We start from the raw sequence: 57,671 nt of genomic DNA, 5'->3' as shown, positions 1-57,671 counted from the left end.
GCAAAAAGTCCAAATGCCATAGAACCAAGAGCATCGATAAAATATACTTTTGGAGAAAGCGTTATACCCTTCTTTTTTAAAAAATTTTTCATAATTTTATCCTTTCTAAATTGAATTTATAAAATTAATACTAATTAAAAAACTACTATCTTAAAAGATAAAAACATTTTAATTAATTTTAATTTTTATAGTGAATATACATAAAAATCTAAAATTTTATATTAAACTCATCGCCGTAAAGTAATTTTATCATTTTTTAACAAAAAATTCAATAGTAAAAAAGTGTTTTAATAAAAATAAAAACTGACCTTTTATTACAAATTGCAAGAATAAGTTAGCCAATTGAAAAAACTTCAAAAGGTGTTTTATAGTTAAATAGTTTTTTAGGATAATTATTTATCCAATCTTCAATAAATGCTACTCTTTGTTGAGTAGTATTTTTTGTTCCTTTTGGTAAAAATCTTCTTATTAGTCTATTATGGTTTTCATTACTTCCTCTTTCATAACTACTATATGGATGTGCATAATAAATATTTTCATAGTCAAACACTTCATATAGTCTTGCAAACTCTAAACCATTATCCGCTGTTATACTTTTTATTTCATACTCTTTTAATACTTCTTTTAATGCCTTGTTTACTGATTTAACTGTCTTATCTTCAATTAACCTTATTATTTCATATCTACTTTTCCTATCTGTTAATGTTAATAGACATTGTCCCTTTTCCTTTCTTAATATTACTGTATCTATTTCATAATGTCCTACTTCTTCTCTATTATTTATTTCTTTTAGTCTTTCTTCTATTGTTTTTCCTAATATTCTTACTCTTTTTACTTCCTCTTTTTCTTTCTTTTTTCTTTTTCTTGCATAATTTAAAACACTTCTTTTTAATCCGAAAAATCCTTTATTTATCCAATAATATATCGTTGATGTTGATATTTTCTCGTCTAACTTTGTTTTTGAAATCATTTAAGGACTGTGTTTATATTTTAAATAGTGTATTACTTTATCTCTGATTACATAATCAACTTTTAATTTCCTTCCACAATTTCTTTTGTTCTTATCATAAATTATTTGAGCAAATTCTGCTTTATATACTTTTTTAAATTTTCCATAAGTTGTTCTTTGAATTACTGATCCTCTTTTTATTTCATTATTTATTGTTTGATGATTTTTACTAAGTAATCTTGCTATTTCTCTATTACTTTTTCTTTCTTTTTTCCATTTCTCTATTAATTTTCTTAAATCTATTGTTAAGTGCTTATATTTTATGTTACAATTATTGTGCATCTCATTGAGGCTTATTTCTTTAGTTTAACTATAATTTTACCTCTTTTAGATGTTTTTTTCTATTTGTGGCTAACTTAATTTTACAATATACTATTATTTAAATATTATTGTATAAATCTAAAAGATAGTGATTTCTCACTATCTTAAAAATTTTTACTTACGAAAATAAAAAATTATACAGCAATGTAGATTAATCTTTATTAGAGCTTTAGGAGATCTCCAGATCAATTGTATCCAAAGATACAATTAGCCCGTCAGACCTACTTTTGCTTTAGCAAAAGTAAATGTATCGTAGATACATAAAAAAAGAATTATCATTTTACTCGTAAACAAAAAGACGGTATCTCTACCGTCAAATTGATTTTTTTATTTTTCACCTAATTAATAAGTTTTGAAAACATATTCTAAAAATTCTTCCAATTTCTTCACTACTTCTTTATCTAAACTTTCAACCCATCTTTTAGGAATATTATCAAAACCAAATTTTGCTCCAGCGATACTTCCTGCTATCCCTGCAATTGTATCTGCATCTCCTCCATGATTTACAGCTCCAATTATACAATCTTCAAAAGTTTCACTTTCACTCCAATAAATAGCATTGTTGAAAGTATTGATAACATATCCACTAGGTTTTAATAACTCTCTCTTTTCTAAATTTAAATTCTTTCCTAAAATATGAGCTTTTATAATTTCAGTATAATCCTTTAAAATATTTCTACAAATATCATTATTATGAGTAATATCACCCTGAATAAAATTAAGTTCTAAAGATTTTTCTGAATTTAAAATGGCACAAGGAAGAGCTCTCATAAGACTTCCATTTCCCAAAGCAGTATTATCCTCTGCAATATAATTTCCAGTCTCATCATAAAAAGCTATTGCTTTTCTACATTGATTTCCAATGTCCTTAGGGGCTGTATCATACCAAGACAAAAAACTATCAGCTACATCTTTTTTAAAATTCTTAAAATCATTTTTCATAAGAACTTCCATAACACAAATTGACATCTGTGTATCATCCGTAACCTCTCCAGCCATCAAATCAAGCCAACCACCACCAACTATATCAGTTAGCTCTCCATATTCACTTTTTATTTCATCCTCACTCATAAATTCAGTAGTCGCTCCCATTGCATCTCCAATTGCAAAACCGTAGAGCGAACCCTTTAACCTGCCTTTAATATTATTCATTACACACCACCATTATTTGTTTTGATAGACAATGTTTTTTTACAATTATTCCCAAATCAATTTTTTTATTACTTGATCTAATAGTTTATCGTATCCTATTACTTCTTTATCAACTATACTGATTATATCATCATATGTTTACTAAAATTTTTACAAAACCAATTCATAAACCAACAAATCCTCACTACTTATTAGCTTAAAATTGTTGTTTGTTGCAATTTTTTGTGTTGCTAATTGTCTTTTATCACATTCGATAATGAGTGAATGGATATTTTTAGTTTTTGCATAGTCAATTAATGATTTTGTTACTTCGTCTGCTATGCCTTGTCCCCAATAGTTTTGATTTAAGATAAAGCCTATTTCGTAATTTTCTTTATCGTATTCGTGAAAAATAACATGTCCTATTAGTTTTTTATTTTCTTTATATTCTAAGGCAAATACTCGTGGAGGATAAGACAGAGCGTTTTTGTTTAAAAATTCTTTTGTACTTTCTAAAGTGAAAGGCTCTTCAATGTATTCCATTACTTTAGAGTTACTTAATATCAGATATAATTCATCTGCATCCGAGTTTTTAAATTGTCTTATCCTACACCTTTTTGTCTCTATATCTAAAATATGTTCCAAGATTATAACTCCAGTTTTTATTCAATATCTTTTAACGATTCTATCATTGGAACTTTTTTAAGCATTATTTTTACTACAAAGTACACTATAAATGTGAAAAATAGTGTTATTAGTGCTGAGTAAATGTAGCTTATTAGTTTTACTTTGTTGAAAAATCTGATTGAGTCCATGGCTAGTTGTTCCATTATATTTATGTGTAAGCTATGGCCTACAAAGATTCCCAAAGTTATTCCAATCATTGTTAGGATTACTGTTTCTTTGTAAATATATTTGTCTATTTCTCTCGGATAGAATCCTAAAACTTTTAGTGTTGCAATTTCTCTTTTTCTTTCAGAGATATTTATATTGCTTAGATTGTATAAAACTACGATTGATAGGAATGCTGAGCAAATTACGATTAGCAAGATAATTGAGTTTACACTGTATGATGCATCGTCAATTGCTTTTTTTATTGAGTATATGCTTATTCCTTTTACTGCAACGGAATTTTTTTCGAGTTCGTGTATTACTTTGTCGACATTTTCTTTACTTCCGTCATTTAGTAATAGTAGTTTTGTATTTTTTACTGGCTTTTTGAAAAATGTTTGTTCATAAGTTTTTTCGTTCATTACAAAGAAGTTACCAACATGGTTTTCAAAGATTCCAGCTATTGCTCCTTTGTATTCTTTGTTGTTATTTATAAAGGTTATTGTATCTCCAACTGAAAGTGAAAACTTTTCGGCTAATTTTCTATTTATATAGATTCCGTCTTCAAGTGTTTCAATTTTTTTCTCTCCGTCATAAAGTCCAAAATATTTTGAAAATTCGTTTATTGTATCAGTTGTGAATACAGTTATTTTTTCGTCAAAACTTTTTTCTGCTTTTATATTTACTGTTGTTGTCGCAATATCAAAGCTTTCTTTTATGTCTTGATTTGACTTTATTTCTTCGTTAAACTTATCCAAGTCTTTGTCTAAAGCCATTGGATTATATATAATTGTTGCGCTAAATTTTGTATATTTTGAGTATTGTAAATCAGAAACCCCATCAAGGCTGTCCTTTATTCCAAATCCAAGTACTAAAAGTCCCATACATCCCATTACACCAATTATTGTCATTGTAAGTCTTAGTTTATATCTAAAAACATTTCTCAATGTAGCTTTTTGTAAGAATGAAAGTTCTTTCCAAATATATGGTACTCTTTCAAGGAAAACAGAATTTCCAGATTTTGGAGTTTTTGCTCTCATTAAGGATGAAATTTTTTCTTTTAAACTTCGTATGCAAGTTACATAGGATACAAAAGCTGTACAGATTATCGCTATTAATATTCCTGTAATTACAATTGTAGGATAGTAATTGTCAAATACTTTTGTGATTATTAGCGCTTTTAAATAAGCTCCGTAAACTAAAGGAGATATTATTTTAAAGCCTAAAACAGTTCCCACAGCACCACCAATTAAACTTGCCAATAGTCCATAGTAGAAATATTGTTTTGCAATATCAATATTACTATATCCTAAGGATTTCAATGTTCCAATCTGTACTCTATTTTCGTCAACCATTCTTGTCATAGTTGTAAGAGAAACTAGAAGTGCAATGAAATAGAAGAAAAGTGAGAATACATTTGAAACTCCGTAAATTCCCTTTGCTGCAAAATAAACTTTTGAAGTTGAAGATGCACTATACCCATCTTCAATACTATAAGTTGGTTCAATAAGTTTTGATAGGATTTCATCACCATCTGAGATTTTGCTTGTTGCATCAAGAATTTTTTCTTTAGCATCTTGCAAGTCTTCTTTTCCTTTATTCAACTTTAAGTTATTTGCTTCAACTTCTGCCCTTTTTTCAACTAATTTTGAATAGTATTCGTCAAATTTACTAAGTCCAATTTCTGTTTGCTTTTCTAAGTCAGATTTTTTAGCTTCTATATTTGTAATTTCTGAATTCAATTTTTCTTCAGCTTTTTCTATTTCGCTTAAAGCTGTTGAAACAGTTGTTTGATTTGTTTCAACTGTTGTTAAATTACCTTGAATTAATTCTAAATTCTTATTTAATTCAGCTAATTTACTTTCTATTTCAGCTTTTTTTGTATTGTATTCTTCAGCTTCTATTAAATTTTGAGAATAGCTGTTTTCAAGAGCGCTTAGTGTTTCTTTTACAGTTCCAATTGACGCTTCAACTTCCAACTTTGACTTTTCTAATTCCTCTTTACTTTTTAATAGAGTTTTACTTTTGTCACTTAATTCTATTTTATTTTTTGTAACTTCAGCTCTTTTTTCAAATAATTCATTTAATGCTAATCCAAGTTTTACTCTATTGTTCTCTATTTGATTTACAAAAAGGCTCTTTTGATAACTTAAGTCTGCAAAAGCTCTTCTTATATCTTTTTGTCCATTTTGTAGTTTTTCTAAATTTTGTTGTAATTTTCTTTCATTTGAGTTTATGTCTAATTGATTTTTATTTACCTCTTCTTTGCTATCATCTAAAATTTCTTTTTTTTGTGCATAGATAAGATTGTACACTTCAACTGATCTATTCTTGAAAAGATTTTGTAGCATCTGTTTTTTCTCGTTTTGGACTTGTTCAAACTTTTTGCTATTCTTATCCAAGTCGTTTAAATCTGTGAAAGTAATCTTTGCATGAGAAAAATAGCTAAAATCAAAAGTATTTTTTGAAATCATAGCTAAATATCCGCTTTCAGTAGTTCCAGATAATAATACTGATAAAACTTCTGGACTTTTGATAAAGCCTTTAACGGTAAATTTATTTTGTTTTAATTTTTTTACTTCATCTTTAAAGACTCCAAATTTTTCAACATCTTTAAAGTAAATTTCATCTCCGATTTTATAAGTATCTCTAAGCCTTTCGTCCAACAAGATGTCAGTATCAGTTTCAATGTCAGAGCCTTCAATTACTTGAACTGTACTAATTTTTTCAGGCTTATTTTCAACTGTAAAATCTATCGCTTTATTCTCATCTTTAAGAGAGATTGTATAACCAAATTCAACATCTTTTAGATTTTCTAAACTTGAAATTATACTTAAATCCTCTTTTAATAAGCCAAAATTTGAAGAGATTTTAAAGTCGTATAAATTACCTTCTTTGATGTGTTTATCAACGCTTCTTCTCATGATATGTGGAGTTATTTTTAGTCCTACAAAAACCATTACTCCAAGACCTATCATAAATACAATAGATAAAAATTTCGGAAATGTTCTAAAAATTGTTCTGTAAAAATTTTTAAACAATGATTTTTTCATACTACCACTCTATTTCTTTTATGTTCTTCGGATTCTTATTTAAAACCACTTTCTTTACTGTACTATCGTTAATTTCAATAACTCTGTCTGCCATTGGTGCAATTGCCATATTATGAGTAATTAAAATTACAGTCGTATTTGTCTTTTTACATCTTTGATGTAAAAGCTCTAATATTCTCTTTCCCGTATTATAATCTAAAGCTCCAGTAGGCTCATCACATAGAAGCAATTTAGGATTTTTACATAGAGCTCTTGCTATTGCAACTCTTTGTTGTTCTCCACCGGATAATTGACTTGGAAAATTATTTAATCTATGTGATAATTCAACAGACTCTAGAACTCCTGCAGGATTTAAACTTTCCTTTACGATTTGTCCTGCTAGTTCTACATTTTCTAATACCGTTAAATTTGGTATAAGATTGTAAAATTGGAAAACAAAACCTACATCATATCTTCTGTAATCATTTAATTCTCTTTTATTAAATTTACAAATATCTTTTCCATCTATAAAGATTTCTCCACTTGTAGCATTATCCATTCCACCTAAGATATTTAGGATTGTTGATTTTCCTGCCCCAGAAGGTCCAACTATTACACAGAATTCTCCATGCTCGATTTCAAAAGAGACATCTCTATTCGCAACTATCTCTGAGCTTTTTCCTTCATTATATTTTTTATACACATTTTTAAACTCAACAAAAGCCATAATATCCTCCTCTTTTGTATATATTTTAAAATTTAAAAAAATTCAAACTTACCTTATTTTACTTTAGCACAAAACCCGAAAAAAATCAAGAAATATATTTTTAATATCGTTTTCAAGAATATTTCAAAATTTAAATAAAAATATTTAATTTTCAAGTATTTCTATAATGTTTTTTTATAAATAAAACACTTGTATTATTTATATTAAAATGGTATAATGAGAAAAAACAATTAAGGGGTGGTTTATATGTTAAATTTTGTACTTGGTCCATCAGGAGCAGGAAAGACTAAATGGTTAATAGATAAAGCTAATGAAGAAGTGAGAAAAGGAAATGGAAATATCAATTTTATTGATACAGATGATTCTCATATTTTTAGCTTAGACCACAGTGTTAGATTAACAAACGCTAAAGAATACGGTATAGATACTCTTGATAAATTATATGGATTTATTTTCGGTATAGTTTCAAGAGATTATGATGTGGAAAAAATTTACATCGATGGTATCTATTCAATAATTGAACTTGACAGCGATAAGCTTTGTAAATTTAAGAAAGAAGTCGATGCACTTTGTGAAGATCACAAACTAGAAGTTTACATGGGAGTTAATATTCCTAAAGATCAACTTTGTGAAGGTGGTCAAGCAACTTGCGTAGAATTAAAGGTTGACTAGATTTAAAAAGCATCGTTAGGATGCTTTTTTTTGATATGAATATTCCAACTAAACAATTAGAAGTTTTTTTCAAAAAGAGAAATGATTTAATTTCTGAGCTTTCACAAGGAAAGATAGATAAAATTGCCTTTTTAGAAAAAAATTATGAGTTAATACAAAATTTAAATATGAAACCACTTTTAAATATATCTTCATTGGAAGAAGGAATGTATAATTACCAATATTACAACATTTTAGCGAAGTTTTTTAAACAAAAATCTCAATTATATTCAAATAATAAAAAAAAGCAAAAGAAATATAATGAAAATCTTATGAAGTCAAATAATTATTATGCTGAAAAGGATAAATATCTTTTTAGGATGATTGATTTTTTAGATAAGGATTCGTCAGAAGCATATTTTATAGATATGAATTCTAAAAGACTTAATAGTTCTCTTTTTGAGATAGTTGTAAAAGATGTTGAATTTGCAATATTCCATTCTATGAATGAGAAAATTTTAGAAAAATTGAATGAAAAAAACATATTTGTAAATGAAACTAGAATTTCAAAGATTAATGATTATGTTAATACAAATATATAAAGGTTGTGTAAATGAGCTGAACCCAAAAACACAACCTTTTCTTTTTAAGTATTTTTAAAAACTTTGTCGATAACTTCTTTTAGAGTTTTGGATTTTTCAACTTTCAATGTCTTTAAGTTCTTAGTATCCACTATATCATTAGAAATATATACTTTTTTGTAGCCCATTCTGTCAAGTTCTATTAGTCTTTCACTTAAATTTGGAACTTTTTTAAGCTCTCCAGTAAGTCCAACTTCTGCAATAAATACTGTATCTCTTGGAACTGCCTTATTTAAAATTGAAGATGCCACAGAAATTATAACTGCTAAATTTACAGATTGTTCCGATATCTTCAAGCCTCCAGTAGTCTTTAATATTACATTTTTATTGTATAGATTAAATCCTGCTCTTTCTTCTAAGATAGAAAGTAATGTATTAAGTTGATCTTTTTTTAGACTGTCTCCTATTCTTGCAGGATAATTCGTGAATGATTGTGAAACTAAGCTTTCAACTTCAACCACAAGCATTCTACTTCCCTCTTTCACAACGGATAAGACACTTCCACAGATGTCTTTTTCTCTTTGAGTTACAAAAAATTCTGATGGATTTTTAATTTCTAAAAGTCCGTATTCTTCCATTTTGAAAAGTCCTATTTCTCCAGTTCTTCCAAATCTATTTTTTGTACTTGTAAGAGTTCTAAGGCTTTCATCTGACTCTCCTTCTAAAAGCAATACAGAATCAACCATATGCTCTAAAGTCCTAAGTCCTGCCATTTCATCCTGTTTTGTCATATGACAAACAATAAATACTGCTCTTGGCTTTTTAGCGTTTTTTGCAAGTCTAACTAACTCATTTATACATTCGACTGTTTGAGTTGGAGAACCTGCTCTTGAAGGAATTGAGCTTAACATAACTGTTTGAATACTATCTAAGATAACAATATCAGCATCAACTTCATCAATTGAATTTAAAGCTTCATCCATACTTTGTGTTGATTGAATCCATATATTTTCAGGAATTTCTTTTACAATTCTATTTGCTCTTGATTTTATCTGAGATGAACTTTCCTCTGCAGAGATATAGACTGTTTTTACATTTTTACTTGCAAAATCTAATGACAACTGTAAAAGCAATGTACTCTTTCCACAGCCAGGTCTAGCAGTTAAAATATTTACACTATCTCTAACAATTCCTCCACCTAAAACACGATTAAGTTCTTCTATTCCAGTTATATATCTATCATTTTCATTAACATTTACATTTTTAAGTTTTTCAACTTTTCCCTTTGCAACAATTTTATCACTTGAGCTTTTTACGTCAGAAACTTCAATTTCTTCAATAGTTCCCCAGCTACCACAAAAACTACATTTTCCTTGCCAACCCAAAGACTCTTTTTTGCAATTTGAACATATATATTTTTTCTTAACTTTCATTTTAATCACCAACTATATTTTAATGTAAATATTTTTAAAAAGCAATAGCAGAAATTTTACATTTAATCCATTAAAAATTTTAATGATAATAGACTTCATAATTATATTGACTTTTAGAAATCTTTGTAGTATAGTAACAACGAATGAATATTTATCATAAAGGAGAAATAAAATGAATGTATACGAAAAAGCGTTGTTACTTCACGAACAATGGCAAGGAAAAATATCAACTGAATTAAAAGCAGAATTAAATAATGCTGAGGACTTAACTTATGCATATACTCCTGGTGTTGCTCAACCTTGTTTAGAAATAAGTAAAGATCCTTCTTTAGCTTATAAATATACAAGTAAAGCAAACACTATTGCTGTTATCTCAGACGGAACTGCTGTTTTAGGTCTTGGAGATATTGGTCCAGAAGCTGCTATGCCAGTTATGGAAGGAAAATGCTGTTTATTTAAAAAGTTCGGTGGAATAAATGCTGTTCCTATAGTTTTAGATACAATAGACCCTAAGGAAATTATTGCAATTATAAAGGCTCTTGCACCAACTTTTGGTGGAATTAATCTTGAAGATATTTCTTCTCCAAGATGTGTAGAAATTGAAAGAGCATTAATTGATGAACTTGATATTCCAGTATTCCATGATGACCAACACGGTACTGCAATTGTTGTTACTGCTGCTTTAATCAATGCTTTAAAATTAGTTAAAAAAGAAGCTAAAGATGTTAAAGTTGTAGTTTCTGGAGCTGGTGCTGCTGGATACTCAATCATAAAATTAATTATGATGTTAGGTGTTCAAAATGTAATTGCATTTGATTCAAAAGGTGCAATCAACAAAAAACATGCAGAAAATTATAATCTTGTAAAGAAAGAATTAGCTGAAATTACAAATAAAGAACAAAAGGATATGACAATGAAGGAAGCATTTGTAGGTGCTGACGTATTCATCGGTGTAAGTCAAAAAGATTTAGTTACTAAAGAAATGGTAGCTTCAATGAATAAAGATGCAATTGTATTCGCAATGGCTAATCCTCAACCTGAAATTCTTTATGCTGATGCAAAAGAAGCAGGAGCAAGAGTTGCTGCGACAGGAAGATCAGATATGCCTAACCAAATTAACAATGTAGTTGCATTCCCTGGAATTTTCAAAGGTGCTCTACAAGCTAGAGCAAAGAAAATTACTGATGAAATGAAATTAGCTGCATCAATTGGTCTTGCAAATATGATTCCTGATGATAAAATTAGAGAAGATTATGTAATAGTTTCTGCTTTTGAAGAAAATGTAGCTGATACAGTTGCAAAAGCAGTTGCAGAAAAAGTTAAATAGAATAAAATCAAAGTAAATCCTCAACAAATGTTGAGGATTTTTTGTTTACTTAACGATTTTTTTAAAATTATTTACTATTCACGTCAAGCTATTATACGAAGATTTTTCTTTGTACGTCATTTCGAGCGAAGTCGAGAAATCTCACATTTTTGTTGCAAACAAAAAATGAATGTATCGAAGATACATAAAAAAATAAATTTGAGAATACAAAATGGATTGTCTGTAATCGACAATCCATTTTTCTTAACTTAAATATTTAAAAACTGTTGCTAACACAGCTGACATTCCCTTGTAGAACAGACTTTCTTCAACATCAAATTTACTATGATGATGAGGATAAACTGTATCTTCCTTATATATTTTAGGATTTGAAAGCATAAAGTACGTTCCTTTTGCTCTTTGCAAGAAGTATGCAACATCTTCTCCACCCATACTTGGATCTTTTATTATTTCAACTGAATCTTCACCTAAAATTTCTTTTGTATTTTCTATAAAAAATTCAGTGAATTTTTCGTCATTCATTACTACAGGATACATATAGTGATATATTGTTTCTGCAGTGCATCCATAAGTTTTTGCTATTCCATCTGCAATTTCTTCAACTCTCTTTGCGATAAACTCTCTAACTTTTTCATCTAGAGTTCTAACTGTTCCTTTAATATAAACAGTTTCTGGAATTACATTATGAGCAGTTCCACCTTGAATTATCCCAATTGTTAAAACGGCATTTGAAATTGGATTTACTTCTCTTGAAACAATCTTTTGAAGTCCTAGCACAATTTCAGATGAAACAACAATTGGATCAGCTGAAAGATGTGGAGTTGCAGCATGTGAGGATTTTCCTCTTACATAGATTTCAAAAACGTCTGCTGAAGCCATTATAGCTCCTGCCTTTACTCCTATCTTTCCATATTCAATAGGAATTAAACAACCCTCATGAAGTCCAATAACCGCATCAACTTTTGGATTTTCCATACATCCCTCTTCAATCATAGGTAATGCACCTCCCGGACTTTCTTCTCCCGGTTGGAAAAATATCTTTACAGTTCCTTTTAGTTTGCCTTTATTTTCATTTAATATCATACAAGCACCTAATGCCATAGCTGTATGCCCATCATGTCCACAAGCATGCATATTTCCGTTTGTAGAAGCAAAAGGAAGTCCTGTTTCTTCAACAACTGGAAGCGCATCACTATCAGCTCTAATGGCGATACATTTACCTTCTTGTTCTCCATCAATTTGGGCTACAATTGCATTGCCATTTAATAACTTTTTATATTTTACTCCTATTTCGTCTAAAACTTTTGAAATATATTCCATAGTTTTAGGGAGTTCTAGTTCCAACTCTGGAATTTGATGTAAATCACGTCTAATTTTTATTACTCTTTCTTCTTTTTCTTTTACTAATTTTATTATATCCATAAAAAACTCCTTGTTTTTGATTGTATTTTTATAATCATATAATACCACTTTTCGCAATAAAAAAATAGGGTTTCCCCTATTTCATTATGCAATAACTTCTTTTTCAAATTTTTCTTCATGACTATTTACGTCTTGAACTAGTTCTTCCCCAACAACCTTTTTAAGTAATGGAGCCATAATTTTTCTGTTACGTTGAATAAAAGGTCCTACACTAAATGTTATAAGGATAGTTCCTACACCAACAACACTTCCTAGTAAATATCCCAAAATAACTAAAATTAAATCCGAAACAAATCTTACAGTTCTGTAATGAAATTTTGTTTTACCACTTATTAATTCAGATATACCATCTGTTGCTCCAACACCCAAGTCTGAAAATATATATACTGTAACTCCTATTGATATAACAAATGTTCCGATTAAACAAATTATAAGTTTATATATTAAATTTAAACTTTCTAAATCAAGCCAACCAAAAATTAAATTCATACCTTCAACGGTATAACCAATTATAAAAATTGCTAAAATTGAAGATATATTTATATATTTTTTATCAAAACAAAATATTACAATTAAAAATACAATATTAAAAATAACTGTAGACAATCCATAGCTTATTCCTAATTGTTTTGCCATTCCAAGTTGAAGCGTACTCGCAGGATCAGAGCCAAGGTTAACTTTTATTGTGAAAAATACACCGATTCCTAATATAATCATACCTATAATTGACATAATAACTCTTATAAACAATTTATCTTTCTTCATATTACCCTCTACTATCGGTTCCTTAATACTACCCTCTACTATCGGTTTATTTTATAAAAAAAAAGTTTGATTGTCAATGCTTTTATATGTATTTTTAAAGTGTTCAGTTTGTAAAGAACTTTGTTAATTTTAACAAAAATCATTTTATATCTTTATTCTACATTTTTATTTGTTATATGATATAATATTAATAGCTTTATGCCTAATGATAAAGCTATTAATATTTCATCATAGTTACAGCTATTTAGTTATCAAAAGGAAACTATGATATGATATAATATATACATAAATTAATAAAAATTATAGAGGTGAAATTTTGAAACAAGCTATTTATAGAGAGTTTAGACCGAAGGACTTTACAAGAGTTGTTGGTCAATCTCATATTGTTGAAATTTTAAAAAATCAAATAAAGACTGGTAATTTAGGACATGCTTATCTTTTCTCAGGAATTAGAGGAACTGGAAAGACAAGTTGTGCTAAAATATTTGCTCGTGCTGTTAACTGTTTAAATCCAAAAGACGGAAATCCTTGTAATGAATGTGAAAATTGTAAAATGATTCTTAATGACAAGGCTCTTGAAGTTGTAGAAATGGATGCTGCAAGTAATAGACGTATTGACGATATAAGGGAATTAAAAGAAAAAGTAATCTATCCCCCACAAATTGTAAAATACAAAGTTTATATTATAGACGAAGCTCACATGATTACAAATGAAGGCTTTAATGCTCTTCTAAAAATTTTAGAAGAACCACCAAAGCATTTAATTTTTATTTTGGCGACTACCGAAATTGATAAACTTCCAGATACAATTATTTCAAGATGTCAAAGATTTGAATTTAAGAGAATTCACAATTTAGATATTGTTGAAAATATTAAATATATTTTAAATAATCTAAATGTTGAAGTTGAAGAAGATGGAATTAATTTAATTTCTGAACTTTCTTCTGGTGCAATGAGAGATGCTTTAAGTCTTTTAGATCAAGTTGTAGCAACTGGAAAAGAAAAAATTACAGTTGAAGATATTAATGAATGTTTAGGACTTGTTAACTTAAATAAGTTATTTGAACTTTCAAATTCAATTTTAAATTCTTCAAAAAATGAAACTATTGAGACTTTTAGAAATTTAGTTGAAAACGGAAAAACTCCAAATAATATAATTATTGATTTAATTAAACATTTTAGAAATATAGTTTTAGTTAAGAGTATCAAAAAAGAACTTACAACTCTAAATGATGTTGAGTATAAGAGATATTTAGAACATTCAAATCAATTTAAAATGGATGAGCTTATATTTATATTAGAAAATCTTTTAGATGTTGAAGATAAGATGAAAAAGAGTGATATGCAAAATGCATTAACTGAACTTTTAATTATCAAGATTTGTTCATATAGAAAAGAAAAATCTGAAATGGAAAAGAGAATTGAAGCTCTTGAAAATATGATTAAGAGTGGAAATTTAAAAATTGAATCAAAAGAAGAAATTGTAGTAGAAAAACCAGAAGAAAAAGCTACTGAAGTAGTAGAAAATTTCAATACTGTTGAAACCGTTGAAACTGTGGAAAACACTGAAACTATTGAAACAATAGAAAATATTGAAACTCATGAAAATGCAGAAAATCATGAAAATATTGGAAATACAGAAATCTCTGAATCTTCTGATAATAATGAAGCATTATTTGAAAAAGTTGATTTAAGTTCTTTTAAAGATGTTTTAAAAACAACTATATTCAAAAAAACTATTTCTAAACTTTTTGACGAAAGTGTTAAAGAAATTTACTATTTCCCAAAAGAAGCTTTCTTACATATCAACTGTAAGGAGTATTTATTTAAGTTTGGAAGTTATAAATTAGATGAAAATCATAATTTTGTTGTACAAGATAATATTATTTTAAATGAATTTTTCACAAAAATTAATATGCCTGTTCATAAATCATTGACGGTTTACGCTAATTTTGTAGAATAATTTAAAAATATTTCTCAAACATTGAAAGGAGATGTCTTATGAAAAACTTATTAAAAACTATTTTATTATTTTTTGTTTCAATCTCACTAGCTTCTTGCTCAAAAGCTGAAAAGCCGTTTCCAGAAAATAGAGAACAAATTGTATTTAATAAAGATAAAACAAAAAATATAAACAAATTGAATTTAGAAATTTTTTCAATGCTAAAATCTAATAAAGGAGAGAATTTTGTCTTATCTCCCTTATCTATTCAAAGATGTTTAGATTTAATTTCTCTTTCTACTGAAGATAGAGAAAATTTAGAGTTTTTAAAGAATTATGATGATGCTCATCTTCAAAATTTAAAATTAAAAAATAGCAAATTAGCAAATTTAATTTTAATAAATACTAAAAATTTTAATGGAGAAACAAAAAATCTTAATTATGATAATGTTAAAACTGTAAAATCATCAAAAGAAGCAACTAAGACTTATCAAGATTTTCAAAAAAAACATCTTGAAGAAATTTTAGATAAAGCTGAATTTGATGAAAGTTTAATTACAAGTTTTATTGATACAGTAAACTATGATGCAAATTGGGATCAGAAATTTAATGAATCACTAACTAAAATGAGAGATTTTAAAAAGTTGGATGGCTCAGTAATACAAGTAAAAACCATGTCTAATAGTTTTGAAAATTCAGTTGCAATATCCGATGAAGAAAAAGAAGCTTTTTCAATGGTAGCAAATGATTCAAAAGTTTATTTTATAAAACCTAAAAAGAATGAATATTTTTCAGCAGAACAATTGCAAGAAACTATATACTCTTTAGAAAATAGTAATGAATCAGCTGAGGTAACTTTCTTTTTACCAAAAATAGATACAAAGACGGAAGTGGATTTTAAATCATTATTTTCAAAGATTGGTCTTGATAAGATGTTAAGTGGATATAAGTTGGAGAAATTACTAGGAAATACTGAAATTAAAGTATCTGATGCAAAACAAAACTCAATTCTAAAAATTGATGAAAACGGCGCAAAAGCAAAGACTGTAACAAAAATATCAAATAAATCAACTGCTGTTCCTGGCAAAAAACATTTAACTATAAAAATGGATAGTCCTTTTTATGTTATCATAGAAGATTTAGATGAAAAAAGTAATACAAATTTAATTACTTTTTCAGCCTTTATAACAGATCCAAGTAAGTAATAAATAAGTTTTTTCAAAAAAGACAATGTGATATTTTCAATATCTTCATTGTCTTTTTGTATTTTTATCAAAATGTAAAATTGCTTTAATCGGTTATTGTAAACGATTGATTTATCCTTAAAAAAATGTTAATATAAGACAAGATTTTTAAGGGGTTTTCGGAATTTTATGTTATTTTTTTAACAATAAAATTTAAAAATTAATGATTTTACTCATTGATTAATTGTGATATTTAATTTTTTTAGGAGGTATTTATGGCTAAAGGTGGTTTCCCTAAATTCGGTGGCGGAATGAATATGGGCAATATGATGAAACAAATGCAAAAGATGCAAAGAGAACTTGAAAATACGCAAAAATTATTAGATGAAGAAGAAGTTTCTGCAACATCTGGTGGTGGCGCAGTTGAAGTAACTGTTAATGGAAAGAAAGAAGTTTTAAGCATTAAACTTACTCCAGAAGTTGTTGATCCAGATGATATAGAAATGTTACAAGATTTAATTATAACAGCTATAAATGAAGCTAATAGAAAAGCTCAAGAAAAACATGATTCAGAAATTAATAAAATAACAGGCGGAATTAATATTCCAGGATTATAGAAATGAATAAGTATACTAAATCAATAGATGAAGTTATTCACTATTTATCAAAACTTCCATCTATCGGAAGAAAATCTGCAACTAAAATGGCTTTGAAAATTTTAGAAATGGATGATGATTTTACGATTGAATTTGCAAAAAGTCTTATAAATATGAAAAAGAATACTCATCACTGTAAAATTTGTGGAAATTTAACAGAAGATGAAATCTGTAATATTTGTTCTAATCCAAAAAGAGATAAGTCTGTTATAACTATTGTTGAAGATATGCATGGTGTTATAAGTCTTGAAAAGACTAAAGTATATAAAGGAACTTATCATATTTTAAATGGCCTTGTTACTCCAAGAGAAGGGATAACTTTAGACGATTTAAATGTAAATACACTTTTGGATAGAATTGAAAAAGACAATGTAAAGGAAGTTATCTTCGCTATTAGTCAAACAATTGACGGTGAACTAACTGAACTTTATATCATCGACTTACTTAAAAAATTCAAAGACCTAAAGATTTCAAAAATTGCAAATGGAATCCCTATTGGTAGAAGCATAGATAGCTATGATGAATTAACATTTTTAAAGGCATTAGAAGATAGAAGAGAGATTGAATACTAGGTTTCTAATGTTTGGGGGTAAATATGAAATCAAAAACTAATAAGTTTTTATCAGGAGTTCGTCATTCGATTCCTATATGGATAGGTTATATTCCTTCAGCGATTACTTTTGGTATTCTTTGTAATACTAATTCGCTGGGTTTATGTCATGCTTTTTTGAGTTCTTTTGTTTTATATTCTGGAGCTGCTCAATTTATGTTAGTAGGATTTTTAACGGCAAGTGTTCCTATTTTAGGAATTGCAGTCTCAGTATTTTTACTAAACACAAGACTTTTCCTTATGTCTGCTACAATTGGGGCAACAGTAGATAAGGTAAATCATAAAGCATTCCCTATCGTTGGTTGGTTATTAACAGATGAAAGTTTTTCTATTCTTTCATTTAACAAAGAAAAAGTAAATACATCTTTTACACTTGGAGTTCAAATTCCACCTTACTTTATATGGGGAATTTTTACACTAGTAGGATATTTTTTAGGCGACTTTTTGCCTAACAATATAAAAGTTGCATTCAGTGTTGGTCTTTTAGGACTTTTCATTGCCCTACTTGTTCCAAATGTAAGAAAGCATTTAGTAACAGTTAGAATTGTAATCGCAACAGCAATAATCTACTATATTATTTGTCGTTTAAATATATTTCCACTTGGATGGGATATAGTTTTTTCAATAATAATTTCTTCAATAGTTGGAATATTCTTAATTGGCGATGAAACATTAGAAGATAAAGAAGAAGAATAAAATAAGGAGAAAAAATGGACAAACTAACTTATTATATAGTTGCTACACTTGTTGCAGCAGCAGTAACAATAATTCCAAAAGTTCTTCCTTTATTCTTCCTTAGAGGAAAAACTTTTAATAAAAGATTAATGACTTTCTTTAAAATCATTCCTTTTACTTCAATGACTGTACTGATTTTAAGAGAAGTCTTAAAAGCAGAAGCTTCTGATAAAATAATGTATTCAGTTACAATCGCAGTTGCTTCAGTAGTATCATATATTACTAAAAATATGATACTAACAGTATTCGCAGCAATACTAACAACATTTTTATATATGAATATTTTTATATAAATTTAAGGAGCTTAAAGCTCCTTTTTTTATAAAAAACTATTGCTGATAAGCAAAATAGTATTTCTAAAAGAGATAAAAAATATATAAAACAAAATAATTCACGTCAAGGGTGGGGTTCTTCTTAATTTATTTGTCTATAGTCAAATTATTATACTACTTTTCCCATTTTTCTCTACTAAAAAAGTGCCAATGATTGCTCATCGACACTTTTATCATCAATCTGAGATACTGAATAAATCAGTATCTTTTTTAAATTATTCTTGTTCTATTTTATCAGTTAATCTTTCCATTTTGTCAATTAGACTTCCGATATACTCTATTGTATTAAGAAGTGGTGCATCTGTTGTAACATCAACATCTGCCATTTTCGCAAGGTCGATTGGATTTTTACTTCCACCTGATTTTAGTACTTCAATCCATTGTGCAGCTTTTGAATTATCTTTTAGAATATTTAGACACATTTGTGTTCCGATAGTTAAACCTGCACTGTAAGTGTATGAATAAAGTCCCATGTAGTAATGAGGTTGTCTCATCCATGTTCTTTCAACTCCATCTACAAGTTCAACATCTTCTCCAAAGAATTTTTCCATTGTTTCTTTAAAGATTGTATTTAAAGTTTCAGCATCAACAGCTCCACCATTATCTATAATCTTATAAACTTCTCTTTGATAATAAGCTTCTAAGAAGTGAGTTACGAAATTGTGATAATATGTTTTTGAAATTATTTCTGAAATAATCCATCTTCTTTCTCTATCAGTCTTTGCTTTTTCAAGAAGATAATGAGCCATAATCAATTCATTTGTTGTTGATGGTGCTTCTACAAAATAAGTTGAGCAGTCAACATTTAAAATATTTTGATTTTGATGTGTAAGTGAGAAATGTCCACCATGTCCTAGCTCATGAGCAACTGTAAGAATATCAGACATATTTCCTGTCCAAGTTAAAAGTATATATGGATGAACTTTATATGGACTAGCACAGAAAGCTCCTGATGATTTTCCTTCATTGTCAACATAATCAATATATCTATTATTAAAAGCTTTTTCTAAATATTCTTTATAGTCGCTTCCTAAAACTGATAATCCATCAATAACCATATTTTTACAGTCTTCAACACTATAAATTTTTTGGAATTCTGAATCTAATGGCATTTTCATATCTGAAAAAGTCATCTTATCTAATTTATTTACTCTCTTTAAAAGTCTTGCATATTTTCTAATATGTGGAGCAAGTTTTTCCATGATAACATCGCATTGTCTATTATACATTTCTCTTGTAACTTCTTGTGAAGCAAGTAAGTAATCAAAAACACTATCGTATTTTCTTACTTTAGACATAGCCTTATCATGTTGAACATTGCTATAATACGTACTTGCAAATGTATTTTCATATTTTTCTAAAGTCTTATAGAATTTTTTAAAGGCATCTCTTCTAAATTCTGTATCTGCTTTTACTTCATAGCTTCCTTCAAAAACATTGTAAGTCATTGGTGTTTTTACTCCATTTACTTCAACATCTTCAAAAGATAAATCTTGCATCTTTGATTGATTATATACTCTAAAAGGAGTTTCAAAACTTCCTGCTAAAGCTGAAAGTGTACCTTCAACTTCTTTTGAAAGAGTATGATCTTTTCTATCTAAAAGTTTTTCTAAAAATCTTCTGTTTTCAGAATTTTCTTTCATAGCTTTTTCTATTATTCTCTTGTCATTTGCTAGGATTTCAGTTTCTACAAAACTAAGTTTAGCATAAACTGGAGCAATTGTATTTTCATAATTTACAATTCTTTCAAATTGTTCTTTTCCACCTAAATCTGTTTCATAATCTAAAGCAGCATAATTTCCAGTCAAGTCAATTAATTCATAAATTGGTTTTAAATCATCCAAACAACTATTTATAGTACAGTAGCAGTCAAGTTTACCTTCATAAACTTTTACTAACTCATCTGTTTTTTCTACTATTTCATTAAGGGCTTTTTTATAATCTTCCTCTGTTTTAAAAAGATCACTCAAATTCCAAGTTAAATTTTTATCTACTTCATTTCTTTTCATAATACACCTCCAAAAATGTTTTCTTATACCTTTCTATTCTATCATATTTAAAAAAATTTTTCATTAGTTTATTTCAATTATTCAAAAATTAAATATTTTTAATTTCGTAATACCAATATTAATATCAACTAAACTAATGTACTATATTTTTTCTAAAATACATAAAATTTATCAATTTTTAATAAAATTTTTTAATAAAAGTAGCTTTTAGTATTGAGTTTTTTTTAGTTATCTTGTAAAATATTCTTAGACAAAAAATACAAAATGTTAGGGTTTTGTTATTTTAATTTTATTTATTTTTAAGGAGAGAGATTTATATGAATAAAAAAAATAGCATTGCTGATATGGTAACGTTTGGATTCGCACTTTTTGCAATGTTTTTTGGAGCAGGAAATTTAATATTTCCTCCATATTTAGGAGTTCTTGCCGGTAATTCTTGGCTTGTTATATTTTTAGGTTTTACTGTTACAGCTGTTGGTCTTGCACTTGTAGCTCTAATGGCAGTAACATACTATGATTGTGATATAATGAAATTCTTTAGCCCTATCGGAAAGACACCTGCATTAATACTAAGTTTTATGGTTATTATGTGTGTTGGCCCACTTCTTGTAATTCCTAGAACGGGAGCAACAGCATATGAAATGGGAATCAAACCTATATTAGGTTTCCATAATTTCTTTACAATATCAATTGTTGCAATTATTTTCTATATATTAACTTACTTTTTAACTGTTAAACCTTCAAAGGTTGTTGATATTATCGGAAAATTTTTAACTCCATTTTTAATTCTTGCACTTGTTGTAATAATTGTTAAAGGAATTATTTCACCAATTGGAGCTCCATCTGAAGCAGTTAAAATAAATAGCGTATTAGGAAAGGGCTTAATTGACGGTTATCAAACAATGGACTGCTTTGTTTCCTTAGCAGTTGGTTCAGTATTATTGTTAACTTTAAAGAACAAAGGATATAACGATCCTAATCAACAAGTAAAAATGTTATTCAAATCAGGTCTTATTGCCTGTACAACTTTAGCATTAATTTATGGCGGTTTAACTTATCTAGGAGCTACTGTTTCTAAAACTTACGGAATAGATGTTCAACAAGCTGACATTATTGTAAATGTAACACAAGAACTTCTAGGAAATGCCGGTAAAATTGCCTTAGGATTAGCTTCATTCCTTGCTTGTTTAACAACTGCAATTGGACTTACATCTGCTTCAGGTGAGTATTTGGTAAGTATTACAAAAGGAAAGATAAAATATTCTACTTTTGTATTATATATGTGCTTATTTGGAACAGTTGCTGCAATAATAGGTGTTAGTGGAATTGTAAAGATTGGTGCTCCAATTCTTGCAGTTGTATATCCGCCAACAATAGTTTTAATTATACTTGCATTCTTTAAAGATAAAATTAAGAATGATTTAATCTTTAAATTACCTGCCTTTACAGCAGTTACAATTAGTTTTATTCAAGTGATTTACGAACAATTAGGAATTTTTAAGTTTATAACTATTTTGCCATTAAGTGATGTAGGATTTAACTGGATAATTCCAAGTTTTGTAGCATTTGTAATAGCATTGTTTATAAAAAAGAAATAGTAATCTAACTAAAACACAATAAAAGGTGATGTCAGTATTGCATCACCTTTTTTAATATAAATTTTAAAATTTAACACTTTTCTAAAAAGCCATTTCTTGCATTTTCTCTAGTATCTTCACTTTCATCAAAGCCATCGTATGGAGCTTTAGGATCTCGAACTTTTGGTTTTCTTCTTAATGAATTACAGATTTCATCGATATGAGCAAAAGTGAAGTCTATATCATCAGTCCAACCAGTATGTCCTGTTATAATTTTAAGTTTAAGATTTTTTCCTCTAATTATTTCTTCCAGTCTTTTAAGTGATTTTACTTGCAATTTTCTATCTTCTGCAAGGTTATTTAAAAATGCATAACCACCATCCGCTCCAAACCAGATAGTATCTCCTGTGAATAAATAAGCATCATCTATTAAATAAACGAGATGTCCCCAAGTATGTCCAGGAACAAGAATAGCTTCTATCTTTATATTTCCGATATAAAAAACTTGTCCGTCATCAATCAAAACTTTTTTATTATCAATTTGAACTTTTGGTAATTTATGTAAACCCCAAAATACTTTACGAGTTATCTTACCTTCTAAATATTCATTTTCAATTCTTCCAATATATATTGTAGCTTCTTTAAACAATTCGTTACTGCCTTTTTCAATAGCTCCAACATGATCTGTATCTTGATGAGTGATTAAAATATCTTTAATATCTTTTGGACTTATATCTAACCACTGCATTTTTTCTGCAAGTCTATCATAGTTATAACCTGCATCAATCATAATTGTTTGACCATCTTTTGTATAAAAGTAAATATTAGCTACATATTCTCTAATACAGCTTACTCTTTCGTCAATAAAACCTGTATTTAATGGTTTAAATATCTCTTTTCCTCTAAAAAGAAAAGACATAAATTTAACTTGAAATTCTGAATCTTTTTTTGACATATGTTTTACCTTTACTCCTTTCTGACAGAATCAATTTAAGCATTAAGGCATAAGCTACAATATAACAGATATTTTTATTTTTTTTGCTAATTGTATTAAATTAACAACACAAAAAAGCACGATAACTCGTGCTTTGTTTTGCTAAATTAATCTTGAGTAGAATTCTACTACTAATGAGTCTTGAATTTCAATTGGAACTTCGTTTCTTTCTGGCATTCTTAATAAAGTTGCTTTTAATCCTTCTTTCTTTTCGATGTAAGGAACAACTCCTAAGAATGTAGATTCAAAGTTTTCTTTGAACATTTCTACTTTTTGTGATTTTTCTCTTAAAGTGATTTCATCTCCAACTTGTACTGCGTATGAAGGTATATCAACTTTTTTACCGTTAACAAGCATATGTCCATGAACTACCATTTGTCTAGCTTGTCTAATTGAAGAAGCAAATCCCATTCTGTAAACAAGGTTATCTAATCTTGTTTCTAACATCATAACAAGAGCATCCCCTGTTATATGTTCTTTTTGTCTAAGTGCTTTTTCTACATAAGTTCTGAATTGTTTTTCCATAACTCCATAGTAAGCTCTTAATCTTTGCTTTTCAAGTAATTGTAATCCGTATTCTGTTAATTTTTTGTCGTTTCTTGCAAGACCTTTACCCATTCTTTTGTTAGCTTTTGGGTGTCCGCATACATTTAAGCCTAGTCTTCTTGATTGTTTAAATCTAGGTCCCATCATTTTTGCCATATTTTCATACTCCCCATAAATTATTTGCCGCGATAATTTATAGCCACGTGTAAATTATACAACTTTTTTTATCTTTTGTAAATAGCTTTTTTATGTTTTTTTCAATATTTTTAAATAAAAGCTCCACCATTAATATTTAAAACATGTCCTGTTATATAAGAAGCTTCCTTTGAAATTAAAAATTTTACAGCTGATGCAATTTCTTCAGGTTTTGCTAGTCTTTGCAAAGGAAATTCTTGGCAGTAAGCGTCAATATTTTCCTTTGGAACTGAACTTAACATATCAGTATCAACTCCACCCGGAGCAACTGTATTTACTGTAATTCCTGAATATCCAAGCTCCTTTGCAAGAGCTTTATTCATTGAAATAATTGCCCCTTTTGTTGCAGAATAATGAGCTTCTAAGGCTCCTCCAGTTACTCCCCAAATTGAACTTATTCCAATTATCTTTCCATATTTATTATTAATCATTGAAGGAATTGCTCTTTTTATGCAACGATATGATCCATGTACATTTACATTAAAAATATCTTCCCATTCCTCTTCTGTAATATCTTGAAAAAATCTAATACTTGCAATACCAGCATTATTTATCAAAATATCTACATTTCCAAAAGTTTTTTCTATTTCATTAAACATATTTTCAACTTCAGTAGTTTTTCTAATATCCGCTTGAATCATTAATACATTTGGATTATATGCTTTTATTTCATCAAAAACTTTTTTTGCTTCTATTTCATTTTCTTTATAATTTATAACTATATTATAATTTTCTTTTGCCAAAGTCTTTGCAATCGCAGAGCCAATACCTCTTGATGATCCGGTTATAAGCACAGTATCTCTTTTCATAATATCTCCTTTTAAAATAAATACTAATTAAGTATACCACAAATAAATATAAAACAAAAATTTTTAGTTTCATTTTAAGTATTTAAAGGAAAAATGTGGTATAATATAAATAACATTATATTTGTATTTTTAATGCAAATATAAAAAATGTTAGGGAGGTATTGGTATGAAATTACAATTTATAGGTAAAAATATTGAAATAACAGATGCTTTAAAAGAAATTACAGCTAAGAAGTTTGAAAAATTAGATAAGTTCTTTTCTAAAGACATTGAAGGCAAAGTAACTTTTAGTTCAGTTAAGAACGATAAAATCTTTGAAGCTACAATTTATTTACCAAATAGCACAATACTTAGAGCAGAAGAAAGCACAAGCGATATGTACACTTCAATAGACATCGTTTTGGATAATCTTGAAAGACAAATCAGAAAAAACAAAACAAAACTACAAAAGAAATATCAAGCTTTAGAAACTATAAGATTTGAAAAAATTTCTGAACCAGTGGAAGAAGAAGAGCCAAAGATTGTAAGAGTTAAAAACTTTGATGTAGCTACTATGTCTGAAGAAGAAGCTATTTTACAAATTGAACTTTTAAATCATGACTTTTTCATTTTCAAAAATGCAAAAGATTCAAAAACTAATGTTCTTTACAAAAGAAAAGACGGAAATTACGGTTTAATTATAGCTGATTAATAAATATTAATATAAAAAGAAAATCGCAGATTTTATTCTGCGATTTTTTTATCTTTTATTTAATATTGCTTCTAAAGCATCTAAATCTTTTGCCTTTGTAATATACATATCTTCTGTTCCATCTGTTGAATTATATTTTACAATTGAGTAATCATTATATTTATAGATAATTGTTGCCCCATCATCTTTATACATCTTACTTGTTGATTTGCCATCTTTCTTATCTTGTTCAAGTTTATTAAATAATTTTTTTTCATCTAAAAGTCCTTGAGCAACAGCATCTTTGAAAGAGTAATCTTTGCCATCTATTTTTAATTTAAAATCCATTCCAACAGTAAAGATATCAAAAGGAATTTTTGAATCCTTTTTAGAAATCAAAGTAACATCATTATTTCCTTTATCTTTAACTCCAAAAGATATTCCCTTTTCCTTTTTATTTTCTTCAGTCTTTTTATTATCTTCCTTTGTTTCTTCTACATTTTCTTTTACTTCTTTTTCTTTAACTGTTATATTAGTAGTTTCCTTAGTATTTTCTTCAGGTTTTTCTTTTTTCTTACAAGAAACAAAAGCCCCACTAACACAAACTATTAAAGCCATAATCAGAAATCTTTTTTTCATTGGTATCATCTCCTTTATTATGTTAATTCAGTTTAACAAATATAACAAAAAAAGTCAAATAGTAAGAACCTTCAAACTATTTAACTTTTCTTAAAAATAAAATTAATGTATAAAGTAATAGATAATTAAAATTATACCTAATACTATTCTGTAATATCCAAAAACTTTGAAATCATGTTTTCTAATGTATCTCATTAACATTTTTATAGCTAAAACAGAAACTACAAATGCTACAAACATTCCAAGAATTAAAATGAAAAATTGAAAAAAGCTAAAAGCAAAACCAAATTTTCTAAGTTTTAATAAACTAGCTCCAAACATTACCGGAATAGACATAAAGAATGAAAATTCAGCTGCTAAACTTCTAGAAAGTCCTAAAATTAAAGCTCCTATTATAGTTGCTCCAGATCTTGAAGTACCAGGAATTAAACTTAAAACTTGAAAACATCCTACATAAAAAGCTAGTGTATAACTTAAATCTTCAAATCTTTTTATCTTTTGTGTTTTAAATTTAGGATTATTTTCAACTACGATAAATAAAATACCATATAAAACTAATGTGAAAGCAACTGTTGGAAAATTATAGAAATATTTTTCCAAAGTCTTATCAAAAAGAACTCCTAAAACACCAGCCGGAACGACTCCGACAATCACCTTTAACCACATATTAATTGTATCTTTTTGTTGCTCCTTTGTTTTCTTTTTAGAAAAAGGATTTAACTTATTAAAATACATAATTACAACTGCAAGAATCGCTCCAAGTTGAATAACAACTAAGAACATTTCCTTAAATTCAGCTGACTGATTTAATTTTAAAAATTCATCAACCAAAATCATATGACCAGTACTACTCACTGGTAACCATTCAGTAATCCCTTCAACAATTCCTAAAATAATGACTTTGATTATATCAAAAAACCACATATTCTATCTCCTTTATTAAAAATTAAAAAAACTCTATTCAAAGTTTATCACATTTTGATAAATTTGAAAAGAGTTTTTATTTTAACAATTGAATTTACAAGTCCTAATTAAAATAAAAAATTATATATATACATTTATCTTAGGTCTTTTTTAAATTCTAGAGCCTTAGTAAATGATTTATTTTTACATAAAACATAGAAAACAGGTACTCCTACTGCATAGATTACTAGAGCTTCTGAAAGCATTAGTTCTCCTAAAATGCCCCAAAAACCAACAGGATTTGGCATTAATAAATAAATTTCTAATGCTATTGGAACCATACCAACAACTACTGGCACTAAACAAGCTATGTAGAAGTTTTTGATTTTAGTCATAATCAACGCTACTACAAAAGTTGCTAGAGTTCCAACTACCATATCAATAATTCCAACTGTACTGGCAATATTTGCTAAAAAGCAACCTAATGTTACTCCTATTGTATATTCTGGATTGAAAAATGGTAAAATTGCTAAAGTTTCTGAAAGTCTAAACTGTAAACTTCCATACCCTAATCCAAATGTTTCTGAAAGAAGAGTTAAAACAACATAAATTGCTGCAACCATTCCCTGTCTTGTAATTTTTTTTACGTTCATATTTCCTCCTTTTGGAGTGCTTTGATCAACAAAAAAAAGGGCAAAGTGCCCCTGCACTTGATTTTTAAAGTGGGTGCCAAGCAAAACACTAATCTTTTAAATTTTATTCTCTGTAAAAATTACCGTATTATTTTATCACAAATAAAATATTTTTTCAACAAAAAAGTGGTGTTATCACCACTTTTGTATAAAACTATTTAGATAGTTGATCAAATGCTTCTAATGCCTTTGCACCGTAAACTGTTGAAGGTCCACCACCCATTACAACTGCAACAGAAATAACTTCTGCAATTTCTTCTCTTGTTGCTTTTAGATTAACAAGATTTCTAACATGTGCTTCAATACAGCCTTCACAACGAACTGCAATTGCGATTCCAAGTGTAACAAATTCTTTTTCTTTAACTGTTAATACTCCGTCTTTATAAACTTCTCCAGAAAAAGCTCTAAATGCTTTCATTTCTTCTGGTAGAGCTCCAGCTAAATTCTTTGAATTTTCAACTACATTTTCTAATCCTTTTACATGATCCATAATAAAAGACCTCCTTTTTTATTTTATATCGTATTAATACCCATTTTTAATTACTTTCTAAACATATAATTATTATTTAACAATGTTAAAAGAGACAAATGTTGAAATTTAAAAAAGCAAGACCCAAACTATCCACGATACTTTTCATCGGGTGGATGCATGGGAACCTTGTTATTTCAAAATAATAACAAAAATATAAAAAAGCGAAGAAAAAAATTATACTTTGTCTTTATTCTAAATGTATCGAAGATACATATAGAAATTATATTTTTTATTTCTTTCAGAAATATTATTGTTTGTAAACAAACAATAATTGAGATCTCTCCACTACGGTCGAGATGACGTGTTGGGGGAATTTCTTTTCAAAGTGCAATGACGTGAACTTTTTTTGTTTTATAGCCTATATTTTTAAATAAGTTATTATGTTTTTTTATTATGTTTTTTCTACTACATTTATAAAAATAATTTGTTGTTTATTTACCTTTAACGTCTAGCCCTTAAACAAAGGTACTTACTTTATACGTCATCTCGACCAACGTGGAGAGATCTCATACTTATTCTTGTTTACAAGAATAAGTAAATGTATCGTAGATACATACAGACTGATGACAAAGGTGTCGATGAGCAATTATTGGCACTTTTTTTATGGAGAAAAAGAGAATAAGTTGTATAAGAATTAGATTATAGGCAAATAGTTTTAAAGTTTAAATATGAACCCCATACTTCCTCGATGCTTCTCATCGGGTGGGTTCCCGGAAACCTTGTTGTTTCAAAATAAAAAAGCGAAGAATATTATTTCTCCGCTTTTTTTATTGATTTCTTATAATTTTCAATTTCATTTTCAACAAATTCTTTTGTCTTTAAATTTACTCTTTCATATATAGTTAATAATTCTCTAGCTTCTGGTGTAAGTTCAGAACCTCCACCGCCCTTTCCTCCGATTTTTCCTACAAGTAATTTGCAATTCAAATCTTTTTCAGAACGAATTATCATTTTATATGCTTTAGAATATGCCATACGCATTTCCTTACAAGCTCTATTGACTGACTTGTATTCGTCAATCAATAAGAGTAATCTATATAATCCATTTCCAAATGAATAGTCTTCATTATACAAAGTCAATTTCACATTAATTTTTTTTGGAAATTCTAACATAATTTAAACTCCTAATCTCTATAGGCAAAATAATAACAAACAGCTATTAAACTTCCTCCAATTATATTTCCTATTGTAACAGGAACTAAGTCGTATAAAACTGCTCCTACACTTATATCAGATAGTATTGTAGATAATGAAAGATAGAACATATTTGCAACACTGTGTTCAAATCCACATATTAAGAATAATATAATGGATATTGCACAAGCACAGAATTTTGAAACTCCATCTTTACAAGCATAAGACATCCAAACTCCTAAACAAACGAAAATATTACATCCTATTCCTTTACATAGTAGAACTAAAAAACTTTCAGTAGTTTTTGAAACTGTAATCTTATGTAAGTACGCAAGCATTTCTGGTGAAAGAACACTTGCAAAATAAACTAGTAGAGCTACAAAAACTGATCCTACAAAGTTGAATAGATAAACTACTATCCAATTTCTAAACATTTTTGGGAATGTAATTCTCTTTGCTAATGCTGGAGCAAGAATCAAAATATTACCTGTAAATAAGTCTGCTCCTGCAACAACTACGGCAAAAAGTCCAAATGAGAAACAAATTCCTGATATGAATTTTCCGTATGTTGGATTTAAACTAGCCATTCCTGTATTAACAATTATATAAGAAAGTCCACTAAGTGCTATAAATAAACCAGCTAAAAATGCTACAATCATCATTTTGTGTAATTTATAGTTAGCTTTTCCTTCTCCTATTTTGTACAATGATTCTAATAATTCTGCTTTTGATATAACTCCCATAATAGCCTCCCAGTATTTTATAGAAAAACAAAATTAGAAAAATTATATTATAATTTATTTTTTCTTAAAATAAGATCTAATAGCATCTATAATATTTTTAATTGTATCAATTTTATCGAATACAACATCAACATTTTCTTTAATATCCAGTGTTGTATCCACCACTTGTTCTGCAACAAATCTAGTGGAAGTAGTGATATCATCAGTGATTTCTCTAACATTTTCAAGTGTCATGCTAACATTTTCAATGCTATCTGTTATATCATCTTGAGTATCATTAAGGATTTTATCTGTTTTTCCAAGAATTTCATTTGCATTTGCAATAGCTTTATCAGCGTTTTCAAGTAAGCTCGGTATTTTTTCAACTGATGTAACTATACTTTCTTCGCTCTTTTCTAAAACCCTATTTAATCTAGCAACTGCTTTTATTAACTTTGTGAATAAACAAATACAAGATAATAGGAATACTATTGCTACTAAATAAAGAATAACTCTTAAAGTTAAATCTAAATCTATTGTTACCATTTTTTCCTCACTATTCTTCTACTTCTTCTTCTTCTGCTAAGTCTGTTACTTCAATCTCTTCATCTTCAGGAGAAATTTCAGTCATATGTCTATTAGTGAAGTCTTCATATTTTTCTTCTACAACTTCTTTAACTTCTTTAGCTTTTTTAGAAACAGCTTTAACTGCGTTGTTTACATTTTCACTTACATATTCAACGCCATCTTTTGTTACTTTAACGATATCTTCTCTAGTTTCTTTTCCTGATTTAGGAGCAAATAAGATTCCTACTCCAGCACCAACAGCGGCTCCTGCAACTAATTTTGCAGCAGTAGCTGCTTTTTCTCTTCTAATTTTTCTTCTAACTTCTCTTTCTTTTTCGATACGTCTTTGTTCGATATACTTTGCTAAGCTCATAAAAAACCTCCTAATTATTAATTTATAAAAGTCATTTGGTTCCTGTCATTTTATAAACCTTCATAGTTGAAGGTGGGCAAACTGTCTTAAATCTCACGGTTTCCTAATAAAAGGCTGCCATCAAAGTAAGAACTCCGTAATCCCTTATAATAAATGTAGGTATAATTAAACAGGAACCTTTGACAATATTATTATAGCACACTTTAGCCTAAAAGTGTAGTATTAAATAAAAAATTTGTAAGCAAAAAAACTACCTAAACATTCTTTTACATAAGTATAGAATCTATAAGATATTTTGTATAATCATTTTTAGGTTTTTCAAAAAGTTCTTCACTTTCGACTTTATTATGTCTTGTTTTAATATCTTCTTTTCTCGATTTTTTAGTGCCCTAATCTTTCTTCTGTATCGTCAATTTTATCTTTTATTTCTTTTTACTTCTTGTAATATTTTTTCTTTCTTCATTTTTTGCTCTCATTTAAAATTTTGCACAAAAAAACGACTAGATTTTTATTTCTAATCGTTCTTGGTTTAAATATTATAATTTGCTATATTGCATTTTAATTTTAAGTTTTCTATATATCTTTCCATGTAATCCCAATCTGGAGTGTTGTCACTTTTTACTGGTAATTTGATTTTAGTTTTCTTTGCAATACTCCAATGTCTTGAGTACCCTAAGTCTGGTATATTAGCTAACCATGATGTCATAACGAAAAACAAACTATTTTTCGACTGAATTTTTGGAGATAAAACTTTAACATTATCAGTAACTGAAAAATTAGTTTCTATAATCCTCATCGATTTAGTATGATCGCCAAAGATAACATACATTGATTGTTCATCATTGACATAAAACTCTGGCTCATCATCAATATAACCTATGTTATTTTTATAAGAGCTCTCTGACGCATATACAGGTGTAATACCGAAATTTTTTTTATCGTAAATCACAACCTTATTTTTCACTGTCTTCGGTGAAAATAAATCCATTACATCGAACTCTTTCCATTTTGAAGTATCAACCTTATTTAATTTTACATTATTTAAATAGCTTGTAAGATTGCTTGTACTCTCTCTCTCTCTCTGGTTTCAAGCCTTTTTATAAAGCTTTCCATATACTCCCAATTTAATTCTCCATTAGTATCAATTGGTAGTTTTACTTTAATTTTTAAAGCGTCAGCTCGTGTAAATTTATTTACATAATCATAATTCATTAATGATGCTTTCTTCTTAAATATAGCTGTAAAAAATAATAAACTATATCTGTTCCATTTTTCTATATTAGAAATAGGTTTTACTACCTGAACATGTGAATATCCTACAAAATCATTTGGCTGATAAAATATGCTATCAGATGTTGTTGTATCACTAAATGTTATTACATTACCCTTTTCAGTGAGTTCGTAATTAGTATAACCACCTATACCATTATTAAAACTAGAATTAACTATTACTGGATTCTCTCCATCATCTTGCATTAAATCCTTATTTGTCAATCGATGATATTTTGTAGGATTTATAGTAAATAATTCCTTGATTTCAAATTCTTTCCATTCAGTTATATCAATTTTTTTCATTTTCTCCACCTACATCTAGCATGAGTTTACCATCTTTATATTCTGATTTATACAATACTTGATTTAAAAGTTTTTCATTAAATTCTTTTACGTCAATTTTTTCTTCAAACAGTATAAAATCTATAATGGTCTTTTTAAAATCTTCTTCATATATTTCAAAAGGTTTCTGTAGTTTTTGATATGATAAATATTCTTTTGAATCTATCCATTGGTGTGTATTATATTTTGTATCTACTTTTGTTCTTGCAACTTCTAGCCAATATTTTTCTATTTCTTTCCACTTATTTTTTATATCATGCCTACCTTGATTTTTAACTCTCTCAAGTCCATCATCTTCCATATAGCAAGCAAATATTTTTTTATCTTTTTGTGGTTTTCCAGTTTCAAAAACAAATACACTTGTTGTTACTCCAGCATCAAAAAGTTTTTCTGGTAATTTTATAATCATATCAAGAGTGTGTTTTTTCAGTAGTGAGTGCATTCTATCTTTTTCTAGTTTCTTATCTGGTAAAATAAATGCACATTTAGTACCAGCAGGAACATTATCTAGTACATTTGTAACTATTTTTTTACAACCATATTTTTTCTCGTATGGAGGATTCATCAATACTTTAGTTATGTTTTTTGACTTGATCCATTTACAAGCTTCTTTTTCTCTAGTATCATATTGTTCCAAATTTGTCTTACCGTCTTTATGAATAAGCATATTGGCACAAGCTAGGGCGAAAATTTCTCTATCAAACTCAATACCATAAAGTTTGTTTTGTTTTATATCTTCTGCTTCTTTTGTATTTATTCCTCCAACTTCTTTTATCATATTTGCCATTGCTTTTACTAAAAACGCTCCGCTACCACAAGTAGCGTCAAGTAATCGGTCGTTATAGGTTATCTCTAGTAAATCGTACATAAATGAAGTGATATGCTCTGGAGTAAATACTTGACCACTTTCGGACTTTTTCTTGTATCTATTAAATTCGTTAAAGAAAATGCCCATTACATCTTCGCCGTTCCAGTTATCTGAGTTTATGGACTCTGCAATTTCTATGATACAGTCAATAAATGTATTTATATCATCTTGATTTTCTACAATGTTCATTTTTATTTCACTGTACACCTCAAGCAAAATATCTATTTTAAGGTTTTGTTTTCTATGGTCTTGAAGAGATTTTGCTAGAGTATCATATATTTTATTTCTGAATGGTTCATATCCATTATCTTTGATTGCTTCAAGATTACCACCAAATCTTTCTACTACCAAGGCTGAAGCTGTAAATATCATTCTATGATATAAATTCTTAATTCCAAATTTAAAATGTAGTAAATCATTTATTCTTTTTGTTAGAGTGAAAATTCTATTTTTATCTATATAATTTTCTTTAAACAAATCAATATAGTATTGCTTGTGTTGAAGTTTATTAGCTACTCTTATGAGTTCCTTGTTTTTATATATAGCGATTTCTTTGCCATTGTACAAAATTCCAATTGTCTTTTTATATTTGCTTGAAATTATGTCTATATTTTTCATTAGCTCATCAATAAAAATTTGTTTGCTAATATCTCTTTCTTCTGATTTTGTTTCAAGGATTATTGCTATATCATTCATATTTTTAGGCATATACCAACCATCTGGCTTATCTGAATATCCCTTAAAGCCTAATTGATTAAAAGTAGTTATTTGTCCAGTACCTTGATTGATGTTTTCTTCAATTTCATCAAAGCCTAATATTTCTTTTGCATAATCCCTAACTTGATCTTCTGTCCTTAAAGTCATTTTCTATTCCTCTTCACTAAAATTATCTTCAAAACTAATAATATCATTAGGAGTGCAAGATAGAGCCTTACATATCCTTTCTAAATTCTTAAGTATTATTGGTTTATCCTTGCCCATTTGTGACATAACATTTGTTGTAAGTCCAGCCATAGCTATTACATCTGTTTTCTTTAGTCCTTTTTTTGCTAACTGTATCCATAATGGTTTATAAGAAATTGCCATATTATTACCCCTTATCCATTTTATTGTTAAGATATATTATATCATAAATAAGCTGATAATTCACTTTAGCCTATTTTATACTTGTATTTTGCGTTAGTATTTTTTAGATAGTCCTATTTTCAATGCTTCTCGTCTTACCTATCCAAACTGTTCAACACGAGTGGTATACCGGGAACTTTATTGCTTTACAACAAAAAAGACGATATAACTTCATCTTATATCGTCTTATATTTTTTATTTGATTTTCATATAACTAACCAAAAATAAATATTAGTTGTTAAATTTAAACACTTCCGGCCCTTGATATTCAAATCCACATTTTATTGCAATTTTTTTGGTAGCAATTTGTCTTTTATCACATTCAATAATCGCATTTTTCCCGACAGACTTGTTTTTTCTAATCCTTAAAGTCATTGATTTTTATTCATTATCAACTAAAATCATTTTTTCTCTTTCGTATCCGATTTTAACTCTATAATAACCTTTTAATTTTTTGTCAACTTCTTCATCCATTGTATATGCAACAAGATGTCCTGAAGTTATACTTTGTAATTTACCATTTGTAGCTATAATTATAATGTCCTTTTTGTCGATTTTTCTCAATACATTTGCACTTAATTGTTGATTTCCACGTCCAAATACATATCCTTGTCCACCCATTGGAGTTACAACAAGAATTGCTCTTTCATCACCAATTACTTCAAGAATATCTCTTTCACTACAATCTTTTCTTACAAGTTGTTTATTTTTGATTATATCAACACCTAATACAGTATATGGTAATCCCAATTCTTTCATAATGTACATAGGAGTTGTTCCAGATCCTATAATGTAAAAGATATCATCTTTCATATCATCAATTATATCACAAGCTATTGAAACTTGAGCGTCATTATCTGATTGAGGAGTTTGTGATTTCTTATTTTGTAAATATCTTTGATCAAAAGGTACTTTTAAATATCCGTAAAGTCTAACTTCTACTCTATCATCCCTAAAAGCTTCTTCATCAATATCAACAACATCTTTTTCAATTACAGGAAGCTCAACACCATTAATAACTTCATAAAGTAAACTTCCTGCTTGTTCAGGAGTATTACCATAAACTGGTGAGTGTATTTTCACTCCGGCAGGTACTCCTATTACTGGAATTTTATCTTCTACAACAGAATAAACATCTCTTGCAGTCCCATCTCCACCAACGAAGAAAATCAATTCGATTTCATTTTCTATAAAATATTTTAAAAGTTCTCTTGAGTCTGAAACAGAAGAATTTTCTTTTGCATTATAAACAACTTCATAATTCAATCCAAGTTCTTTACATTCTATTTCACCCATAAGACCACTTGCAGTATAAATTGTAAACTTGTCTTTTAACTCAACAACTTTGCTTAAAGCTTTTTTAGCTTTATCCGGAGCCTCTTGAACTGCACCAAGTGAGATTGCCTTTTCTAATATGCCCTCTCCATCAGTACCTTTAAGTCCTACTCTACCACCCATTCCGGCAATAGGGTTAACAAGAAATCCTATTTTTTTCATAATAACCTCCTATTAATCTATATATCTAATTATATCACATTTTTTATCCGATATTGACTTTATACCCTAAAAATTCTTATATAAAAAATTTTTTTCAATTTGACCAACGTTTTTATTTTTTTCGTATCTTTTTAGATAATCAATTTTATTAATAATTTGATTTATTCCATTAAAAATATAACTCATAATCTTGTTGACAATTAGTCACTATTTTTTGTATATTTTCACTTTTATAACACAATTTTCGTATAATTAAAAAATTTTTATAAAAAATTTAATATTTTTTGTAATTTTTTTTAAAACTTTTTAAAAAATTAGTAAATTTTATATCTCGTATAATTCTTATATTTTACATTATCATTTTACTATATCTAATTAAAATATATAAAAAATAAATTAAAAAAGTTTTTTAATTTTTATATATTTTCTAATTTTTTAGGGTATATTTTTTATATATTACTCATCTATAAGTTAAAATAAAAACGTTTTTATTTTTTTATAACTCTTTTTTGTTAATTTTTTAAATAATAGTTTTAGCTTAATAAAAGACTTTTTGCAATTTTGTAAAAACACTATTGTATTTTTTATTTTTTTATACTATAATTACATTAAGGAAAATGGGTTATCTTATTAGAAGGTAATTAATTTCCATTTAATTTAAGGAGGAATTAGATATGGCTGCACAAAAAACACCATTATACGAAAAACACGTTGCATATGGAGGAGAAATCGTTGATTACGCAGGTTGGTTATTACCTGTTAAATATGAAGGTTTAGCTCCTGAACACCATGCTGTAAGAAATGATGCTGGTTTATTTGACGTTTCACATATGGGAGAAATTACTGTTAAAGGTAAAGATGCTTTTGACTATGTAAATCATTTAATCACAAATGATTTAACAACAATTGGTGACGGACAAGTTATATACTCTTTATTATGTAATGAAAACGGTGGAGTTGTTGATGATTTATTAGTTTACAGAAAAGGTCAAGACGATATGTATATAGTAGTTAACGCTGCTAATACTGATAAAGACTTTGATTGGTTCTTAAAACAAAAAGGAAACTATGATGTTGAAATCAAAAACATTTCATCAGAAACTGCACAAATTGCATTACAAGGCCCAAAAGCTGAAAAAGTATTACAAAAATTAGCTAAAAATGTTGATTTAGCAAATGAAATAAAATTCTTCACTTTCAAAGAAAATGTTGAACTTGGAGATTGCGGAAAATTCTTAGTTTCACGTACTGGTTACACTGGTGAAGATGGATTCGAAATTTACGGAAATGGCGAAGACATGTGTAAACTATGGGATGAAATCTTAAAGATTGGTAAAGAAGATGGAGTTAAGCCTTGTGGTTTAGGATGTAGAGATACATTAAGATTCGAAGCAGGTCTTCCACTATACGGAAACGAAATGGATGACGTTATTACACCTCTTGAAGCTGGTCTTGGATATTTCGTAAAATTAAAACAAGAAGCTGATTTCATTGGTAAAAAAGTTTTAGCAAAAATTAAAGAAGCTGGACTTCCAAGAAAATTAATCGGACTTGAATTAAAGGGCAAAGGAATTGCTAGACATGGCACAAAAGTATTCAAAGGCGATAAAGAAATCGGATTTGTAACTACTGGTTACTTGTCTCCAACTCTTAATAAAACTATTGCTAATGTTATAGTTGATGCTGATCAAGCTGAAGTTGATAACGAAGTTGAAGTTGAACTTAGAAACAAAAGAGTTCCTGCTGTATTAATAAGCAAGAAATTTCTTAAAAAATAATTAAATTACTAGGAGGTAAATTCTATATGTATCCTTATATTTCTCTAACAGAACAAGATGTTAAAGATATGTTAGATAGCCTTGGTATTGACTCTATTGAAGATTTATTCTCAGATATTCCTGAAGAAGTAAAATTAAAAAGAGAATTAAATATACCAAAAGCAAAAAGTGAGTTGGAAGTATATAACTATCTAACTAAATTAGCAAGCAAGAATGCTTCATCAAGCGAATACCCTACTTTCTTAGGTGCTGGTGCTTATGATCATTATATTCCTGCTGTTATCCCAACAATTATTAGTAGAAGTGAATTTTTAACTTCTTACACTCCATACCAACCAGAAATCAGTCAAGGTACTTTACAATATATATTTGAATTCCAAACAATGATTTCAAACTTAACTGGAATGGATTATGCAAATGCTTCACTTTATGATCAAGGAACTGGTTTAGCAGAAGCAGCAATCATGACTGCACATCATGCTAAAAAGAAAAAAGTTTTAGTTTCTGAAGCTATTGCACCTTGGTCAAGAGAAGTTTTAAAAACTTACCTTCATGCACAACATTTAGAAATGGAAGTTGTTAAAACTTGTAATGGTGTAACTTGTATTGATGATTTAAAAGCAAAATTAAATGACGAAGTTGGTGCTGTTTTAGTTCAAAATCCAAACTTCTTCGGTAATATTGAAGATGTAACTAAGGTTTCTGAATTAGCGCATGGTATAAAGAAATGTTACTCAGTAGTTTCTGTTGATCCTTCTTCTTTAGGAGCTTTAAAGAAACCATCTGATTGTAATGTTGACGTAGTTGTTGGTGAAGCTCAATCACTAGGTATCCCTGTTTCATTTGGTGGACCATACTTAGGATTTATGGCTGTTAATAAAGAATTCTTAAGAAAGATTCCAGGAAGAGTAGTTGGACAAACTGTTGACAGAGACGGAAAGAGATGTTGGGTTCTTACTCTATCAGCCAGAGAACAACATATTAAGAGAGATAAAGCTACTTCAAATATCTGTTCTAACCAAGGTATTAACGTTTTGACTGCAGCAATTTATATGGATCTTTTAGGTAAAGAAGGTCTTAAAGAACTTTCAAAACAATGTATAAAGAAATCTCATTATCTTTATAAGAAACTTTTAGAAACAGGTAAATTCGAAAAAGTTTTTGATGCTCCATTCTATAAAGAATTTGCATTAAAAGCTAAAAAACCAGTTTGTGAATTAAATAAGAAATTATTTGAAAACGGAATTATTGGTGGTTTCGATCTTGGAAAATACTATCCTGAATTAGAAAATGTTATTATGTTTGCAGTTACTGAAAAACGTACTAAGGAAGAAATAGACAAACTATGTAAGGTATTGGAGGAAGCATAATATGAAATACGATAAATTAATATTTGAACTATCAAAACCTGGTAAAATTGGTCATAAATTACCAGAATTGGATGTTGAAGATGTATGTATTAAAGAGCTAATTCCTGCTGAACTATTAAATGATGGTGAAATTGATTTACCAGAAGTTTCTGAACCAGAAGTTGTTAGACACTTTGTAAATCTTTCAAATAAAAACTTTGGTGTTGATACTGGATTCTATCCATTAGGATCTTGTACAATGAAATACAATCCAAAGATTAATGAAGCTATGTGTGCTCTTCCAGGGTTTGCATTACTTCATCCAAATGTTCCTGAATGTGGAGCTCAAGGTGCTTTACAATTAATTTATGAACTTGGTGAAGCTTTAAATGAAACTTCAGGTATGGATGCTTGTACATTACAACCTGCAGCTGGAGCTCATGGTGAAATCACAGGTATTATGCTATTTAAAGCATATCATGAAAATAACAATGATTTCAAAAGAGATAAAATTATCGTTCCTGACTCAGCTCATGGAACTAACCCTGCAACTGCAACAATGGCAGGATACAAGATTATTGAAATTAAATCTGGTGCAAATGGTTTAGTTGACATTGAAGCATTAAAAGCAGCTGTTGGTGATGATACTGCTGCTCTAATGCTTACAAACCCTAACACTTTAGGTTTATTTGAAAAAGATATTCAAGAAATTACAAAAATCGTTCATGAAGCTGGCGGTTTAGTATATTATGATGGAGCTAACGCAAATGCAATTTTAGGACATGTTAGACCTGGAGATATGGGATTTGACGCAATCCACTACAATCTTCATAAAACATTCTCTACTCCTCACGGTGGTGGAGGTCCTGGTGCAGGATATGTTGGATGTAAAGATTTCTTAAAAGAATTCTTACCAGTTCCTATCGTAGTTAAAAATGGAGAAAAATATAACTTCTCTTATGACGTTCCTAAGACAATCGGTAAGATGAAAGACTTCTACGGACACTTTGGTGTATTAGTAAGAGCTTATGCTTATATTTTAGCTTTAGGATCTGACGGACTTAAGAAATCAAGTGATTATGCAGTATTAAACTCTAATTACTTAGCAAATAAATTAAAAGATTACTACAATCTTCCTGAAAATGTTAAATTCAAACATGAATTTGTACTTGCAGGATTAAAGAATCCTAACGGATTAGTAACTCTTGACGTTGCTAAGAGATTAATGGATATGGGATATCACCCACCTACTGTATACTTCCCATTAATCGTTGATGAAGCTTTAATGATTGAACCAACTGAAAGTGAATCAAAAGAAACACTTGACGGATTTGCAGAATCTATGATTGAGATTGCAAAAGAAGCTGAAACAAATCCAGAAGTTGTTCATGCAGCTCCTCATGACACAGAAATTAAACGTCCTGATGAAACATTAGCTGCTAAAGAATTAATATTAAAATATACAAAATAGTATAAATTTCTAAAAAGCTGTTATTTACATAACAGCTTTTTTATTGCTTAAAATATTTTTTTATCTTTAAATAGATAAAACATATTAAGGGTATAAGATAATAGCAAAAATAAATTAGGAGGTTTTTATGAGTAAACTTTTAAGTCCTATTCAAATAGGTAGACATATATTTAAAAATAGAGTGGTTATGGCTCCAATGTGCATGTTCCACAATAAAACTGTTGATGGAGTTTTAACAAAAGAACATTTTGATCATTATGTAGCAAGAGCTTTAGGTGGTGTTTCTGGAGTTATTATTGAGGCTACAATGGTTAATTCCAAAGGTGGAATAAGAAAAACTGATTTAGGTCTATATAACGAAACTCAAATGGAAGCATTTAAAGAACTTGTAGATAGAGTTCATAACTATGACTGTAAGATTGGTATTCAATTAAGCCATGCCGGAAGAAAAGCTGACGCAACTTATGATGATATCATTGCGCCAAGCGCAATTCCTTTTGCAGATGAAAAAGCACCAAGAGAATTAACAAAAGATGAGATTATATCTTTACAAAAAGATTATGTAAATTCTGTAAAACTTGCAAAAGAAGCTGGTTTTGATTTTGTAGAAATCCACGGAGCACATGGATATTTAATCAATCAATTCCTATCTCCCCTATCAAATCAAAGAACTGATGAATATGGTGGTAGTTTAGAAAAAAGATATAAATTTTTAGGTGATATCTTAAAAGAAATTAAAAATATAGATATTGATGTTCACGTTAGAGTTTCTGCTAACGAATATGATGAAAATGGAAATTCTTTAGAAGACATTATAAAGATTCTAAAATTTGCTAAAGAAGATGGAGTTGTTTTCAATAGCATTTCAAGTGGTGGAGTTGTTCCAAAAAGTCCGTTAGTTTATCCAGGATATCAAGCTGAATTAAGTAGAGAAATTAAAAAAGCAAATCTTTCTGTATCTGCAGTTGGACTTTTAGAAGACTATGGATTATGTGAATATTTACTTCAAAGTGATGCCTGTGATATGATTTACCAAGGAAGAACATTACTTAAAAATCCAAACTGGGTTTATTGCGCAGGAGCATATTTTAAGGAAGAAAATCAAATAGAATATCCTCTATACTCATATTCTGTAATTAAATTTTAATAAAACAAAAGTAGCTTATATTTATAAGCTACTTTTTATTATATATTCTATTCAATTTAGCTACAATTTAATAACTTTGTCATTTCCCCAACCATACCATGGTACATCATGTTCTAGGTAATATCCATGTATTTTATTTTGAGTTATAATCATTATAAATGGTATTAATGACTTTATTATAAATATAATGATATAGATAAATAATTCTGTATAATTAATCATACCATTAAAATCTGTAAATGTTCTATAAAGAAACCATGTATTAACTAATATATTAAATAGTGTTGCTAATGTTGCAGATATAATATTTATTTCAACTTTTGAATTGTATTTTTTTATAAAATATAATGCTAATAAAGAAATATTGTAAACGACAATGGGCTTGTCATTTTTTCTGTAAATCACCAATGATTTTCTACTATAACTTGAACGGTCTTTAACACTTCCTAATGAACTAAACCAAACGTGACTCACAGAATTTATCTCTTCAAATGGAACAAATAAATCTATTTTTTTAAGATATATTCCTTCCTTACAAATATATAATTTCCAAGTAAAAAATTCAAAATACCATATAAGAACAATTGAAATAATGAAAAAACAAATATTTAAATATTCTACCTTTAACCATTTAAAATCAAATGTAACTTTATTAACTCTATCTATTGAATTTATACTAGTTAAAAAAATAGCAAAAATAAACAAAATAAATCTATAATAAATACTATGAAATTTTATCTTTTTCATAACTCTCCTTACTACTTACAATTGAATTACTTTTGAGGAATTTTTGTTATATGCATTATCGTGAAATAAGTATTTCCCGTGTTTTATATTTTCATATTTGACCATTACTAATGGTACTAATGTCATCTTTATAATATATACAACAATATAGCTAAGAAATAGCTCTATTTTTATAAATTCTATTTCCCTTGAAAAAACACTATAAAGTATTCCAAAATTAAGAGCTATATTAAAAATTGTAGCAAATGTAGCAACAATAATATTGGTTTTAATGCTAGGTTTTAAAATTTTTATTGTATATAAAGCAAATAATGAAATATTATAAATGCAAATTGGTTTATTATCTTTTCTGTAGATTACTAAAGATTTTCTATTATAAAAATATTGTTTCCCGTTAGGTCTTATACTCCATTCATTAATCCAGACATGGCTTACAGCATCAACATCTTCCCAAGGAATGAGTAAATCTAGTTTTCTTAGGTATATTCCTTCTTTACAGACATAAAATTTCCAACCAACAAAAGAGAAAATTATTGTAATAGCAATAAAAATTCCAATGAAAATATAATTTAATTTCAATAATTTTATATTAAAATTATAGAATTGTATTATTGAATTTTTATCAGCTATTATCATATTTATAACGAGAATGGCAAAAGCAAATATAAACAATATAAACCTATAAAAAATGCTATGAAATTTAATCTTTTTCATATCCTCTCCCTAGTCTTTCTCATCAAAATTAATAGTATGAATTTTAATATTATACCTTTTAGTATCCTGTTTTAAGTTTCTTACCAATTCATCACTTGCTTTATCTCTACCGAAAAAAAAGGCTGTCCTCTTTCCATTTTTAAATTCAATAGTTAGCATATATCTGCTTCCATTTAGTCTTACAGACCTAATTCTGTCAACTTCAATTGATCTTATCTTTTTTAAAGGTATAACTCTATTTAAAAAATAGAAAGCATTGTGTATATAAAAATTTCCATTTGAAATATGATAAGGTCTAAAAACACTTCCCCCACTTCGAAGTGCTATTGAAATTCTACGAAATATTATAATGAAAAAAATAACAGTAAGAAATATCATAGCATTTCTTGTATTACTATGTTGCAACATGTTTTCAAATCCTATCCAAAAATACCTAAAAAAATCAGACATAATAAAAGTCTCCTTAATTTTTTAATCTATACAATATTATACTATAATTTTAAAATATTTAAAATAATTCCCTCACTTCCACGATGCTTTGCATCAGGTGAGTGCCCAGAAACCTTGTTATTTCACAATAAAAAACCCGAGAATTCTCGGATTTTTTCATTTATACTAATATTATTTTTTAGATTTTTTTACATCTTTATACACGAAAATTAAAAGCGGTACAAAAATCCATATTATTGGAATTGTATAATAAATAATTGTAGTGATTGTATTCAAAAATGGTGCTTTTTCTATGAGTTCTTGGTCACTATAAGGCAATCCAGCCACCACACTGAAAACAAGCAAATAAAGGCAAAACAATGACCAAATACCAAGTAGCACAACTACTTTAACCATAGTGTATTTCTTATTTTTAGAATCAAGCTCAACATCTTTATTAGCAATTATTTTTTCTTCATTTACTTGTTCATTTTCTTTTAAATTACTATCAGTTGCCATTTTTACCTCCTTAATGAAATTTTTAAAAAAATCCGAGTATAACTCGGATTTGTTTTTGTTATATTATTGACCTTCAACAAATCTATCAATATATTCTTGATAAGTCATAAGTCTATCTTCAAAGATATTGTCTTCAATATGGATAATTCTATTCGCAATGGTATTCATAAATTCAGTATCATGACTGGCAAATAAAATATTTCCTTTAAATGCTTTAAGTCCATTATTCAAACTAATAATGCTTTCAAGATCCAAGTGGTTTGTTGGTTGATCTAGAATTAGAACATTAGAATTTTTAAGCATCATATATGATAACATCATTCTAACCTTTTCTCCCCCTGAAAGTTTTTGAGCAGGTTTTAAAGCTTCATCTCCTGAGAATAACATTCTTCCTAAAAATCCTCTAATATATATTTCAGATTGTTCTGTTGAGTATTGTCTTAACCAGTCAATCAAATTATATGGAGTGTCTTTAAAGAATTCAGTATTATCCTTTGGAAAATAAGATCTTGAAGTAGTAACTCCCCATTTAAAATCACCACTATCTGGTTCAAGCTCTCCAGCTAAAATTTTGAAAAGAGTTGTAATAGCTAATTCATCACCGATAAAACCAATTTTATCATTTCTATTAACCATAAATGAAACCTTATCTAAAACAAGTCTTCCTTCAATAGTCTTTGAAATTTCATTAACTTCTAAAATTTGATTTCCAACTTCTCTTTCCATTTCAAAACCTACAAATGGATAACGTCTAGTTGAAGGTTGAATATCTTCAACTTGAATTTTATCAAGTAATTTCTTACGGCTTGTAGCTTGTTTTGACTTACTCTTATTAGCAGAGAATCTTGCGATAAAGTTTTGTAATTCTTTAATTTTATCTTCTTTTTTCTTGTTTTGATCTTTTAACATTTGTGCTGCAAGTTGGCTTGATTCATACCAAAAATCATAGTTTCCAACAAAAACCTTAATCTTTTTAAAGTCAATATCAACCATATGAGTACAAATATTATTTAAGAAATATCTATCGTGACTAACTACGATAACTGTTCCCTCATAATCCATAAGGAAATTTTCAAGCCATAAAATACTCTTAATATCTAAGTCGTTTGTAGGTTCGTCAAGGATTAAGATTTCTGGATTACCAAAAAGCGCCTTTGCAAGTAAAACCTTAACTTTTTCTTTACCTGAAAGCTCACTCATCTTTTTCTCATGTAATTCAGTTCCAATTCCTAGACCTTGTAATAATGAAGAAGCATTTGCCTCTGCACTCCAACCGTCCATATCAGCAAATTCAGCTTCAAGCTCTGAAGCCAAAATTCCATCTTCATCTGAAAAATCTTCTTTTGCATAAATTTCTTCTTTTTGTCTCATGATTTCCATTAGACGAGCATTTCCCATAATTACAACATCTATTACTTTTTCATCTTCAAACTTAAAGTGATCTTGTTCCAAAAAGCTCATACGAGTATTTGGCTTAATAGAAACACTTCCTGTATCCGGTTCAAGTCTTCCCTCTAAAATTTTAAGAAAAGTTGACTTTCCTGCGCCATTAGCACCAATTACTCCATAGCAGTTTCCTGGAGTAAAAGATAAATTTACATCATCAAAAAGTTTTTGTCCTTGAAAACTCAAACTTAAATCTATTACATTAATCATTCCTTCACCTCATAAAAATATTAATTAATTCTGTACTAAACATAGGTTAAATTATACTATATTTAGCTTAATTAATCAACTTTAAGTAAGTTATATAATAAAAAATCCACAATATAATTTAAAATATATTGTAGATATTTTTAAAATATAACTTTAATAGTATTTAATCACAATTTTGATTATCCGCCTATTTAGCTTTATCTTTTGGAAGATACTCCTTAATATCATTAACAAAGAATGACAAGATATCTCCTTTTTTCAAACCTTTTCTTTTTTGTCCCATATCATTTCTAATTTCAAAAATAATTTCTTCAAGTATAAAAAGATTATCCGTTGGATCTCCTGTTTGATTTTGACTAACTTCTCGAAAAGTAAGCCACTTTTTTATTACTTCACTTGAACCCCATAATGTTAATTTTTTAGAAAAACTAAACATGTCATCTAACATTTCTTTCTCATTATATTCTTTGTTCTCTTTCACAAACTTCTGAGTTTTGTAAACCATTTCGATAAATTCTGAATAAGGTTCTTCCTTTTTCTCATATAAATATCTTTTAGTATTTTGACGGTACTCTAATATTTTGGATATTATCGAACTAATAACAACTCCCAAAACTGATAAACTTCCAGTTATTAATGCGACAGCAACAACAGCATCCATTTTTGATGCAACTTGATTAATCCAAATAAAAAAAACTCTTATATATCCTATTAAAATTTTTCCAATCAAAAAAATACCTGCACAAAATAATACTAATATAATTACATCTTTGGTTTTTATAAATATGTTTTTGTTCAACATAACCCCTCTATTTAACTCCTACTCTTTCTCTATTATTTCTTTCAATAATGGTTCTATTCTTGAAATTATACCAGTTACCAATGCATTTCCCATCATAAAATATCTATTTCTTGTTGGCATTGTATTTGTCCAATTTATCGGAAACATTTGGATAAGCTCACACTCTATAGGAGTTAATATCCTATACTCTTTTATTTTTTTATCAAATATTATATGTGACGATCTATTTGTTGTTCCTTCACTAGTAAGCATTGTTCTTGCTGGTTCATTTAAATTTTCCGGAAAAGCCATTGATCCTTCACTGTATATATAAGAATGTCCTGTGCTTGATTTTCTTTCTATTCTTTTTGCACCTTTTAAATATTTCCATTTTTCTAATTTATCATTTTTTACAATATAATTTTCTAGATTTTCATTAAAATCATTTGCTTGATTTATAATATCAGATAAAGTAAATTTTTCTTCCTCTATTGGCGTTATATTAGCGTGTGTAACTTTACCTTCTATCATTACTCCGCATTCTAAAAATTTCCCATCTTTATAATTATTTGAAATATCAACAGTATCTCCATATGATTTTAAATCTATTAATTCTATATCAGTAATTGGTAAAACTGGAAATGTTTTATTAAATACATTTTCTGTATTTAAATTAATATTAGTTTTATTTATTGTCTTAGCAAATTTACTTGATTTTTTATAAGCAAAAATAAAAATTCTTCTTCTTTTTTGTGGCATTGAATAATTTGCAGCGTTTATCACTCTCCATTGAACATCATATCCCAATTCATCAAATGTCTTTAACATTATAGCAAAATCTCTACCTCTTTTATTAGCAGGTGATTTCAATAGTCTATCAACATTTTCCAACAAAACAAATGGTGATTTTTTTTCAATTAGAACATCTTTAATATCCCAAAATAGAACTCCTTTTTTCCCTTCAATCCCTTTTTCCTTAGAAATAGATCTAGCTACAGAATAATCTTGACATGGAAATCCACCTACTAAAAGAGAATGGTTAGGAATCTCAGATTTATTCACTTTATTTATATCAACATTAGAACTATTCTCTTCTCCAAATCTAGTTGTATAACAATTAAAAGCATGTTGTGTTTTTGTTGATGGCTCATATTGATTAGCCCAAACAAATTTCCAATCTCTATTTTCAATTGCTCTATTATCAGAGCCGAAAGACTTTATGTTATTTAATCCAACTCTAAATCCTCCAACTCCAGCGAATAGTTCCGCTACAGTTAATTCCATCTATTTAACTCCTTTAAATATCTTTAATAATATTTTTTATATAATCGTTATTTAACCAGAAACATTGATTAGTCATTTTATCTCCGTTAGGAAGCTCATCCATGTCTGATTCACTACCATTCCCAAATCTTATGCCGTCTATCAAATAAGCACTCTTACTGGAATGTGGTCTTAAATGAAAAATTTTTGTTTCCGTTTTTTTAGGCAAATCATTTTCTACAATCTGTTTATTATCTTTCAATTTTTTAATATTAAAGTTTATTCCTTCAATAAATTTATTTTTGTAACAATTCCATTCGAATTTTCCTATACTTTCAAGTTCTTCAATTGGCATATTCCAAAATTTAGAACCTGATAAAATAAAATTGCCTTCCTCATTTTCTCTAAAAACAACAAAAAGAAATCTTGTTGTCTCAAAGAATTCATACTCATAAGAGTTTTCAAAATCTTGTTTTATAAGTTCTTTAATTTTAATTTTAGGGAAAGACATGCTTTCTTTAGGTTTCCCATTTCTTTGTACCCTTATTGTTTTAATAATTATATTAGCTTTTTGAAATTCTTCTGAATTATCTGTATTTACACCTAACATTCTATTTACTAATACTTTATTTATTTGCTTTGATTTTGACTCAGTCAAAAGATTAAATGCTCTATATAATTCCTATTCACTTCTACCAACATATAGATTTATTTTTGATAATATCTGTGCATCAAATTCACCATGTTTCAAATCTTCTTCGCTAAAAATAGAGTCATAACCCATCAACTCTTCTTGAACATAATTATTTAAAACATAAGTCATATATGATTGTTTTAATGAAAAAGCTCGTCTTTTTGCTAGAATATCTTTATTATAATATTGAGGCTTTAAACTTTTTGCAGCTGTTGAACCTTTTGTACATGCACCTAAATACTTTGTATCACCCTCTGATAATTTATGTGCATTACCAGATATTATTTTATTTACAATTGTTTTATAATCATCAAGTATTATTTCTAAATCTTTAGAACATATCTTACTATAAATATTATATAAATTAACAAAATCAATATTATGTTCTGTTCTTTTTTGAGATTTTATCCTATGATACCAAATCATTAAAATTTTGCTAATTTTTTTCTCTAAATGAGACCCTTTAAAATCACTTTCTATAGGTTCTGTATTTGGAATCATTGTTATAACTAGTCTTTCCCCAGCCTTAATACCTTTTCTATTTTTTTCATAAGGAGTAGCCTTTAGTTCTACACCCGCTTTTTCAAAATCAGGTTCAGGACTACTATTTGGTCTATATAAGAAATAATGTTCTTCTAACAAATTTCCTAAAGTACCTTTTCCTTTAGGATTATTGTAATATTCTATTTTATTTTTTAATTCATCCCCTTCAAAAACTCTAGATAAAACATCTTCAAAAGTTAAACCTAAAAGCTCCTGTGAATATCTAAATATATCTTTTGGATTAGAATCATCATAAGGTAAAATTTTGTCTTTTTTCATTTTCATATCTCCTTATTAAAAACCAAATATATTTTCACTAAAACATTTTTGTTTAATTATATCATATTTATATAATTATATCTATTTACAAAAATATTATAATTATAATTATTAATAAAAAAAGGATTGAAATTCTAACATTTCAATCCTTATATTTTTTATTACATAAATGCTTCTGCTACAAATTTTAAGATAAATAGTAGAGCTAAGATGTAAACAACTGGAGAAGCTTCTTTTCTTCTACCTGAAACTAGTTTTAATACTGCGTATGAAACAATACCAAATACGATTCCGTTTGCTATTGAGTATGATAAAGGCATCATAATGATAGTTAAGAATGCTGGTAATGCTTCTGTATAGTCGTCAAAGTCTATTTTCTTAACTCCTGTAATCATAAATAATCCTACTACGATTAATGCAGAAGATGTTGCATATGTTGGAATTATAGAAAATATTGGTTGGAAAATTAAAGCTAGTAAGAATAGAAAAGCTGTAACAATTGCTGTAAGTCCTGTTCTACCACCTTCAGCAACTCCCGCTGCACTTTCAACGAATGTAGTTACTGTTGATGTTCCAAGCATTGCTCCTACTGTTGTTCCTGCTGCATCAGCAAAAAGAGCTTGTCTAGCTTTTGGCAAATTTCCTTTTTCATCTAACATATCAGCTTTTGAAGCAACTCCTACAAGAGTTCCAACTGTGTCGAATAAGTCAACAAATAAAAATGCAAATAATGCTACAAACATTTCTGTTGATAAAGCTTTACTAAAATCAAATTTCATAAAGATTGGTGCTATGCTTGATGGTTTTCCAATAACTGCTTTTGGAAGTTCAGAAACTCCACATATTATTGATACTATTGTTGTAGCAATCATACCAAATAAAATTGCACCTGGAACTTTTTTTACAAGTAAGAAAATAGTAAATAAAATACCAAAAATTGTAATTAATGAAGTTGCACTTGTGATTACACCTAAATCTAAAGGTATTCCCTTTCCTTGTTTTACAAGTCCTGCTTGATATAAACCTAAAAATGCTATAAATATACCAATACCTGCACTAACTGCTTGTTTAAGTGAATATGGCATGGCATTTACAATCATTTCTCTTACTTTTGTAAAAGTTAAAATTAAAAATACAATACCTTCCAATAAAACTGCTGTTAAAGCAAATTGCCAACTATATCCTTTACCAATTACAATTGTATAAGCAAAGTAAGCATTTAATCCCATACCTGGAGCTAATGCAAAAGGATAATTAGCAAGTAGTGCCATTAATACCGTTCCTACAAAAGATGCTATTGCTGTTGTTGTAAAAACAGCCCCCTTATCCATTCCGGCTTCAGATAAAATTGCTGGGTTTACAACTAATATGTAAGCCATTGTCATAAATGTAGTAATACCTGCTAGAACTTCTGTTTTGACACTTGTTTTGTGTTCTTTAAGTTTGAAAAAATTTTCAAAAAATGTGCTCATAAATCCTCCTAAAAAATATTTTTGCAAAACAAAAATAACCCCTAAAAATAAAAACAACTAAAAACAAATGCCCAAAAAGTAGGATTCAAGCGAAACCTACCTTCTGGGCTTTTCTCCCTTAGGTGTAGTGCATTGCACCTGCACAGCTTGGACCAGCAAGAAAAATTCTTCGGAACCCTATGTGCACTTTCTCTTACGAGTTACTATTATTACATTAATATAATATCAGTAACAAAAACATTTGTCAATATCTATTTATTAGCTAATATCCTAATTTTTAATTTTAAAAATAATAATAAGTCTTTTCGAATTAATATTCCTTTATTATACCGATTAATAGGTATTTATTTTAGATATTCTTTTACTTTACAAGAATATTTATCCAACAATTCTCTCGAATATTTTTTTTCATTTTTTGAATCTCTAACCTCTTTCCAAAGAATAGAGGCAACTTTTAATTTATTCGAATAGTCTAAACTAGATTTATCAGAGCAAAAGTCTTTTAAAAATTGATTCCATTCACATACTGAATTATCATACTTTGCATAATCCGATTTTCCATAATACACATTTAGCATATCTTGAATTGTAAAATTAAAATCTTTATCTTTTTTTACTTTTCTCCAAGATGTAGCCATATCAGCATTAAATTTAAATGGTGAAATTCCAGTTAAGCTAGAAAAGTATTCTCTAAACTTTGCATTAAAGGAAAAACCGCACTCAAGCAATGGCGTATCTAAAGTAATATTTTCCACTTTCTTCTTTTCTTTTTTTATTACAGTCTTTTTAATGACATTTCCTTTAAAATACTCCTCGATAGTACAATTAAGTTCTTGTTTTGTACCTCTATATTCTAAACCTAGTAATTTACATATTTGAGAAAGTTCTTCACGATACCAATAATATTTACAAAATTCTTCAAAGGATTTAATTTCCTGAAACTCCGGTCTTTTTTCCAATATTTTCCCTCCAATAAATAGCAGTTAAAACTAAAGAGGAGTAACTTTTAATATAACTCCTCTTTGTTCGCTCTTAGTTATTTTCATTTACATTTTCTAAAAAATTATAGATATCAAGATATACTTTTTCTTTACCTATTTCATTCAAAACTTCATGTCTCATTTTTCCATAAAGTTTAATTTTTAGATTTTTTATTCCTACTTTTTTATAAATTTTGTAAGTTTTTAAAACTCCTTTTCCATAAGCTCCAACTGGATCTTCTTTTCCAGCAACAAAAAGAATTGGCAAATCTTTTCTAATGTTTGCAATATTCTTTTTGTATGAGGCTTCTTTGATTAAAGTTAGTAGATCTAGAAAGAACATATTTGTGCAAAGATAACCACAATCCTTATCTAAAATGTATTTTTCAACTTCATTTTCATCTGATGTAAGCCAGTCAAAATCTGAATTTCTATTTTTTATTCTAGAATTATATCCTTTAAATCCAAGTCTATTTACAAATTCACTCTTTTTACTTCCATTTTTTGCACTAAAAAGTTTGGCTAAAAGCATAGAAATTCTATGTTTAATTCCATAAGGTTCTGTTGTTCCACAAATAACTGCACCATCAACACATTCGGAATATTCATTTAAAAAGTTTCTAACTATTAACGAACCCATACTATGTCCAAAAATTACAACTTTTTTATCCGGAAATTCTGCTCTTATATATTTGTTAAGAGTATATACATCTTCTATAAGTTTTATATCACCCTCTGTATCGGCAATATGTCCTCTTAATTCCTCTTCTTCACAAGTTTTTCCATGTCCTCTGTTATCCATTCCAAAGGCCCTTATTCCTTGTTTTTCTAAGAATAGTGCGAAGTCCTTATATCTTCTTATATGCTCAGTCATTCCGTGACAAATTTGCACAATCATTTTAGGATTTTTTAAATTTTCTGCAAAATCTACACAATATAGTCTTTTATCGTCTATACATGAATTTATGTAAAACTCCTTCATAAAACACCTCATAATAACAAGTTATAAATATTTTACCACAAATTAATTAATAAATACAGTAGTAAAAAAACTCATTTCTACAAAAGTAAAAATGAGTTCTATAATTAAAGTGCTTCCGCGTGATAAGAGCTTCTTACTAATGGTCCTGAGTTTACTCTTAAAAAGCCCATTTCAAAAGCTATATCTCTATATCTATCAAATTGTTGAGGATGTACATATTCCTTAACAGCTATATGGAATTTTGTAGGTTGTAAATATTGTCCAATTGTTACCATATCACAATCCACTTCTCTAAGTGCTTTTAAAACTTCAACAACTTGTTCTTCAGTTTCTCCGAAACCTACCATAAGTCCTGATTTTGTTTTAAGTCCACATTCTTTTGCATATTTTAAAACTTCTAAACTTCTTTGGAAGTTTGCAGCAGGTCTTACCTTTGGATAAAACGCTGGAATTGTTTCAACATTGTGGTTTAAAACATCAGGTTTTGTTTCATAAATAATATCCATAAGTTCTTTTCTTCCAGACATATCAGGAATTAAAAGTTCAATTGTAGTATTTGGATTATATTTTCTAACTTGTCTTACAACTTCTGCAAATTGATTTGCACCTTCATCCGGTAAATCATCTCTTGTAACAGAAGTTACAACAGCATGTTTAAGTCCTAGAATTTGTACAGCTTTTGCAAGATTTTCAGGTTCTTCTAAATTAATTGGATCTGGAGTATGTCTTGTTACATTACAGAAAGTACAATTTCTAGTACAGTTTCTTCCTAAAATCATGAAAGTTGCTGTTCTTCTTGAATAACATTCCATTTTATTTGGACAATTTGCTTCATGACAAACTGTATTTAACTTTAATCCCTCTAACATGCTTTCAACGTCACTTGTATTTTTATCTCCCTGAATTTTTAATTTTAACCATTCAGGTTTTCTCATTATTTCTGCTTTTTTTCTTAGCATATTACACCTCTTAAAATAATTTAATTATATCATCAATAAAGACTTCCTTATTCATTGACTTAATGTATCTATCAATCTCAATATCCTTAAGAGCCTCTGCAATAGCTTCTTTTGAACATTGAACTCCTTTTAATATACTACACAAATTATCTATACCCAATTCACTGAAAAAATCTCCCTCAATTGAGATGTCTTTAATTTTTTCGTTTTCAACATCAATACCTATTTCAACAACTCCACAAGAATATTTTTCTGCTTTTCTATTCTTTTTTAAAGAGCCATTTCCATAATTCCAGTTTTTTGTTGCAAAAATAGAATCTCTAATCTCGTAAATTTTTTTCATTTCTTCTTCAGTTAGAATTGTAGTATTAGTAATATTATACTCATCTTTTATGTAATCAATAGCTTTATCCATAAAAGTTTCAACATCCATATCAATCATATCCCCAATAAAGCCAACTCTAGATCTAACAGATTGTACTGCTTTACCCTTGAACTTTATATCTCTTGATTTCAATGAATTTGTTAAATTATATAGATTTGCTTTAAATAAGAAAGTTCCATGATGTAAAATCTTTTCTTTATTTTGATATTGAGCATTCCCACTTACCTTTGCTCCATCTATCTGAATGTCGTTTCTTCCAGTAAATTCGGCATTAAGACCTAATGAATTTAAGAAATTAACAACTGGCTTTGCAAATTTTTTAAATGACGAATCAACATCTTCTCCAGTCTTTTTAGTTATAAAAGTATATTGCATATTCTCAGTATCGCAATAAATTGCACCTCCACCAGATAATCTTCTGATTACATCCATATTATTTGCATTTGTAAAATCTAAATTTACTTCCAAATCAATATTTTGATAACGACCTAGTAATATACAAGGTCTATTTCTCCAAAGCATAAAAATATCTTCATCATAATTTTCCATTAGATAAAGTTCAATTGCGTGATTTAATGCCGGATCAAAATTTTTATTTTCAACAAAAATCATATTATCTCTCCATAAAATAAATTTTTAGCCAATTATATTTTAACATAAATCATTGTTAAAGAATAGTCCCAAAGCAAAAAAAGAAAATCAAATTGATTTTCTTTAAATTTTTAAAAGCTTTCTTAAATTTTGTAATATTACGATTGTAAAAAGTACTAATATTCCCGTTAAAACCATTGTTCCACCAGGTTTTAAACCTTGATAGAATGAAATTGTTATACCAGAAATCGTAAATGTCATTCCAAAGAGAATAGAGTAAATCACAGTTTGAAAATACGATTTTGAAACTCTTAACGCACATGCTACTGGAACGACCATTAATGATGAAACCATTAATACTCCAACAGTTCTTGAGGCTATTGAGATAGATAAGGAAATTAAAAATGTAAAAATTATATTTACACTTTGTACTTTTATTCCTGCAAGTCTTGCTCCAACCTCATCAAATGAAACATATAAAAGCGCCTTGTAAAGCACTGTAAAAACTGTTATTACAATGAAAAATACCAATGTAACTAAAATAACTTCAAAATCACTTATAGCGACAATACTACCGAATAAAAAGCTATTGAAATTAGCAGCACCTTTTACAAAATCAGAAAGAACTGCTGCAAGCCCAATTCCTAGACTCATCATTATTGCTGTTGATATATCCGAATTTTTTGGAAAATATCTTCTCATAATCTCTATTGAAAAACTTGCAATTGCACAGGAAATAATTGCAGTTATAATTGGATTTACTCTAAATATAAGACCTATAGTAACACCCGCAAGAGAAACATGGGATAAAGCATCCCCTATCATTGAATTTCTCTTATTTACCATTACAACTCCAATGCAAGGTATAACGATGGAAAGCATAATTCCAACTAAAAAAGCTCTTCTCATAAATTCAAGTTGAAACATTATCTTACCACCACTTTCTTATCTTTTATTTCTACAACTCTTGTCAAATTATCCTTCATAATTTCAAGCTCATGAGTTACAAGTATAATTGTAATTCCATGAACTCTATTTAAGTGAGTTAAAATTCTAAAAAGTTGATTTTTACTTTCTTTGTCAATTCCTGTTGTAGGCTCATCAAAAATTAAAATTTTTGGACTATTAATCAAAGACTTTGCAATCATAATTCTCTGTTGTTGCCCACCACTCATCTTATTTATAGGTGTATTGGCAAAATCTAGCATATTTACTTGCATTAAAGCTCTTTTTGCCTGTTCTATATGGCTTTTTTTTGAAAACTTAAAAAAGCCCATTTTTTGATATAGATTAAGTGTTACTATCTCTAATGCAGTAATCGGAAAATTTGGAATATTGCTAGCATTTATCTGAGGTACATAGCCAATTGTATTCCATTCCTTAAAATTCTTAATATTAGTATCTGATATAAATATTTCTCCACTTGAAGGATTAAGTTCTCTTAAAATCAATTTAAGCAAAGTAGATTTCCCACTACCATTTGCTCCTATAATTGCTATAAAATCTTTCTCTTGAATATCAAAAGAAAGATCTTCTAAGACATTAACTCCTCCACTATAAGAAAAAGACAGATCCTTTATCGAAATAATATTATTCAAAACATTCTCCTACTTTGTAGCTTCAACTAAGGCTTTTAAATTTTCTTCCATAAGTTGAATATAGTCTTTATTTTCTTTTGCTTGTTCTTCAGTTTGACCTTCTATTGTATAAAGCATTTTAACTTCTCCACCAATTTCTTTAGCGATAGTTTCTTCAACTTTATTTTCACTTAATTCTTCATAAAAAACAACTTTTATGCCTTCTTTTTTTGCTAATTCTACAACTTCTTTCACTTTTTCTAAATTAGGTTCAGAATCAGAACTCAAATTTTCAATTGGAATTTGTTTCAAACCATAGTCATTTAATAGATATGCAAAAGCTTCATGTGAAGTAATAACAGATTTTATTTTTGCATTTTTTAGTTGTTCAGAATATTTTTTATCTAAATCATCAAGTTTTACTTGTAATTTTTCTAAATTTTCTTTGTAAAATGCCTCATTTTCTTTATCCATTTCTACAACTTGATTATAAATATTCTTTGCAATAGTCTTCATATTTTTTAGACTTAACCAAATATGCGGATCATATTCTCCATGATTATGTTCTTTTTCTTCCTTATCATGTTTATGGTCCTCATCTTTATGCTCTCCATGTTCATCATGCTTATCATGTTCATCATGGTCATGGTCTTCATCTTCTGTTTTTAACAAATTAACATCTTTTGAAACTTCTACAATTTTCAAATCTTTAATTGAAGCTTTAAATTTATCTAGCCAACTTTCTAATCCAAGTCCATTTACTAAAATTACACTGCCTTCAGATAAGTTTTTCATATCTTGTGCTGTTGGCTCCCAATGGTGAACTTCCTGGCCATTTGGAATTAAATTTCTAACTTCAATTTTATCTCCAACAATTTCTTTAGTAATACTTTGTAGTGGATAAAATGATGTGTATATTATTTTTTTATCTTCTTTTTTTGTATCATTTTTTACAGAATCTTTGCCACAAGCTGAAAAAAGTGTTATAATAAGGGCAAAGGAAATGATTTTAGTTATGATTTTTTTCATAATTACTCCTTTTTTATATTATGAGAGCTTATTTGCAAATAGCACTCATTTACTTATAGTATTATATACCCTATTTGTCGAAAAATCAAGTAAAGGAGAGTATTTATGAAAAAAGTTTTTTTGAAAATTCTAAAAGATAATGACTTAAAAATCACAAAAAATAGAATGGCA

General features: G+C 28.1%; 57 protein-coding genes and 2 pseudogenes (2 of these 59 only partly in view). 16 read left to right on the top strand and 43 right to left on the bottom strand.

Annotated elements, in window-relative coordinates; translation table 11 throughout:
* From LW893_RS04635 to LW893_RS04610, 6 genes and pseudogenes are all read right to left on the bottom strand, one after another.
* On the bottom strand, positions 1-92 hold the start of the coding sequence (locus tag LW893_RS04635; protein WP_233056064.1) for a PTS transporter subunit IIC. 940 nt of this gene lie to the left of the window's left edge; only the first 92 of its 1,032 coding nucleotides appear in the window; it begins with the start codon at positions 90-92; the stop codon falls past the left edge of the window.
* 242 nt (positions 93-334) lie between these two features.
* Positions 335-1,291 (bottom strand): annotated as a pseudogene (locus tag LW893_RS04630) (IS30 family transposase).
* Between the two features lie 381 nt (positions 1,292-1,672).
* Positions 1,673-2,482 carry an ADP-ribosylglycohydrolase family protein gene (locus LW893_RS04625; RefSeq protein ID WP_233056063.1) on the bottom strand — a complete coding sequence of 270 codons (810 nt, stop codon included), beginning with the start codon at positions 2,480-2,482 and terminating at the stop codon, positions 1,673-1,675.
* A gap of 150 nt (positions 2,483-2,632) precedes the next feature.
* Positions 2,633-3,106 (bottom strand): GNAT family N-acetyltransferase, encoded by a 474-nt coding sequence (locus LW893_RS04620; RefSeq protein ID WP_233056062.1) that lies wholly within the window; start codon positions 3,104-3,106, stop codon positions 2,633-2,635.
* 17 nt (positions 3,107-3,123) lie between these two features.
* Positions 3,124-6,345, bottom strand: coding sequence for an ABC transporter permease (locus tag LW893_RS04615; RefSeq protein WP_233056061.1), 3,222 nt, complete (start codon positions 6,343-6,345; stop codon positions 3,124-3,126).
* A gap of 1 nt (position 6,346) precedes the next feature.
* On the bottom strand, positions 6,347-7,051 hold the full coding sequence (locus LW893_RS04610) for an ABC transporter ATP-binding protein (protein WP_233056060.1): 705 nt from the start codon (positions 7,049-7,051) through the stop codon (positions 6,347-6,349).
* A gap of 246 nt (positions 7,052-7,297) precedes the next feature.
* On the opposite strand from LW893_RS04610, the gene LW893_RS04605 reads away from it, so the two are divergent.
* Together LW893_RS04605 and LW893_RS04600 are read left to right on the top strand one after the other, a co-directional pair.
* Positions 7,298-7,723, top strand: a complete 426-nt coding sequence (locus LW893_RS04605) for a hypothetical protein (RefSeq protein WP_233056058.1) — start codon at positions 7,298-7,300, stop codon at positions 7,721-7,723.
* A gap of 35 nt (positions 7,724-7,758) precedes the next feature.
* A complete protein-coding gene (locus tag LW893_RS04600; RefSeq protein ID WP_233056057.1) occupies positions 7,759-8,304 on the top strand; it encodes a DUF6648 family protein in 546 nt (181 codons plus the stop codon).
* A 44-nt stretch (positions 8,305-8,348) separates the two neighbouring features.
* On the opposite strand, the gene radA is transcribed toward LW893_RS04600, so the two are convergent.
* Positions 8,349-9,716, bottom strand: coding sequence for a DNA repair protein RadA (radA, locus tag LW893_RS04595; RefSeq protein ID WP_233056056.1), 1,368 nt, complete (start codon positions 9,714-9,716; stop codon positions 8,349-8,351).
* A gap of 172 nt (positions 9,717-9,888) precedes the next feature.
* On the opposite strand from radA, the gene LW893_RS04590 reads away from it, so the two are divergent.
* Entirely contained in the window at positions 9,889-11,043 is a 1,155-nt protein-coding gene (locus LW893_RS04590) for an NAD(P)-dependent malic enzyme (protein ID WP_233056054.1), read from the top strand.
* Positions 11,044-11,286: 243 nt separating this feature from the next.
* On the opposite strand, the gene LW893_RS04585 is transcribed toward LW893_RS04590, so the two are convergent.
* Positions 11,287-12,465, bottom strand: a complete 1,179-nt coding sequence (locus LW893_RS04585; protein ID WP_233056052.1) for a M20 metallopeptidase family protein — start codon at positions 12,463-12,465, stop codon at positions 11,287-11,289.
* An 84-nt stretch (positions 12,466-12,549) separates the two neighbouring features.
* A complete protein-coding gene (locus LW893_RS04580; RefSeq protein WP_233056051.1) occupies positions 12,550-13,230 on the bottom strand; it encodes a YczE/YyaS/YitT family protein in 681 nt (226 codons plus the stop codon).
* 316 nt (positions 13,231-13,546) lie between these two features.
* Here LW893_RS04580 and dnaX point away from each other — a divergent pair, with 316 nt between their 5' ends.
* The 6 genes from dnaX to LW893_RS04550 all read left to right on the top strand — a co-directional run bounded on the left by dnaX (position 13,547) and on the right by LW893_RS04550 (position 18,650).
* A complete protein-coding gene (dnaX, locus tag LW893_RS04575; protein WP_233056050.1) occupies positions 13,547-15,193 on the top strand; it encodes a DNA polymerase III subunit gamma/tau in 1,647 nt (548 codons plus the stop codon).
* A 38-nt stretch (positions 15,194-15,231) separates the two neighbouring features.
* A complete protein-coding gene (locus LW893_RS04570; protein ID WP_233056049.1) occupies positions 15,232-16,377 on the top strand; it encodes a serpin family protein in 1,146 nt (381 codons plus the stop codon).
* Between the two features lie 254 nt (positions 16,378-16,631).
* Positions 16,632-16,973 (top strand): YbaB/EbfC family nucleoid-associated protein, encoded by a 342-nt coding sequence (locus LW893_RS04565; RefSeq protein ID WP_233056048.1) that lies wholly within the window; start codon positions 16,632-16,634, stop codon positions 16,971-16,973.
* Between the two features lie 2 nt (positions 16,974-16,975).
* Complete coding sequence (gene recR / locus LW893_RS04560) at positions 16,976-17,584, top strand: recombination mediator RecR (protein WP_233056047.1); 609 nt, start codon at positions 16,976-16,978, stop codon at positions 17,582-17,584.
* Between the two features lie 23 nt (positions 17,585-17,607).
* The gene (locus tag LW893_RS04555; protein ID WP_233056046.1) at positions 17,608-18,318 is read left to right on the top strand and encodes an AzlC family ABC transporter permease; all 711 of its coding nucleotides are present in this window, start codon (positions 17,608-17,610) and stop codon (positions 18,316-18,318) included.
* 14 nt (positions 18,319-18,332) lie between these two features.
* Entirely contained in the window at positions 18,333-18,650 is a 318-nt protein-coding gene (locus tag LW893_RS04550) for an AzlD domain-containing protein (protein ID WP_233056044.1), read from the top strand.
* Positions 18,651-18,904: 254 nt separating this feature from the next.
* On the opposite strand, the gene pepF is transcribed toward LW893_RS04550, so the two are convergent.
* On the bottom strand, positions 18,905-20,698 hold the full coding sequence (gene pepF / locus LW893_RS04545; RefSeq protein ID WP_233056042.1) for an oligoendopeptidase F: 1,794 nt from the start codon (positions 20,696-20,698) through the stop codon (positions 18,905-18,907).
* A 317-nt stretch (positions 20,699-21,015) separates the two neighbouring features.
* Here pepF and brnQ point away from each other — a divergent pair, with 317 nt between their 5' ends.
* Entirely contained in the window at positions 21,016-22,296 is a 1,281-nt protein-coding gene (gene brnQ, locus LW893_RS04540; protein ID WP_233056041.1) for a branched-chain amino acid transport system II carrier protein, read from the top strand.
* Positions 22,297-22,366: 70 nt separating this feature from the next.
* On the opposite strand, the gene LW893_RS04535 is transcribed toward brnQ, so the two are convergent.
* The 3 genes from LW893_RS04535 to ymfI form a co-directional block, all read right to left on the bottom strand.
* Positions 22,367-23,230: an MBL fold metallo-hydrolase gene (locus tag LW893_RS04535; protein WP_233056039.1), complete on the bottom strand. Its 864-nt coding sequence runs from the start codon at positions 23,228-23,230 to the stop codon at positions 22,367-22,369.
* A gap of 141 nt (positions 23,231-23,371) precedes the next feature.
* A complete protein-coding gene (rpsD, locus tag LW893_RS04530) occupies positions 23,372-23,971 on the bottom strand; it encodes a 30S ribosomal protein S4 (protein ID WP_150263297.1) in 600 nt (199 codons plus the stop codon).
* A gap of 110 nt (positions 23,972-24,081) precedes the next feature.
* Positions 24,082-24,819 (bottom strand): elongation factor P 5-aminopentanone reductase, encoded by a 738-nt coding sequence (gene ymfI, locus LW893_RS04525; RefSeq protein ID WP_233056038.1) that lies wholly within the window; start codon positions 24,817-24,819, stop codon positions 24,082-24,084.
* Positions 24,820-24,985: 166 nt separating this feature from the next.
* Here ymfI and hpf point away from each other — a divergent pair, with 166 nt between their 5' ends.
* Positions 24,986-25,510 (top strand): ribosome hibernation-promoting factor, HPF/YfiA family, encoded by a 525-nt coding sequence (gene hpf, locus LW893_RS04520; RefSeq protein WP_233056036.1) that lies wholly within the window; start codon positions 24,986-24,988, stop codon positions 25,508-25,510.
* 48 nt (positions 25,511-25,558) lie between these two features.
* Here the strand turns inward: hpf and LW893_RS04515 are convergent, their stop codons facing one another.
* The 13 genes and pseudogenes from LW893_RS04515 to LW893_RS04455 all read right to left on the bottom strand — a co-directional run bounded on the left by LW893_RS04515 (position 25,559) and on the right by LW893_RS04455 (position 36,155).
* On the bottom strand, positions 25,559-26,128 hold the full coding sequence (locus tag LW893_RS04515) for a hypothetical protein (RefSeq protein ID WP_233056034.1): 570 nt from the start codon (positions 26,126-26,128) through the stop codon (positions 25,559-25,561).
* A 102-nt stretch (positions 26,129-26,230) separates the two neighbouring features.
* Positions 26,231-27,052: an undecaprenyl-diphosphate phosphatase gene (locus LW893_RS04510; RefSeq protein ID WP_233056033.1), complete on the bottom strand. Its 822-nt coding sequence runs from the start codon at positions 27,050-27,052 to the stop codon at positions 26,231-26,233.
* 134 nt (positions 27,053-27,186) lie between these two features.
* The gene (locus LW893_RS04505; protein ID WP_233056032.1) at positions 27,187-27,684 is read right to left on the bottom strand and encodes a QueT transporter family protein; all 498 of its coding nucleotides are present in this window, start codon (positions 27,682-27,684) and stop codon (positions 27,187-27,189) included.
* 193 nt (positions 27,685-27,877) lie between these two features.
* Positions 27,878-28,213, bottom strand: a complete 336-nt coding sequence (locus LW893_RS04500) for a carboxymuconolactone decarboxylase family protein (protein ID WP_233056031.1) — start codon at positions 28,211-28,213, stop codon at positions 27,878-27,880.
* Between the two features lie 792 nt (positions 28,214-29,005).
* Positions 29,006-29,368, bottom strand: coding sequence for a winged helix-turn-helix domain-containing protein (locus tag LW893_RS04495; RefSeq protein WP_233056030.1), 363 nt, complete (start codon positions 29,366-29,368; stop codon positions 29,006-29,008).
* A gap of 11 nt (positions 29,369-29,379) precedes the next feature.
* On the bottom strand, positions 29,380-30,132 hold the full coding sequence (locus LW893_RS04490; RefSeq protein WP_233056029.1) for a formate/nitrite transporter family protein: 753 nt from the start codon (positions 30,130-30,132) through the stop codon (positions 29,380-29,382).
* 54 nt (positions 30,133-30,186) lie between these two features.
* Positions 30,187-30,657 carry a hypothetical protein gene (locus LW893_RS04485; RefSeq protein WP_233056028.1) on the bottom strand — a complete coding sequence of 157 codons (471 nt, stop codon included), beginning with the start codon at positions 30,655-30,657 and terminating at the stop codon, positions 30,187-30,189.
* A gap of 10 nt (positions 30,658-30,667) precedes the next feature.
* Positions 30,668-31,051, bottom strand: coding sequence for a YtxH domain-containing protein (locus LW893_RS04480; RefSeq protein WP_233056027.1), 384 nt, complete (start codon positions 31,049-31,051; stop codon positions 30,668-30,670).
* Positions 31,052-31,580: 529 nt separating this feature from the next.
* Positions 31,581-32,051: pseudogene (locus LW893_RS04475) on the bottom strand (restriction endonuclease subunit S); the annotation flags it as partial.
* 41 nt (positions 32,052-32,092) lie between these two features.
* A complete protein-coding gene (locus tag LW893_RS04470; RefSeq protein ID WP_233056024.1) occupies positions 32,093-32,626 on the bottom strand; it encodes a restriction endonuclease subunit S in 534 nt (177 codons plus the stop codon).
* Positions 32,613-34,397 carry an HsdM family class I SAM-dependent methyltransferase gene (locus tag LW893_RS04465; RefSeq protein WP_233056023.1) on the bottom strand — a complete coding sequence of 595 codons (1,785 nt, stop codon included), beginning with the start codon at positions 34,395-34,397 and terminating at the stop codon, positions 32,613-32,615. The genes LW893_RS04470 and LW893_RS04465 overlap by 14 nt, the downstream gene beginning before the upstream one ends.
* A 3-nt stretch (positions 34,398-34,400) precedes the next feature.
* Positions 34,401-34,619, bottom strand: a complete 219-nt coding sequence (locus LW893_RS04460) for a helix-turn-helix domain-containing protein (protein ID WP_233056022.1) — start codon at positions 34,617-34,619, stop codon at positions 34,401-34,403.
* 420 nt (positions 34,620-35,039) lie between these two features.
* Positions 35,040-36,155 carry an ATP-NAD kinase family protein gene (locus LW893_RS04455; protein ID WP_233056021.1) on the bottom strand — a complete coding sequence of 372 codons (1,116 nt, stop codon included), beginning with the start codon at positions 36,153-36,155 and terminating at the stop codon, positions 35,040-35,042.
* A gap of 674 nt (positions 36,156-36,829) precedes the next feature.
* Here LW893_RS04455 and gcvT point away from each other — a divergent pair.
* The 4 genes from gcvT to LW893_RS04435 all read left to right on the top strand — a co-directional run bounded on the left by gcvT (position 36,830) and on the right by LW893_RS04435 (position 41,900).
* Entirely contained in the window at positions 36,830-37,933 is a 1,104-nt protein-coding gene (gene gcvT, locus LW893_RS04450) for a glycine cleavage system aminomethyltransferase GcvT (protein WP_233056020.1), read from the top strand.
* A 26-nt stretch (positions 37,934-37,959) separates the two neighbouring features.
* Positions 37,960-39,303 carry an aminomethyl-transferring glycine dehydrogenase subunit GcvPA gene (gene gcvPA / locus LW893_RS04445; RefSeq protein ID WP_233056019.1) on the top strand — a complete coding sequence of 448 codons (1,344 nt, stop codon included), beginning with the start codon at positions 37,960-37,962 and terminating at the stop codon, positions 39,301-39,303.
* A gap of 1 nt (position 39,304) precedes the next feature.
* On the top strand, positions 39,305-40,753 hold the full coding sequence (gcvPB, locus tag LW893_RS04440) for an aminomethyl-transferring glycine dehydrogenase subunit GcvPB (RefSeq protein ID WP_233056018.1): 1,449 nt from the start codon (positions 39,305-39,307) through the stop codon (positions 40,751-40,753).
* Between the two features lie 127 nt (positions 40,754-40,880).
* Positions 40,881-41,900, top strand: coding sequence for an NADPH dehydrogenase (locus LW893_RS04435; protein WP_233056017.1), 1,020 nt, complete (start codon positions 40,881-40,883; stop codon positions 41,898-41,900).
* A 60-nt stretch (positions 41,901-41,960) separates the two neighbouring features.
* Here the strand turns inward: LW893_RS04435 and LW893_RS04430 are convergent, their stop codons facing one another.
* The 17 genes from LW893_RS04430 to LW893_RS04350 all read right to left on the bottom strand — a co-directional run bounded on the left by LW893_RS04430 (position 41,961) and on the right by LW893_RS04350 (position 57,500).
* Positions 41,961-42,647 (bottom strand): hypothetical protein, encoded by a 687-nt coding sequence (locus LW893_RS04430; protein ID WP_233056016.1) that lies wholly within the window; start codon positions 42,645-42,647, stop codon positions 41,961-41,963.
* Between the two features lie 15 nt (positions 42,648-42,662).
* Complete coding sequence (locus LW893_RS04425) at positions 42,663-43,361, bottom strand: hypothetical protein (protein WP_233056015.1); 699 nt, start codon at positions 43,359-43,361, stop codon at positions 42,663-42,665.
* 9 nt (positions 43,362-43,370) lie between these two features.
* A complete protein-coding gene (locus tag LW893_RS04420; RefSeq protein WP_233056014.1) occupies positions 43,371-43,811 on the bottom strand; it encodes a hypothetical protein in 441 nt (146 codons plus the stop codon).
* Positions 43,812-43,982: 171 nt separating this feature from the next.
* Complete coding sequence (locus LW893_RS04415; RefSeq protein WP_233056013.1) at positions 43,983-44,309, bottom strand: hypothetical protein; 327 nt, start codon at positions 44,307-44,309, stop codon at positions 43,983-43,985.
* 63 nt (positions 44,310-44,372) lie between these two features.
* Positions 44,373-45,965, bottom strand: a complete 1,593-nt coding sequence (locus LW893_RS04410; RefSeq protein WP_233056012.1) for an ABC-F family ATP-binding cassette domain-containing protein — start codon at positions 45,963-45,965, stop codon at positions 44,373-44,375.
* A 187-nt stretch (positions 45,966-46,152) separates the two neighbouring features.
* On the bottom strand, positions 46,153-46,767 hold the full coding sequence (locus tag LW893_RS04405; protein ID WP_233056011.1) for a hypothetical protein: 615 nt from the start codon (positions 46,765-46,767) through the stop codon (positions 46,153-46,155).
* 18 nt (positions 46,768-46,785) lie between these two features.
* Entirely contained in the window at positions 46,786-48,030 is a 1,245-nt protein-coding gene (gene dcm, locus LW893_RS04400; RefSeq protein ID WP_233056010.1) for a DNA (cytosine-5-)-methyltransferase, read from the bottom strand.
* 13 nt (positions 48,031-48,043) lie between these two features.
* On the bottom strand, positions 48,044-48,667 hold the full coding sequence (locus LW893_RS04395; protein WP_233056009.1) for a MutH/Sau3AI family endonuclease: 624 nt from the start codon (positions 48,665-48,667) through the stop codon (positions 48,044-48,046).
* Between the two features lie 24 nt (positions 48,668-48,691).
* Entirely contained in the window at positions 48,692-49,525 is an 834-nt protein-coding gene (locus tag LW893_RS04390) for a MutH/Sau3AI family endonuclease (RefSeq protein WP_233056008.1), read from the bottom strand.
* A gap of 161 nt (positions 49,526-49,686) precedes the next feature.
* Positions 49,687-50,997, bottom strand: a complete 1,311-nt coding sequence (locus LW893_RS04385; protein WP_233056007.1) for an NCS2 family permease — start codon at positions 50,995-50,997, stop codon at positions 49,687-49,689.
* Positions 50,998-51,341: 344 nt separating this feature from the next.
* Positions 51,342-51,959, bottom strand: coding sequence for an SAP domain-containing protein (locus LW893_RS04380; RefSeq protein WP_233056250.1), 618 nt, complete (start codon positions 51,957-51,959; stop codon positions 51,342-51,344).
* A gap of 70 nt (positions 51,960-52,029) precedes the next feature.
* Complete coding sequence (locus LW893_RS04375; protein ID WP_233056006.1) at positions 52,030-52,959, bottom strand: alpha/beta fold hydrolase; 930 nt, start codon at positions 52,957-52,959, stop codon at positions 52,030-52,032.
* A gap of 104 nt (positions 52,960-53,063) precedes the next feature.
* Positions 53,064-53,918, bottom strand: coding sequence for a lipoyl synthase (gene lipA / locus LW893_RS04370; protein WP_233056005.1), 855 nt, complete (start codon positions 53,916-53,918; stop codon positions 53,064-53,066).
* 10 nt (positions 53,919-53,928) lie between these two features.
* Positions 53,929-54,915 (bottom strand): lipoate--protein ligase, encoded by a 987-nt coding sequence (locus tag LW893_RS04365; protein WP_233056004.1) that lies wholly within the window; start codon positions 54,913-54,915, stop codon positions 53,929-53,931.
* 102 nt (positions 54,916-55,017) lie between these two features.
* Complete coding sequence (locus LW893_RS04360) at positions 55,018-55,821, bottom strand: metal ABC transporter permease (RefSeq protein ID WP_233056003.1); 804 nt, start codon at positions 55,819-55,821, stop codon at positions 55,018-55,020.
* Entirely contained in the window at positions 55,821-56,492 is a 672-nt protein-coding gene (locus tag LW893_RS04355; RefSeq protein WP_233056002.1) for a metal ABC transporter ATP-binding protein, read from the bottom strand. The genes LW893_RS04360 and LW893_RS04355 overlap by 1 nt, the downstream gene beginning before the upstream one ends.
* Before the next feature lie 9 nt (positions 56,493-56,501).
* Complete coding sequence (locus tag LW893_RS04350; RefSeq protein ID WP_233056001.1) at positions 56,502-57,500, bottom strand: metal ABC transporter solute-binding protein, Zn/Mn family; 999 nt, start codon at positions 57,498-57,500, stop codon at positions 56,502-56,504.
* A 105-nt stretch (positions 57,501-57,605) separates the two neighbouring features.
* Here LW893_RS04350 and LW893_RS04345 point away from each other — a divergent pair, with 105 nt between their 5' ends.
* On the top strand, positions 57,606-57,671 hold the 5' portion of the coding sequence (locus tag LW893_RS04345) for a Fur family transcriptional regulator (protein WP_233056000.1). Its footprint extends 435 nt past the window's final position; 66 of the gene's 501 nt are visible here — the first part of the coding sequence; its start codon is at positions 57,606-57,608; its stop codon lies off the right edge, out of view.

It is taken from the genome of Parvimonas micra (assembly GCF_021300775.1).
Taxonomy (GTDB): Bacteria; Bacillota; Clostridia; order Tissierellales; family Peptoniphilaceae; genus Parvimonas.
This window is presented reverse-complemented; position numbering and strand designations above follow the sequence as displayed.

What these genes read in the sequence shown, in the direction of transcription:
- LW893_RS04625 (WP_233056063.1), bottom strand. Translation starts at nt 2,482, where the DNA reads ATGAATAATATTAAAGGCAGGTTAAAGGGTTCGCTCTACGGTTTTGCA.
- LW893_RS04615 (WP_233056061.1), bottom strand. Translation starts at nt 6,345, where the DNA reads ATGAAAAAATCATTGTTTAAAAATTTTTACAGAACAATTTTTAGAACA.
- LW893_RS04610 (WP_233056060.1), bottom strand. Translation starts at nt 7,051, where the DNA reads ATGGCTTTTGTTGAGTTTAAAAATGTGTATAAAAAATATAATGAAGGA.
- LW893_RS04605 (WP_233056058.1), top strand. Translation starts at nt 7,298, where the DNA reads ATGTTAAATTTTGTACTTGGTCCATCAGGAGCAGGAAAGACTAAATGG.
- LW893_RS04600 (WP_233056057.1), top strand. Translation starts at nt 7,759, where the DNA reads ATGAATATTCCAACTAAACAATTAGAAGTTTTTTTCAAAAAGAGAAAT.
- radA (WP_233056056.1), bottom strand. Translation starts at nt 9,716, where the DNA reads ATGAAAGTTAAGAAAAAATATATATGTTCAAATTGCAAAAAAGAGTCT.
- LW893_RS04590 (WP_233056054.1), top strand. Translation starts at nt 9,889, where the DNA reads ATGAATGTATACGAAAAAGCGTTGTTACTTCACGAACAATGGCAAGGA.
- LW893_RS04585 (WP_233056052.1), bottom strand. Translation starts at nt 12,465, where the DNA reads ATGGATATAATAAAATTAGTAAAAGAAAAAGAAGAAAGAGTAATAAAA.
- LW893_RS04580 (WP_233056051.1), bottom strand. Translation starts at nt 13,230, where the DNA reads ATGAAGAAAGATAAATTGTTTATAAGAGTTATTATGTCAATTATAGGT.
- LW893_RS04570 (WP_233056049.1), top strand. Translation starts at nt 15,232, where the DNA reads ATGAAAAACTTATTAAAAACTATTTTATTATTTTTTGTTTCAATCTCA.
- LW893_RS04565 (WP_233056048.1), top strand. Translation starts at nt 16,632, where the DNA reads ATGGCTAAAGGTGGTTTCCCTAAATTCGGTGGCGGAATGAATATGGGC.
- recR (WP_233056047.1), top strand. Translation starts at nt 16,976, where the DNA reads ATGAATAAGTATACTAAATCAATAGATGAAGTTATTCACTATTTATCA.
- LW893_RS04555 (WP_233056046.1), top strand. Translation starts at nt 17,608, where the DNA reads ATGAAATCAAAAACTAATAAGTTTTTATCAGGAGTTCGTCATTCGATT.
- LW893_RS04550 (WP_233056044.1), top strand. Translation starts at nt 18,333, where the DNA reads ATGGACAAACTAACTTATTATATAGTTGCTACACTTGTTGCAGCAGCA.
- pepF (WP_233056042.1), bottom strand. Translation starts at nt 20,698, where the DNA reads ATGAAAAGAAATGAAGTAGATAAAAATTTAACTTGGAATTTGAGTGAT.
- brnQ (WP_233056041.1), top strand. Translation starts at nt 21,016, where the DNA reads ATGAATAAAAAAAATAGCATTGCTGATATGGTAACGTTTGGATTCGCA.
- LW893_RS04535 (WP_233056039.1), bottom strand. Translation starts at nt 23,230, where the DNA reads ATGTCAAAAAAAGATTCAGAATTTCAAGTTAAATTTATGTCTTTTCTT.
- rpsD (WP_150263297.1), bottom strand. Translation starts at nt 23,971, where the DNA reads ATGGCAAAAATGATGGGACCTAGATTTAAACAATCAAGAAGACTAGGC.
- ymfI (WP_233056038.1), bottom strand. Translation starts at nt 24,819, where the DNA reads ATGAAAAGAGATACTGTGCTTATAACCGGATCATCAAGAGGTATTGGC.
- hpf (WP_233056036.1), top strand. Translation starts at nt 24,986, where the DNA reads ATGAAATTACAATTTATAGGTAAAAATATTGAAATAACAGATGCTTTA.
- LW893_RS04515 (WP_233056034.1), bottom strand. Translation starts at nt 26,128, where the DNA reads ATGAAAAAAAGATTTCTGATTATGGCTTTAATAGTTTGTGTTAGTGGG.
- LW893_RS04510 (WP_233056033.1), bottom strand. Translation starts at nt 27,052, where the DNA reads ATGTGGTTTTTTGATATAATCAAAGTCATTATTTTAGGAATTGTTGAA.
- LW893_RS04505 (WP_233056032.1), bottom strand. Translation starts at nt 27,684, where the DNA reads ATGAACGTAAAAAAAATTACAAGACAGGGAATGGTTGCAGCAATTTAT.
- LW893_RS04500 (WP_233056031.1), bottom strand. Translation starts at nt 28,213, where the DNA reads ATGGATCATGTAAAAGGATTAGAAAATGTAGTTGAAAATTCAAAGAAT.
- LW893_RS04495 (WP_233056030.1), bottom strand. Translation starts at nt 29,368, where the DNA reads ATGTTAGAATTTCCAAAAAAAATTAATGTGAAATTGACTTTGTATAAT.
- LW893_RS04490 (WP_233056029.1), bottom strand. Translation starts at nt 30,132, where the DNA reads ATGGGAGTTATATCAAAAGCAGAATTATTAGAATCATTGTACAAAATA.
- LW893_RS04485 (WP_233056028.1), bottom strand. Translation starts at nt 30,657, where the DNA reads ATGGTAACAATAGATTTAGATTTAACTTTAAGAGTTATTCTTTATTTA.
- LW893_RS04480 (WP_233056027.1), bottom strand. Translation starts at nt 31,051, where the DNA reads ATGAGCTTAGCAAAGTATATCGAACAAAGACGTATCGAAAAAGAAAGA.
- LW893_RS04470 (WP_233056024.1), bottom strand. Translation starts at nt 32,626, where the DNA reads ATGAAAAAAATTGATATAACTGAATGGAAAGAATTTGAAATCAAGGAA.
- LW893_RS04465 (WP_233056023.1), bottom strand. Translation starts at nt 34,397, where the DNA reads ATGACTTTAAGGACAGAAGATCAAGTTAGGGATTATGCAAAAGAAATA.
- LW893_RS04460 (WP_233056022.1), bottom strand. Translation starts at nt 34,619, where the DNA reads ATGGCAATTTCTTATAAACCATTATGGATACAGTTAGCAAAAAAAGGA.
- LW893_RS04455 (WP_233056021.1), bottom strand. Translation starts at nt 36,155, where the DNA reads ATGAAAAAAATAGGATTTCTTGTTAACCCTATTGCCGGAATGGGTGGT.
- gcvT (WP_233056020.1), top strand. Translation starts at nt 36,830, where the DNA reads ATGGCTGCACAAAAAACACCATTATACGAAAAACACGTTGCATATGGA.
- gcvPA (WP_233056019.1), top strand. Translation starts at nt 37,960, where the DNA reads ATGTATCCTTATATTTCTCTAACAGAACAAGATGTTAAAGATATGTTA.
- gcvPB (WP_233056018.1), top strand. Translation starts at nt 39,305, where the DNA reads ATGAAATACGATAAATTAATATTTGAACTATCAAAACCTGGTAAAATT.
- LW893_RS04435 (WP_233056017.1), top strand. Translation starts at nt 40,881, where the DNA reads ATGAGTAAACTTTTAAGTCCTATTCAAATAGGTAGACATATATTTAAA.
- LW893_RS04430 (WP_233056016.1), bottom strand. Translation starts at nt 42,647, where the DNA reads ATGAAAAAGATAAAATTTCATAGTATTTATTATAGATTTATTTTGTTT.
- LW893_RS04425 (WP_233056015.1), bottom strand. Translation starts at nt 43,361, where the DNA reads ATGAAAAAGATTAAATTTCATAGCATTTTTTATAGGTTTATATTGTTT.
- LW893_RS04420 (WP_233056014.1), bottom strand. Translation starts at nt 43,811, where the DNA reads ATGTCTGATTTTTTTAGGTATTTTTGGATAGGATTTGAAAACATGTTG.
- LW893_RS04415 (WP_233056013.1), bottom strand. Translation starts at nt 44,309, where the DNA reads ATGGCAACTGATAGTAATTTAAAAGAAAATGAACAAGTAAATGAAGAA.
- LW893_RS04410 (WP_233056012.1), bottom strand. Translation starts at nt 45,965, where the DNA reads ATGATTAATGTAATAGATTTAAGTTTGAGTTTTCAAGGACAAAAACTT.
- LW893_RS04405 (WP_233056011.1), bottom strand. Translation starts at nt 46,767, where the DNA reads ATGTTGAACAAAAACATATTTATAAAAACCAAAGATGTAATTATATTA.
- dcm (WP_233056010.1), bottom strand. Translation starts at nt 48,030, where the DNA reads ATGGAATTAACTGTAGCGGAACTATTCGCTGGAGTTGGAGGATTTAGA.
- LW893_RS04390 (WP_233056008.1), bottom strand. Translation starts at nt 49,525, where the DNA reads ATGAAAAAAGACAAAATTTTACCTTATGATGATTCTAATCCAAAAGAT.
- LW893_RS04385 (WP_233056007.1), bottom strand. Translation starts at nt 50,997, where the DNA reads ATGAGCACATTTTTTGAAAATTTTTTCAAACTTAAAGAACACAAAACA.
- LW893_RS04375 (WP_233056006.1), bottom strand. Translation starts at nt 52,959, where the DNA reads ATGAAGGAGTTTTACATAAATTCATGTATAGACGATAAAAGACTATAT.
- lipA (WP_233056005.1), bottom strand. Translation starts at nt 53,918, where the DNA reads ATGCTAAGAAAAAAAGCAGAAATAATGAGAAAACCTGAATGGTTAAAA.
- LW893_RS04365 (WP_233056004.1), bottom strand. Translation starts at nt 54,915, where the DNA reads ATGATTTTTGTTGAAAATAAAAATTTTGATCCGGCATTAAATCACGCA.
- LW893_RS04360 (WP_233056003.1), bottom strand. Translation starts at nt 55,821, where the DNA reads ATGTTTCAACTTGAATTTATGAGAAGAGCTTTTTTAGTTGGAATTATG.
- LW893_RS04350 (WP_233056001.1), bottom strand. Translation starts at nt 57,500, where the DNA reads ATGAAAAAAATCATAACTAAAATCATTTCCTTTGCCCTTATTATAACA.